At 49.5% G+C, this 56831-nt stretch carries 60 protein-coding genes and 1 tRNA gene (2 of these 61 cut by a window edge); 33 read left to right on the top strand and 28 right to left on the bottom strand.

Going from position 1 to position 56831, the window contains the following annotated elements:
* From rng to tldD, 4 genes are all read left to right on the top strand, one after another.
* A protein-coding gene (gene rng, locus BZG76_RS01600) for a ribonuclease G (protein ID WP_021022696.1) crosses the window boundary here: on the top strand, positions 1 to 1432 show its 3' portion. Its footprint begins 38 nt before the window's first position; the window shows 1432 of its 1470 coding nt (coding positions 39-1470); its start codon lies beyond the left edge, outside the window; the stop codon is at positions 1430 to 1432.
* A gap of 3 nt (positions 1433 to 1435) precedes the next feature.
* Entirely contained in the window at positions 1436 to 5293 is a 3858-nt protein-coding gene (locus BZG76_RS01595; protein WP_077459907.1) for a YhdP family protein, read from the top strand.
* A 2-nt stretch (positions 5294 to 5295) separates the two neighbouring features.
* A complete protein-coding gene (locus BZG76_RS01590; protein ID WP_077459906.1) occupies positions 5296 to 6114 on the top strand; it encodes a carbon-nitrogen hydrolase family protein in 819 nt (272 codons plus the stop codon).
* Between the two features lie 67 nt (positions 6115 to 6181).
* Positions 6182 to 7630 carry a metalloprotease TldD gene (gene tldD / locus BZG76_RS01585; protein ID WP_021022693.1) on the top strand — a complete coding sequence of 483 codons (1449 nt, stop codon included), beginning with the start codon at positions 6182 to 6184 and terminating at the stop codon, positions 7628 to 7630.
* A 36-nt stretch (positions 7631 to 7666) separates the two neighbouring features.
* On the opposite strand, the gene yjgA is transcribed toward tldD, so the two are convergent.
* Positions 7667 to 8194 (bottom strand): ribosome biogenesis factor YjgA, encoded by a 528-nt coding sequence (gene yjgA, locus BZG76_RS01580; protein WP_021022692.1) that lies wholly within the window; start codon positions 8192 to 8194, stop codon positions 7667 to 7669.
* Between the two features lie 128 nt (positions 8195 to 8322).
* Between yjgA and pmbA the strand changes: the two genes are divergently transcribed.
* Positions 8323 to 9663 (top strand): metalloprotease PmbA, encoded by a 1341-nt coding sequence (gene pmbA, locus BZG76_RS01575; RefSeq protein WP_077459905.1) that lies wholly within the window; start codon positions 8323 to 8325, stop codon positions 9661 to 9663.
* 162 nt (positions 9664 to 9825) lie between these two features.
* Here pmbA and BZG76_RS01570 read toward each other — a convergent pair whose 3' ends face one another.
* Genes BZG76_RS01570 through folB form a run of 3 tightly spaced genes read right to left on the bottom strand, consistent with a single transcriptional unit; the run spans position 9826 to position 11476 of the window.
* Positions 9826 to 10623 carry an undecaprenyl-diphosphate phosphatase gene (locus BZG76_RS01570; RefSeq protein ID WP_021022690.1) on the bottom strand — a complete coding sequence of 266 codons (798 nt, stop codon included), beginning with the start codon at positions 10621 to 10623 and terminating at the stop codon, positions 9826 to 9828.
* Complete coding sequence (gene folK, locus BZG76_RS01565) at positions 10620 to 11126, bottom strand: 2-amino-4-hydroxy-6-hydroxymethyldihydropteridine diphosphokinase (protein ID WP_021022689.1); 507 nt, start codon at positions 11124 to 11126, stop codon at positions 10620 to 10622. Before folK ends, BZG76_RS01570 begins: the two co-directional genes overlap by 4 nt.
* The gene (folB, locus tag BZG76_RS01560) at positions 11123 to 11476 is read right to left on the bottom strand and encodes a dihydroneopterin aldolase (protein WP_021022688.1); all 354 of its coding nucleotides are present in this window, start codon (positions 11474 to 11476) and stop codon (positions 11123 to 11125) included. Before folB ends, folK begins: the two co-directional genes overlap by 4 nt.
* A gap of 170 nt (positions 11477 to 11646) precedes the next feature.
* Here folB and plsY point away from each other — a divergent pair, with 170 nt between their 5' ends.
* The gene (gene plsY / locus BZG76_RS01555; RefSeq protein WP_021022687.1) at positions 11647 to 12252 is read left to right on the top strand and encodes a glycerol-3-phosphate 1-O-acyltransferase PlsY; all 606 of its coding nucleotides are present in this window, start codon (positions 11647 to 11649) and stop codon (positions 12250 to 12252) included.
* A gap of 146 nt (positions 12253 to 12398) precedes the next feature.
* Here the strand turns inward: plsY and tsaD are convergent, their stop codons facing one another.
* Positions 12399 to 13433, bottom strand: coding sequence for a tRNA (adenosine(37)-N6)-threonylcarbamoyltransferase complex transferase subunit TsaD (gene tsaD / locus BZG76_RS01550; RefSeq protein ID WP_077459904.1), 1035 nt, complete (start codon positions 13431 to 13433; stop codon positions 12399 to 12401).
* A gap of 253 nt (positions 13434 to 13686) precedes the next feature.
* Between tsaD and rpsU the strand changes: the two genes are divergently transcribed.
* The 4 genes from rpsU (at position 13687) to rpoD (ending at position 18142) form a co-directional block, all read left to right on the top strand.
* Positions 13687 to 13902: a 30S ribosomal protein S21 gene (gene rpsU / locus BZG76_RS01545; RefSeq protein WP_021022685.1), complete on the top strand. Its 216-nt coding sequence runs from the start codon at positions 13687 to 13689 to the stop codon at positions 13900 to 13902.
* Positions 13903 to 13926: 24 nt separating this feature from the next.
* Complete coding sequence (locus tag BZG76_RS01540; protein ID WP_021022684.1) at positions 13927 to 14370, top strand: GatB/YqeY domain-containing protein; 444 nt, start codon at positions 13927 to 13929, stop codon at positions 14368 to 14370.
* Between the two features lie 82 nt (positions 14371 to 14452).
* Positions 14453 to 16204 (top strand): DNA primase, encoded by a 1752-nt coding sequence (gene dnaG, locus BZG76_RS01535; protein WP_077459903.1) that lies wholly within the window; start codon positions 14453 to 14455, stop codon positions 16202 to 16204.
* Positions 16205 to 16297: 93 nt separating this feature from the next.
* A complete protein-coding gene (gene rpoD / locus BZG76_RS01530) occupies positions 16298 to 18142 on the top strand; it encodes an RNA polymerase sigma factor RpoD (RefSeq protein WP_021022682.1) in 1845 nt (614 codons plus the stop codon).
* 170 nt (positions 18143 to 18312) lie between these two features.
* Here the strand turns inward: rpoD and mgtE are convergent, their stop codons facing one another.
* From mgtE to BZG76_RS01470, 12 genes are all read right to left on the bottom strand, one after another.
* Complete coding sequence (gene mgtE, locus BZG76_RS01525; protein ID WP_021022681.1) at positions 18313 to 19680, bottom strand: magnesium transporter; 1368 nt, start codon at positions 19678 to 19680, stop codon at positions 18313 to 18315.
* Between the two features lie 106 nt (positions 19681 to 19786).
* Complete coding sequence (locus BZG76_RS01520) at positions 19787 to 20083, bottom strand: HPr family phosphocarrier protein (protein ID WP_077459902.1); 297 nt, start codon at positions 20081 to 20083, stop codon at positions 19787 to 19789.
* Entirely contained in the window at positions 20080 to 20931 is an 852-nt protein-coding gene (gene rapZ / locus BZG76_RS01515; protein ID WP_077459901.1) for an RNase adapter RapZ, read from the bottom strand. Before rapZ ends, BZG76_RS01520 begins: the two co-directional genes overlap by 4 nt.
* A gap of 24 nt (positions 20932 to 20955) precedes the next feature.
* On the bottom strand, positions 20956 to 21399 hold the full coding sequence (ptsN, locus tag BZG76_RS01510; protein ID WP_077459900.1) for a PTS IIA-like nitrogen regulatory protein PtsN: 444 nt from the start codon (positions 21397 to 21399) through the stop codon (positions 20956 to 20958).
* Positions 21400 to 21402: 3 nt separating this feature from the next.
* Complete coding sequence (gene hpf / locus BZG76_RS01505) at positions 21403 to 21690, bottom strand: ribosome hibernation promoting factor (RefSeq protein WP_021022677.1); 288 nt, start codon at positions 21688 to 21690, stop codon at positions 21403 to 21405.
* 25 nt (positions 21691 to 21715) lie between these two features.
* On the bottom strand, positions 21716 to 23185 hold the full coding sequence (locus BZG76_RS01500) for an RNA polymerase factor sigma-54 (RefSeq protein ID WP_077459899.1): 1470 nt from the start codon (positions 23183 to 23185) through the stop codon (positions 21716 to 21718).
* A 121-nt stretch (positions 23186 to 23306) separates the two neighbouring features.
* Complete coding sequence (lptB, locus tag BZG76_RS01495) at positions 23307 to 24032, bottom strand: LPS export ABC transporter ATP-binding protein (protein WP_021022675.1); 726 nt, start codon at positions 24030 to 24032, stop codon at positions 23307 to 23309.
* A gap of 8 nt (positions 24033 to 24040) precedes the next feature.
* Entirely contained in the window at positions 24041 to 24577 is a 537-nt protein-coding gene (gene lptA / locus BZG76_RS01490; RefSeq protein ID WP_077460037.1) for a lipopolysaccharide transport periplasmic protein LptA, read from the bottom strand.
* Positions 24558 to 25121, bottom strand: a complete 564-nt coding sequence (gene lptC, locus BZG76_RS01485; protein WP_077459898.1) for an LPS export ABC transporter periplasmic protein LptC — start codon at positions 25119 to 25121, stop codon at positions 24558 to 24560. The genes lptA and lptC overlap by 20 nt, the downstream gene beginning before the upstream one ends.
* Positions 25118 to 25678, bottom strand: a complete 561-nt coding sequence (gene kdsC / locus BZG76_RS01480) for a 3-deoxy-manno-octulosonate-8-phosphatase KdsC (protein WP_077459897.1) — start codon at positions 25676 to 25678, stop codon at positions 25118 to 25120. The genes lptC and kdsC overlap by 4 nt, the downstream gene beginning before the upstream one ends.
* Complete coding sequence (locus BZG76_RS01475; protein WP_077459896.1) at positions 25678 to 26652, bottom strand: KpsF/GutQ family sugar-phosphate isomerase; 975 nt, start codon at positions 26650 to 26652, stop codon at positions 25678 to 25680. Before BZG76_RS01475 ends, kdsC begins: the two co-directional genes overlap by 1 nt.
* A gap of 14 nt (positions 26653 to 26666) precedes the next feature.
* Complete coding sequence (locus tag BZG76_RS01470) at positions 26667 to 27629, bottom strand: calcium/sodium antiporter (RefSeq protein WP_021022670.1); 963 nt, start codon at positions 27627 to 27629, stop codon at positions 26667 to 26669.
* A 492-nt stretch (positions 27630 to 28121) separates the two neighbouring features.
* Here BZG76_RS01470 and mlaF point away from each other — a divergent pair, with 492 nt between their 5' ends.
* From mlaF to murA, 7 genes are read left to right on the top strand one after another with little or no spacing between them, the layout of a single operon-like run.
* Complete coding sequence (mlaF, locus tag BZG76_RS01465; protein WP_021022669.1) at positions 28122 to 28922, top strand: phospholipid ABC transporter ATP-binding protein MlaF; 801 nt, start codon at positions 28122 to 28124, stop codon at positions 28920 to 28922.
* A complete protein-coding gene (gene mlaE / locus BZG76_RS01460; RefSeq protein ID WP_269087438.1) occupies positions 28918 to 29697 on the top strand; it encodes a lipid asymmetry maintenance ABC transporter permease subunit MlaE in 780 nt (259 codons plus the stop codon). Before mlaF ends, mlaE begins: the two co-directional genes overlap by 5 nt.
* A 2-nt stretch (positions 29698 to 29699) precedes the next feature.
* A complete protein-coding gene (gene mlaD, locus BZG76_RS01455) occupies positions 29700 to 30179 on the top strand; it encodes an outer membrane lipid asymmetry maintenance protein MlaD (RefSeq protein ID WP_021022667.1) in 480 nt (159 codons plus the stop codon).
* A gap of 5 nt (positions 30180 to 30184) precedes the next feature.
* Positions 30185 to 30859 (top strand): phospholipid-binding protein MlaC, encoded by a 675-nt coding sequence (mlaC, locus tag BZG76_RS01450; protein WP_077459895.1) that lies wholly within the window; start codon positions 30185 to 30187, stop codon positions 30857 to 30859.
* Complete coding sequence (locus BZG76_RS01445; protein WP_021022665.1) at positions 30856 to 31170, top strand: STAS domain-containing protein; 315 nt, start codon at positions 30856 to 30858, stop codon at positions 31168 to 31170. Before mlaC ends, BZG76_RS01445 begins: the two co-directional genes overlap by 4 nt.
* A 26-nt stretch (positions 31171 to 31196) precedes the next feature.
* Positions 31197 to 31442: a BolA family protein gene (locus tag BZG76_RS01440; protein WP_425271618.1), complete on the top strand. Its 246-nt coding sequence runs from the start codon at positions 31197 to 31199 to the stop codon at positions 31440 to 31442.
* 9 nt (positions 31443 to 31451) lie between these two features.
* Entirely contained in the window at positions 31452 to 32741 is a 1290-nt protein-coding gene (gene murA / locus BZG76_RS01435) for a UDP-N-acetylglucosamine 1-carboxyvinyltransferase (protein ID WP_021022663.1), read from the top strand.
* Between the two features lie 84 nt (positions 32742 to 32825).
* Here the strand turns inward: murA and degS are convergent, their stop codons facing one another.
* The 3 genes from degS to zapG form a co-directional block, all read right to left on the bottom strand.
* Entirely contained in the window at positions 32826 to 33896 is a 1071-nt protein-coding gene (gene degS / locus BZG76_RS01430) for an outer membrane-stress sensor serine endopeptidase DegS (protein WP_077459894.1), read from the bottom strand.
* A 163-nt stretch (positions 33897 to 34059) separates the two neighbouring features.
* Positions 34060 to 35424, bottom strand: coding sequence for a Do family serine endopeptidase (locus BZG76_RS01425; RefSeq protein ID WP_108743643.1), 1365 nt, complete (start codon positions 35422 to 35424; stop codon positions 34060 to 34062).
* A gap of 69 nt (positions 35425 to 35493) precedes the next feature.
* Positions 35494 to 35898 carry a Z-ring associated protein ZapG gene (zapG, locus tag BZG76_RS01420; protein ID WP_077459892.1) on the bottom strand — a complete coding sequence of 135 codons (405 nt, stop codon included), beginning with the start codon at positions 35896 to 35898 and terminating at the stop codon, positions 35494 to 35496.
* A gap of 243 nt (positions 35899 to 36141) precedes the next feature.
* Between zapG and zapE the strand changes: the two genes are divergently transcribed.
* The 8 genes from zapE (at position 36142) to sspB (ending at position 42533) form a co-directional block, all read left to right on the top strand.
* Entirely contained in the window at positions 36142 to 37248 is a 1107-nt protein-coding gene (gene zapE, locus BZG76_RS01415) for a cell division protein ZapE (RefSeq protein WP_077460036.1), read from the top strand.
* Positions 37249 to 37478: 230 nt separating this feature from the next.
* Positions 37479 to 37907, top strand: coding sequence for a 50S ribosomal protein L13 (gene rplM / locus BZG76_RS01410; protein ID WP_025674468.1), 429 nt, complete (start codon positions 37479 to 37481; stop codon positions 37905 to 37907).
* Between the two features lie 13 nt (positions 37908 to 37920).
* A complete protein-coding gene (gene rpsI, locus BZG76_RS01405) occupies positions 37921 to 38310 on the top strand; it encodes a 30S ribosomal protein S9 (RefSeq protein WP_021022657.1) in 390 nt (129 codons plus the stop codon).
* A gap of 380 nt (positions 38311 to 38690) precedes the next feature.
* Positions 38691 to 39281, top strand: a complete 591-nt coding sequence (petA, locus tag BZG76_RS01400) for a ubiquinol-cytochrome c reductase iron-sulfur subunit (RefSeq protein WP_021022656.1) — start codon at positions 38691 to 38693, stop codon at positions 39279 to 39281.
* Entirely contained in the window at positions 39281 to 40549 is a 1269-nt protein-coding gene (locus tag BZG76_RS01395; RefSeq protein ID WP_077459891.1) for a cytochrome b, read from the top strand. Before petA ends, BZG76_RS01395 begins: the two co-directional genes overlap by 1 nt.
* Complete coding sequence (locus BZG76_RS01390) at positions 40546 to 41283, top strand: cytochrome c1 (RefSeq protein WP_077459890.1); 738 nt, start codon at positions 40546 to 40548, stop codon at positions 41281 to 41283. Before BZG76_RS01395 ends, BZG76_RS01390 begins: the two co-directional genes overlap by 4 nt.
* Positions 41284 to 41370: 87 nt before the next feature.
* Positions 41371 to 42009 (top strand): stringent starvation protein SspA, encoded by a 639-nt coding sequence (sspA, locus tag BZG76_RS01385; protein ID WP_021022653.1) that lies wholly within the window; start codon positions 41371 to 41373, stop codon positions 42007 to 42009.
* Positions 42009 to 42533 carry a ClpXP protease specificity-enhancing factor gene (gene sspB / locus BZG76_RS01380; RefSeq protein WP_077459889.1) on the top strand — a complete coding sequence of 175 codons (525 nt, stop codon included), beginning with the start codon at positions 42009 to 42011 and terminating at the stop codon, positions 42531 to 42533. The genes sspA and sspB overlap by 1 nt, the downstream gene beginning before the upstream one ends.
* Before the next feature lie 132 nt (positions 42534 to 42665).
* Here sspB and pyrI read toward each other — a convergent pair whose 3' ends face one another.
* From pyrI to argF, 3 genes are all read right to left on the bottom strand, one after another.
* A complete protein-coding gene (gene pyrI / locus BZG76_RS01375; protein ID WP_021022651.1) occupies positions 42666 to 43133 on the bottom strand; it encodes an aspartate carbamoyltransferase regulatory subunit in 468 nt (155 codons plus the stop codon).
* Positions 43130 to 44074 carry an aspartate carbamoyltransferase gene (pyrB, locus tag BZG76_RS01370; protein ID WP_021022650.1) on the bottom strand — a complete coding sequence of 315 codons (945 nt, stop codon included), beginning with the start codon at positions 44072 to 44074 and terminating at the stop codon, positions 43130 to 43132. Before pyrB ends, pyrI begins: the two co-directional genes overlap by 4 nt.
* Positions 44075 to 44289: 215 nt before the next feature.
* Positions 44290 to 45297: an ornithine carbamoyltransferase gene (gene argF / locus BZG76_RS01365; protein WP_077459888.1), complete on the bottom strand. Its 1008-nt coding sequence runs from the start codon at positions 45295 to 45297 to the stop codon at positions 44290 to 44292.
* Between the two features lie 322 nt (positions 45298 to 45619).
* Between argF and BZG76_RS01360 the strand changes: the two genes are divergently transcribed.
* The 8 genes from BZG76_RS01360 (at position 45620) to BZG76_RS01325 (ending at position 52395) form a co-directional block, all read left to right on the top strand.
* Complete coding sequence (locus BZG76_RS01360) at positions 45620 to 45862, top strand: hypothetical protein (RefSeq protein WP_077459887.1); 243 nt, start codon at positions 45620 to 45622, stop codon at positions 45860 to 45862.
* Positions 45863 to 46018: 156 nt separating this feature from the next.
* Positions 46019 to 46094, top strand: a tRNA-Ile gene (locus tag BZG76_RS01355).
* A gap of 662 nt (positions 46095 to 46756) precedes the next feature.
* Positions 46757 to 47515: an ABC-three component system protein gene (locus tag BZG76_RS01350; protein ID WP_077459886.1), complete on the top strand. Its 759-nt coding sequence runs from the start codon at positions 46757 to 46759 to the stop codon at positions 47513 to 47515.
* Positions 47515 to 47739, top strand: coding sequence for an ABC-three component system middle component 7 (locus BZG76_RS01345; protein ID WP_077459885.1), 225 nt, complete (start codon positions 47515 to 47517; stop codon positions 47737 to 47739). Before BZG76_RS01350 ends, BZG76_RS01345 begins: the two co-directional genes overlap by 1 nt.
* Positions 47729 to 48685, top strand: a complete 957-nt coding sequence (locus BZG76_RS01340; protein ID WP_077459884.1) for a hypothetical protein — start codon at positions 47729 to 47731, stop codon at positions 48683 to 48685. Before BZG76_RS01345 ends, BZG76_RS01340 begins: the two co-directional genes overlap by 11 nt.
* Before the next feature lie 54 nt (positions 48686 to 48739).
* Positions 48740 to 49336, top strand: a complete 597-nt coding sequence (locus BZG76_RS01335; protein ID WP_077459883.1) for a DUF2326 domain-containing protein — start codon at positions 48740 to 48742, stop codon at positions 49334 to 49336.
* A gap of 89 nt (positions 49337 to 49425) precedes the next feature.
* A complete protein-coding gene (locus tag BZG76_RS01330) occupies positions 49426 to 50406 on the top strand; it encodes an OmpH family outer membrane protein (RefSeq protein WP_131825308.1) in 981 nt (326 codons plus the stop codon).
* A gap of 285 nt (positions 50407 to 50691) precedes the next feature.
* Complete coding sequence (locus BZG76_RS01325; RefSeq protein WP_077459881.1) at positions 50692 to 52395, top strand: hypothetical protein; 1704 nt, start codon at positions 50692 to 50694, stop codon at positions 52393 to 52395.
* 352 nt (positions 52396 to 52747) lie between these two features.
* Here BZG76_RS01325 and BZG76_RS01320 read toward each other — a convergent pair whose 3' ends face one another.
* From BZG76_RS01320 to arcA, 5 genes are all read right to left on the bottom strand, one after another.
* A complete protein-coding gene (locus tag BZG76_RS01320) occupies positions 52748 to 53608 on the bottom strand; it encodes an endonuclease/exonuclease/phosphatase family protein (protein ID WP_077459880.1) in 861 nt (286 codons plus the stop codon).
* Positions 53609 to 53929: 321 nt separating this feature from the next.
* Complete coding sequence (locus BZG76_RS15600) at positions 53930 to 54064, bottom strand: hypothetical protein (protein ID WP_274532407.1); 135 nt, start codon at positions 54062 to 54064, stop codon at positions 53930 to 53932.
* Between the two features lie 164 nt (positions 54065 to 54228).
* A complete protein-coding gene (locus BZG76_RS15310) occupies positions 54229 to 54372 on the bottom strand; it encodes a hypothetical protein (protein WP_158011309.1) in 144 nt (47 codons plus the stop codon).
* Between the two features lie 609 nt (positions 54373 to 54981).
* Entirely contained in the window at positions 54982 to 56130 is a 1149-nt protein-coding gene (locus BZG76_RS01315; protein ID WP_077459879.1) for a DUF3103 family protein, read from the bottom strand.
* A gap of 399 nt (positions 56131 to 56529) precedes the next feature.
* On the bottom strand, positions 56530 to 56831 hold the final stretch of the coding sequence (gene arcA, locus BZG76_RS01310; protein WP_077459878.1) for an arginine deiminase. 919 nt of this gene lie beyond the right edge of the window; 302 of the gene's 1221 nt are visible here — the last part of the coding sequence; its start codon lies beyond the right edge, outside the window; the stop codon is at positions 56530 to 56532.

The raw sequence follows: 56831 nt of genomic DNA, 5'->3' as shown, positions 1-56831 counted from the left end.
AACGAGGGTGGCGATGGTAGAGGGGGGCAACCTCCAAGAAATTCACATAGAACGTGAAGCGAAACGCGGAATTGTAGGCAATATCTACAAAGGTAAGGTCAGTCGTGTTTTGCCTGGAATGCAGGCAGCCTTTGTCGATATTGGCTTAGAGAAGGCCGCGTTTTTACACGCCTCTGATATTGTTCCTCATACCGAATGCGTATCAGAAAACGAGAAACAGCAATTTCAAGTTCGCGATATCTCCGAACTTGTCCGTCAAGGGCAAGATATTGTGGTGCAGGTGGTGAAAGATCCGCTAGGCACAAAAGGCGCGCGTTTAACCACTGACATTACCTTGCCCTCGCGCTATCTGGTTTTCATGCCTGGCGCTGCCCATGTGGGCGTATCGCAACGGATCGAGAGCGAATATGAGCGCAAACGCCTAAAAAGCATCGTCAGTGAGTATTGTGACGAGCTGGGTGGCTTTATTATTCGCACGGCCGCTGAGGGCGCAACAGATAATGAAATGGCGCAAGATGCCGCCTTTTTAAAGCGATTATGGAACAAGGTATTAGAGCGACGCGCCCGATATAAAACCAAGTCCATGCTGTATGGCGAGCTTGCGTTGGCGCAGCGCATTGTCCGTGACTTTGTTGGCACTGAGTTAGACTTGATTCGGGTCGATTCCAAACAGGCCTATGAAAAGCTACAAGAGTTTACCTCCGAATTTGTGCCTGAATTAGCCGATAAGTTGGCGTATTACGACGGACAAGCGCCCATCTTTGATATGTATGACACGGAAAACGAAATTCAACGATCGTTAGAGCGTAAAGTACAGCTAAAATCGGGCGGCTACCTGATCATCGACCAAACGGAAGCGATGACCACCATCGACATTAATACCGGCGCCTTTGTTGGACGCCGCAACCTCGATGAAACCATTTTTAATACCAACATTGAAGCCACTCGCGCTATTGCACGTCAGCTTCGGATGAGAAATCTGGGCGGGATCATCATTATCGACTTTATCGATATGAGCACGGATGAGCATCGCCGTCGCGTGCTGCACTCGCTTGAGCAGGCATTGAGCCAAGACAGAGTAAAAACCAACATTAATGGCTTTACTCAGTTAGGCTTGGTCGAAATGACCCGTAAGCGGACACGAGAAAGTATCGAACACGTGCTGTGTGGTGGATGTCCAACGTGTGATGGGCGTGGCTCGGTCAAAACCGTGGAAACCGTCTGTTATGAGGTGTTGCGAGAAATCACTCGGGTCAATCGTACCTATGATGCGGATAAGTTTGTTGTCTATGCCGCGCCGGCAGTCATTGAAGCCCTTGCCGGCGAAGACTCTCACCTTGTGGCTGAATTGGAAATATTTATTAGTAAGCAAGTCAAAGTGAAGTCAGAGCCTTTGTATACACAAGAACAGTTTGACGTAGTAATGATGTAAGCCATGGCTTGGGTGAGAAAAAGTGTCAGCTGGTTAATGACCAGCGTGATCAGCATGATAGTCATCACCGCCTTATTGATAGGCGGTTTGCGCTTTCTATTGCCCAATGTTGAGCTTTTGCAAGCGCCGTTGCGGCAATGGGTGTCTGAGCAGACGGGGTTCAGTGCGCAACTTGAGGGCATTGCCGGGCAGTGGCGTAATTTGACCCCTTCACTGACATTAAAAAATGTCTCTCTAGCGACGAGCGATAATGGTTCGGCGCTTTTGACGGCTCAGCATATTGATTTACAGCTTGATGTCTCCGCGACACTGATGCGTTGGCAACCGGTTTTTTCTCATGTAACACTCGATGGCCTGGTGCTGGATACCGGTCAGTTGCCAGAAAAAGACACGGGTACCAATGTGCGTGCCCGGCTTGAAGATCTCTTCCTTGCCCGTTTGGGCCAATTCTCGATACCGAACGCCAAAGTCATCCTGGTGACCCCATCGCTTGAAACAGAAGTATTAACTATCAAGGATCTCTTTTGGCGTAATCAAGCAGGACAACATCAGGTACAAGCGCGAATTGGGGTGAAAGGCACCCAGCTAGAAGCCGTACGTGTTAAAGCCGCTTTTACTGAAACCCAAGGCGTCGACACCCTGACTGGCGATTTTTATCTTGCCAGTGAAGCGATGGATCTCGCGCCGTGGCTCACGCAAACATTGACGCCCTCAGTGACCATTGATGCGGCGCGTTTAGATGCCCAAGCCTGGGTGCGCGTGGAACGCGGCCAACCCCGTGATGCGTTGTTATCGATTGATGATCTCGCGCTCAAATGGCATGACAGCACGGAAGAGGCAAAAACCTGGGCGGTGAAAGATAGCCAAGTCCAACTGACCGCAGAAGGCAAACGTGCGTGGCGCGTGGATACGGACGGAATATGGGTGAAGCAAAATGCCACCACAGCCCCTGCGATTTCTCGGCTGTCATGGCAAGGAACGAACGAGCGTTGGCGTCTCAATGCGGCCGACCTGGATATTGCCTTATTACAGCCTTTACTCGGCTTGGTCAGTCAGTCGGAACAACAGCACCGTATAGCGGCCGCGCTGGCACCGGCGGGCCAGGTTGAATCCCTCGCATTGAGCAAACAACCGACAACGCCGCTACGCTATCAAGCGACACTGACCGAGGTGTCGGCCGAACGCTGGGGGTATTTTCCGGCGTTTCATGGCTTAAATGCTACCCTATCTGGCGAGGGAGGACGTGGTCAGGCACAGCTTGAACTTGGCGCGCAGTCGCTGCCATATGGCGACTTTTTTCAAGCGCCTTTGCCACTTGAACAAGGTCAGCTCACCCTCAATTGGCAACCGACGAGCCAAGGCGTCTCGATTTGGAGCGAAAAGGCAGCGGTCACCGGTGCAGATGTTCACGGAACCGGCGCCTTTCGTCTTGATATTCCCAAGCAGGGGGCGCCATTTCTTGCGCTTTACGCCCATGCCGATGTGACCGATGCCGGACAAACGTGGCGTTATTTGCCAACGCGCGCCCTGCCTGAATCACTGACCGGATATTTATCACGTGCCATTCAAGGAGGCCAAGCCGAGGGTAGTGAAATCCTTTGGTTTGGTGCCCTGGATAGTTTTCCATACCGTGAGCATGATGGCATTTTTCAAGCCAAAGTGCCGCTGCGCAATGGGGCATTTAGCTTTGATACCGCCTGGCCGACGCTGACAGAGCTTGATGCGACACTCTTGTTCGACAACGCAGGCCTGACGATTGAGGGTGATCATGTTCGCTTAAACGATGCCGTCAGTCGTCAGGTTCAGGCAAACATTGTCGACATGACCGAGGCAGACAGTCGCCTTGAACTCAAGGCCTCGCTCTCGGCGACAGGAGACGCGGTGCACCGCTATATGCTGGCCACCCCATTAGTGGATACGGTCGGTGCCGCCTTAACTCATATCAACGTCGACGGATTAGTCAATGCGCAGTTAGGTTTATCGATCCCGCTTGATGGTGAGCAACCTCATGCAAGCGGCAAGGTGGACTTTGCGGGCAATCAAGTCAGGATTCAAACGCCTGCTATGGCCTTGGACAATGTCTCGGGGGCACTGTCGTTTGACGACGATGGCATCACGGCCCAATCGATGAGTGCTCAGTGGCTGGGGCAAGCTATCAACCTAGATCTTACGGGCGAAGCTGCCTCTGCCGGCTATCAGTTGGATGTAGGTATCGAGGCGGATTGGGATATAGTGCCATTGCTGAACCAGTTATCGCTGCCGCTCAAGCCTTACCTTTCTGGAGGCGCACGTTGGCAGGCTGGGCTCGATCTTACCCTTCATGATACGGGGTTTGACTACCAGCTCGGCATTGATGTCGATACGACACCACTGCAATCAACGCTGCCTGCGCCGCTTCACAAACCGCGCTGGCAAAAAGGGCAGGCGCATATAGAAGCAAGCGGTAACCGTGAAGGGTTAACGGGGCGCGTACAGTTGCCAAATGTGAATTATCAAGCACGAATTAATACCCAAGGTGCGACCCCAGAATTTGTGTCCAGTCAGTGGCAAGTTGGCGATAAACAACCCACACTCCTCGCCACTCGCGGTCATCGCTTTGATCTGGCACTTGCACGCTTGGATGTAGACGCGTGGCACGCAGTGTGGAAACACGTGCGGCAAGCATGGCCGGATCGGCAACATCAATACCCTGGCTTACCGATACCGCAACGTGTGAATGTCAAAGTCGATCAACTCTCGGCCGGGAAGCTCGCTTTTCATGACTTATCAGTGGCCGCGCGTCAAAAAGCGAAGGGATGGCATGTGCTGGTCGGCAGTCAAGAGCTCAGCGGACAAGCAAACTGGCCAATAGAAGGTCGTTTAGCGGTCGATATTGATCACTGGCATATCAATCGACAGCCGTCCGACCAGACCCAACCTACCGACGCACCACTCTTTCAGCCTGTGGATCCCCAAGCCACGGCTGCAGACAAAGCCTTACTGGCCGCCATTCCACCATCACGCCTCACGATTGATGATCTTTGGTTAGAAGGGTATCGACTGGGACGTGTCGAGGCCGTTGTCAATAAACACGATCAGCAGCTAACACTGTCGTCACTGACGGTAAAAAGCGGCAATAACCATGCAGCGGTCAATGGGCATTGGCGGATAGATAAACAAGAGCGCCATCAAACCGCATTGACGTTAGCACTGGGTGGCGAAAGTACTTCGGATCTCATGGGACGATTTGGCGTCAGTGGTGGGATCCAAGATGCAAGCTTTACCACCCAAGCCGCACTGAATTATGCCGGTTTACCTTGGCAAGCTGATATATCCAGCCTCAATGGCGAGGTAAGTGCGGATATCCAAGACGGTTATATCAGTGGTGTTGGTGGCGCGGGTAAATTGTTAGGGTTATTTAGCTTAGATTCTATTTTGCGTAAAATTCAGCTCGATTTCTCGGGCGTGTTTGACGATGGACTGGCGTTTGATGACATCACGGGGCGGGCCGTGATCACAAATGGCGTCTTGGTCACCGATAATATCCGCATGGATGGCATTGCCGGTGATATGGTTATCAAAGGTATTGCCAATTTAGTGGAAAACCAAGTCAATGCGGATGTGCGTTTTACGCCGGATATTACCTCAGGGATCCCGGTATTAAGTGCCTTTGCGGTTACGCCGCAAACCGCGCTGTATGTACTCGCGGTGACGACAGCAATTTCTCCGGTGATGGATGTGTTTACCCAAGTACGCTACCAGGTGACAGGTTCGATTGGCACACCAGATATTCGGGAAGYGTCGCGTAACCAAGAAGCGTTAGCCCTTCCCCCCGAAGCGACTGAACGATTGCGCGAGCAGGCAGAAAAAGCCAAGGAGTGAGCATGATGAAAGCCGGTGTTATCCAAATGACATCCAGTGCCGATCCCGCCCATAACATGAAGACACTGCAAGCCAGTTTGCACCGACTCAGTGATCAAGGCGTGAAACTGGTGCTGACCCCAGAAAATGCGTTAGTGTTTGGCGGGAAACGTGATTATCAACGTCATGCTGAACGATTGGGCCATGGCCCGTTACAGCAACAGCTTGCCGAGCTGGCGCACCAGTACGACCTTTGGTTAGTGGTGGGCGCTTTTCCCATCCAAAATGACAACGGGCTGCTGAGCAGTACCAGTTTAGTGTTCGATAATGCCGGGCATCTTCGGGGCAGCTACGATAAATTACATTTGTTCGATGTCGAGGTGGCTGATGCGCATGGCCGGTATCGAGAATCAGATTACTTTGCCGCGGGCGACCAACTGTCGACGGTGAATACGCCCTTCGGTTGCCTAGGGTTGAGCATTTGTTACGATCTACGGTTCGCGCCTTTGTACCAAGCGCTACGCGCGCAAGGGGCCGATGTCATCACCGTGCCGGCAGCTTTTACCCGCGTGACCGGTCAAGCGCATTGGGAGCCCCTGCTACGCGCTCGGGCAATTGAAACCCAGTGTTGGATTATTGCCGCAGGCCAGTGTGGCGAGCACAGTAAAGGGCGGCAAACCTGGGGGCACTCGATGATTATTGATCCCTGGGGGCAAGTGGTCACATCCCTGGGGCGTGAACCCGGGGTGACGTGGGCAGAGCTTGATTTTAGTGTCAGTGAATCCATTCGGGGCAAGATGCCCGTACTGTCTCATACCCGGTTGCAAAGCCAACTGAAATAGCGCACCCTCGGCGCGTTATCTTTTTCTTTCGGCTGCCAGCTCGGCGGCCACAACCAAGAGTAAGCGAATGAGTCTGGAACAGGTCGAAGAAACCTTACTGCGCCCGGCGGGCGTGAGTGAGTCGCAGCTTCATGCGACGCTGGCGCACTTAAGCGGTCGCCAGATTGACTATGGCGATATTTTCTTCCAATCCACTTGGCATGAATCGTTAGCGCTGGAAGACAGCATTATTAAAGACGGCTCCTTTAATATCGACCGTGGCGTTGGTGTCAGAGCAATTAGCGGAGAAAAAACCGGCTTCGCGTATTCTGATCAACTTACCATTGATGCGCTGATGCAAAGTGCGACTGCGGCGCGGGGCATTGCACCTGTCGGTGGACACGGTAAGGTCAGCGCCTTTCGTGCCGTCCAAGCGACCCCTTACTATGGGCCCATCGATCCGCTGGGAAGCCTGACGCGTGAGCAGAAAATTGATTTATTAAAAGAAATCGATAGCTATATTCGTGCTAAAGAGCCACGCGTCAAAGAAGTGAATGCCAGTTTAAACGGCTTGTATGAGCAAGTGCTGATTGCGGCGACGGACGGTACCTATGGCGCCGACATTCGTCCTTTGGTGCGCTTATCGGTCTCAGTGTTAGTTGAGCAAGATGGTCGTCGTGAGCGCGGCAGTGCTGGTGGCGGTGGCCGCTATGGTTACGAGGTCTTTTTGCACGAGCAGGCGGGTAAGTCGCGCGCGTTGCAATTTGCTGATGAAGCTATCCGTCTCGCGCTGGTCAACCTTCGTGCAGACGCGGCACCAGCAGGGACGATGCCCGTGGTGTTGGGCGCAGGTTGGCCGGGCGTGTTGCTGCATGAAGCGGTCGGTCACGGATTAGAAGGGGACTTTAACCGCAAAGAGTCATCGGTATTTACCGGTAGCCTTGGTGAGCAAGTAACCTCTCCTCTGTGTACCATCGTTGATGACGGCACCATGAATGATCGTCGCGGCTCGTTGAGCATCGATGATGAAGGAGTGCCAGGCCAGTACAATGTATTGGTCGAAAATGGCGTACTCAAAGGCTATATGCAAGATAAGCATAATGCCAAACTCATGGGTGTGGCGCCCACCGGGAATGGTCGTCGCGAGTCTTATGCACACTTGCCGATGCCACGCATGACCAATACCTATATGTTAGGTGGAGACAGTACCCCTGAATCGATCATTGCCAGTGTTGAGCGAGGCTTATATGCGCCGAACTTTGGCGGCGGGCAGGTCGATATCACCTCGGGGAAATTTGTATTCTCCACGTCAGAAGCTTATCTGATTGAAAAGGGTGAAATCACTACTCCGGTGAAAGGCGCGACCTTAATTGGCAGTGGTGTTGAAGCCATGCAGCAGGTATCGATGGTGGGCAATGATCTGGCGATTGATCCTGGCGTTGGGGTTTGCGGGAAAGCCGGACAAAGCGTGCCTGTTGGTGTTGGGCAACCGACATTGAAATTAGATGCGATGACTGTCGGTGGCACCGAATCTTAACCAATCTACGCCAGTGCGAGGCACTGGCGTATTGTTTTATAGGCTTTGGTCGTAAAAGCCTTTGAGATATTGGAAGATCTCGCGATAGGCCTTGGGCGGCTTATTTTGCTGTTGCTCTTTTTGAGCCTGACGTGCCAACTGGCGTAAACGCTGACGGTCAGCATCAGGATACTGTAAGAGCGCATCACTAATCGCACTATCGCCCTGATCGATAATACGATCGCGTAGCTGCTCAATTTTTTGTAGCGCCATGCTATGTTGAGCATGTTTGTTCTGCAACTTATCGAGCGCCGCTTGTATCGGTTCAGGATCGCGCGATCGCATCAATTTGCCCACGTACTGGAGCTGGCGTCGACGGGCTTCGTTTTTTAAACGTTGTGCGTCGAGAATCGCAGAGAGCAAGTTGTCATCAAGCGGGAATTTTTCTAATACCGCGGGTTTGAGTTTAACCAGCGCTTCGCCGAGCGATTGTAAAGCAAGCATATCGCGCTTCATCTCGGACTTGCTAACCCAGATGATTTCTTCCTCTTCCTCCCAGGGAGCGGGTTTATTTTTACGGCCCATGTTCAACCTCAGTGAGAATGTGCAATGACACGTATGTTAACAAGAAACGCGCCCAAACGCGGGCTTTTTTATCATAGCCTCGCTGAGCTCACGATGTCGAACTCGAATGCGAATCAAAAAGGTCAACTATGAGTGTGAAACAACAGGTCGCTGAACAAGAGCAGCAGCTTCGCCAAGCGGTAAGTCGTGCGCTAGATATGGCGTCGGCGCGAAGTGATCAAGCCGAAGTCGCTATCACCAAAAGTACCGGCATCAGTGTAAGCTCGCGAATGGGCGAAGTCGAAAACGTTGAATTTAATCAAGATGGTGCGCTCGGCATCACCGTGTATCGCGATCAGCGTAAAGGCAGCGCCTCCACCACCGATTTATCTGAAAAAGCGATAGCTAAAACGGTCGAAGCCGCGTTAGAAATCGCGAGCTATACCTCGCCCGATCCCTTTGGTGGTCCGGCGCCGAAAGACTTGATGGCGTTCGACTACCCGGATTTGGACTTGTTTTATCCGGATGAGCCCGAACCGGATACCGCCGCGGCATTGGCGATTGAAGCTGAGCAAGCAGCCCTGAATCATGACAGCCGGATCAAGTTCAGTGATGGTGCCAGCTATGACAGTCACTATGGGATCCGAGTATATGGCAATAGCCACGGTATGCTCGGGAGCTATCCGTCAAGTCAACAGGCGTTAAGCTGCTCGGTGATTGCGCAAAGCGAGGGCGGCATGGAGCGTGACATGAGCTACACAGTGGCGCGTGACAAAGCCGATTTATGGACCCCTGCATTTGTCGGGGTTGAAGCGGCCAAACATGCGGTTGCCCGTTTGAACCCGCGCAGTGTCTCGACATGCCAAGTGCCCGTGATGTTCGATCGCAGTGTCGCAACGGGGTTGTTTGGTCATTTGGTCATGGCGATTAGCGGATCGGCACTGTACCGCAAATCCTCGTTCTTATTAGACAAAAAGGACGAGCAGATATTTCCGCATTGGCTCACTATTAATGAATTGCCCCATGTGCGTAAAGGGGCCGCCAGTGCGCCGTTTGATAGCGAAGGGGTGATCACACAAGACAGACGCATTATTGAGCAAGGGATCTTGAAAACCTACCTAGCGACCAGTTATGCCGCCCGTAAGCTAGATATGGCACCCACAGGTCATGCCGGCGGGATTCATAACTGGTACGTGAGCCACACAGGCCAAGATACGGATGCCATGCTTAAAACATTAGGAACCGGATTGCTGGTTACCGAACTGATGGGGCAAGGTGTTAACCCAGTCACCGGCGATTACTCACGCGGTGCCGCTGGTTTTTGGGTGGAAAAGGGCGAAATACAGTACCCAGTCAGTGGGATCACCATTGCTGGTAACTTGAATGACATGTTTGCCAATATCGTCGCCATCGGCACTGACATTGAAACCCGTAGTCAGATTCAAACCGGGTCGATCATTATTGATTCAATGAAGGTGGCTGGCGAGTAAGGTGTTTTAGCCACTCGACCACGACCCTCTGCAATCAGGACGTAGCGCTGCAATTAGGACGAGGTAAAAAAGCCGAGGCAAAAAAATAAACCAAGCACGATCGCTCTCGTGCTTGGTTTTTTTACTCAGCAGTGCCGCCTATTTTACTCAGCGGTGCCTGTTTTATCCGGCGATAAAAGCGATTAAGACCGCGCCGAGTACCAGACGATAGATAACAAAAGGAAGCATTCCCACGCGCGTGACCAATTTCAAAAACGCGTGGATACAGGCATATGCACTGACAAACGAAACCAACACGCCCACACCGATTGGCGCTAACGCAACCGGCTCAGGACTCGTTGCCAGTTGCAAACCAAGGTAGGAACCCGCCAGAGTGATGATCGGAATCGACATCAAAAACGAGAATCGTGCCGCGGCTTCGCGTGTGTAGCCCAGCATTAAGGCGGCGGTGATGGTCGCGCCAGAGCGAGATGTCCCTGGGATTAATGCCAGCGCTTGTGCGATACCAATCAACCATGCCCGCGACTGGGTGGTTTGGTATTCGTCATTGGCAAGCCGCGCGTGACGATCGGCCCACCACAATAGGGCGCCAAATACCAAGGTAGTGGCTGCGATCACCCATACCGAGCGTAAGTACAATTCTATCAAGTCTTTTAGGAACAGCCCGGCAAGACAAGCTGGGATAGTCGCTAAGACGATCATCCAAGCTAATTGACTATCGCGGCTGTGTTTTCCTGCTAAGGATGCGAAAAACGCGCCGAGCAAATTCCGGACTTCACGGCGAAAATAGCCGATGACTGCCGCCAACGTGCCCACATGCACGGCCACATCAAACGCTAACCCTTGATCGGCCCAACCAAATAACTGGGAAGGAAGGATCAGGTGCGCGGAGCTGGAAATGGGAAGAAACTCAGTCAGTCCCTGAATCAAGGCTAAAAAGAAGGCTTCGAATAGGCTCATGATGATGATTGATCCTTCAAATAGGCCGGCGTATCAATAGGCCATAGTGGTTGGTGCTGGTCAAATGCCTGCCAAAGTTGAGCGAAGGTACGACCATCTCCCGGCACCGCTTGTGTTGGACACAGTTCGGCGAGCGGCCAAAGGGTAAAAGCAAATTTATAGATATCGTTGCGGGGTAGGGTAGGGCCACTGGGTTGACAGTGATCACCAAAGATGAGCAAGTCGATATCCAAGGTACGATCGCGATACTTAATGTCATCACGCTGACGGCCATGCTGCCGTTCGATATCGCGGATGGCCTGCCAAAAGGTCTCTAATGGCTGGGCGGTATGAAGTTCGGCAATGAGATTATAAAAGTTAGGGCCTTCAAACCCGACCGGCTCGGCTTCAAAAATGCGAGAAAACCGACACTGTGGATCGAGTTGACGCAGAGCGTGAACGGCCGCTTCAATATGAAAATCGCGCTCAATGTTCGAGCCGATACTGACTAATGCTTGTGTCACCGTGTGCCTCGCTCTATAACAACGCCTACAGACTGTGCGGGCGCCACAGCGCCGGGTTTGGCGACGCGGATTTTCACCCAAGGCACGCCAAATTGAGATTGGATCAGGCTCGCAACCTCTTCGGCGACGCGCTCGATGAGCGCGCAGCGGCTGGCTTGAACGTGGGCAATAACGGCGTCACTGACGCTAGCATAATCAAGCGCAAGGGTGACGTCATCCTGTTGGGCCGCAGGGCGATTGTCGTGCGCCATTTCAATATCGAACACCAACTTTTGCTGGATGGTTTGTTCCCAATCGTAAACACCGATAGTGGTGTACACGTCGAGTTGTTCTATGAATACGGAATCCATGTTTTTTCACACTCCGTGACAGGTCGGATACCACTGTGGTAAGAAAGTTCGTATCATTGGATGTGTCCATTGACAGATGGATACGTGATACGTTCCGATCCATGATAGGTTTATCGATGAACGTGGGCGCACTATAGCAACGAATGCGGCACAAACTCTAGGGATTTCACATGACTGCACTGGCCATTGCCATCATCATCGCTGCCTACTTACTCGGCTCTGTTTCTAGTGCCGTTCTGGTTTGTCGTGCCTTTGGCTTACCCGATCCCAGAGATCAAGGGTCTAAAAATCCAGGCGCGACCAATGTTTATCGGCTCGGTGGACGGTTTGCGGCGGCACTGGTGCTGTTATGCGACATGCTCAAAGGCACGATCCCGGTGTGGCTTAGTTACTTAATCGGGATCAATCCTTTTTTACTGGGGCTAATCGCGATTGCTGCATGCCTTGGTCATATTTATCCGGTTTTTTTTCATTTTCGAGGCGGGAAAGGGGTGGCTACCGCGCTCGGCGCGATGGCACCGATCGGGTTAAGTCTCACTGGATTGCTGGTCGCCACCTGGGGGCTAGTCTTGGTCTTAACCGGCTATTCGTCATTAAGCGCGATCGTCACTGCGATTGTCGCCCCGCTGTTTACCTGGTGGATTAAGCCGCAATTTACCATGCCCGTAGCCATGCTTTCTTGCCTGATTTTATTTCGCCATTACGACAATATCCGACGGTTATTGGATGGAGAAGAAAAGCCTGTTTTACTTCGTTGGTGGCGGCGAGAGCGATAGAGCGCGATACACCGAGCGCGATGCCACCGTGCCTAAATCAAAAAAGACAGCCGATGGCTGCCTTTTGGGGGTGATTGCACTATTTTCGCGATGGTGCGACTTATTAGGGTGCGACGTATTGATACGCCACGGGTTATCGCGTCATGTCATGAGTCTGTCTGTTCACTATCAACAGCCGCGAGTGTGTCTAGTGGCCAACGAGGCTGAGCTTTAACTCCGAGTCCCATATGCTCACCGTTTTTAAGTCGCTGCATGCCCGCGTAGGCGATCATCGCGCCATTATCGGTGCAAAATTCAGGGCGAGGATAGAATACATCGCCGCCACGTTTTTTGGTCAGCACATCGAGCTTTTCACGTAGATAACGATTAGCACTGACTCCACCGGCAACCACCAAACGATTCAGGCCACATTGGTCTAAGGCGCGTTTACACTTAATCGCCAGCGTATCGACGACTGCATCTTGGAAGGCATAGGCAATGTCTGCTCGTGTTTGATCATCGGTGTCGTTGGCGGCAATGGTGTTGGCCGCGAAGGTCTTCAGGCCGGAAAAGCTGAAATCTAACCCTGGGCGGTCAGTCATCGGACGCGGAAAGGTAAAGCGGCCATGGGTGCCTTTTTCGGCGAGTTTAGACAGTAATGGGCCACCCGGGTAATCGAGWTTCATCAGTTTCGCGGTTTTATCAAACGCCTCACCGGCAGCATCATCAATCGATTCACCTAAAATACGGTATTGGCCAATGCCTTTCACCTCTACCAATAAGGTGTGGCCGCCTGACACCAGCAAGGCGACAAAAGGAAAAGCGGGCGGATTGTCTTCAAGCATGGGCGCGAGTAGATGACCTTCCATATGGTGGACACCCACCGCGGGCACTTGCCATGCATACGCAAGACTGCGGCCAATGGTGGATCCAACCAGTAACGCACCCACTAAACCTGGGCCGGCAGTATAGGCGATGCCATCGAGTTGATCGGGCGTAAGGTTCGCTTGCGCCATGGCCGCTTTAATTAAGGGCAAGGTCTTTTTGACATGATCGCGTGAGGCCAGCTCGGGAACAACGCCGCCATAATCGGCATGCAGTTTTACCTGACTGTAAAGTTGGTGTGACAAAAGCCCTGCTTGATCATCGTAGATCGCAACGCCGGTTTCGTCACAAGATGTCTCTATGCCTAAAATGCGCATCATAACCTCAGGTTAACAGCCGATAGATTGTGTATTTAAGATCATTGCCCACATGATATAATGCGATGATCGAAGCGGAGAAGAGAGGGTCAGAATAGACTGACCGTGCGCGCAATCTTACATGGCTTAGAAGTAATTCGCTAGATGCGCTTTACATTCACCCCTTCTTCGGATTAGAATTTCGCACCATTTTTAATCAAGGCTGGCCAATTGTTCGCCAGCAGTAACTGACAACCCCCGAGGTGAAAGGCACATGCCAGTAGTTAAAGTACGTGAAAACGAACCATTTGACGTAGCACTGCGTCGCTTTAAGCGCTCTTGTGAAAAAGCAGGTATTCTTTCTGAAGTTCGCCGTCGTGAGAACTATGAAAAGCCAACTACCGTTCGCAAACGCGCTAAAGCCGCTGCTCAAAAGCGTCACCTGAAAAAGTTGGCACGCGAAAACCAACGCCGCGTACGTATGTACTAATAACGATAGATTCAGGAAAATGCTATGGAATTGCTTGAACGTCTAAAAGACGCGCAAAAAACGGCGATGAAACAAAAAGACAAAGCGCGCCTCGGTACGCTTCGTCTGGTAATGGCAGCAATTAAGCAGCAAGAAGTGGATACGCGTCAGTCGCTAAGCGATGATGAAATCCTGGCTGTGTTGACCAAAAATGTAAAGCAGCGCCGTGATTCCGTAGCCCAGTACCAAGCAGCCGGTCGTGACGACCTTGCCGATGTAGAGCTTGCTGAGATCGCGGTGATAGAAGAATTTCTACCCCAGCCTCTGAGCGATGACGACGTCGACGCATTGGTGAAAGCAGCCGTTGAAACAACGGGTGCCTCGTCAATGCAAGACATGGGCAACGTCATGGGGGTATTAAAACCCCAAGTGCAGGGCCGTGCTGATATGGGGAAAGTAAGCCAGCGTGTCAAAGCACACCTAGGCTAGATGTTCCTCACTTTATAACAAGCCGTGCTTTCCATTATGGACGGCGCGGCTTGTTTGCTTCTCTCCTTATAAATTTCAGGTTATGGCAGGCAGAATCCCGCGCGCATTCATTGATGACTTGCTTTCACGTCTCGACATCGTTGAGATCATAGATGCACGGGTCAAGCTCAAGAAAAAAGGCAAAAACTATAGTGCCTGTTGCCCGTTCCATAACGAGAAAACCCCCTCATTCAGTGTGAGCCAGGATAAGCAGTTTTATCACTGCTTCGGATGTGGTGTGCACGGTAATGCGATTGACTTTATGATGGAATTCGAACGGCTCGAATTTCCGGAAGCGATCGAAGAGCTAGCCAGTGGTCTGGGTTTAGAGGTACCTCGCGAGCAGTCGTCGGGGGGTTCCGCACGGCCCAGCATGCCAAGTGATGATAAGCGCCAAATCTACGAGATGATGGAAGCCATTGCGCGTACCTACAGCGGTGAATTACGCACCGATGTTGGGCAAGTGGCCATCGATTATCTCAAACAGCGCGGATTATCCGGAGAAGTGGTAAAACAGTTTGGTGTCGGGTTCGTTCCTGACCAATGGGATACGATTAAGCGACGCTTTGGGCGCAGCCAAGCCGATCAGCAGCAACTGTTAACGGCAGGGATGCTGATTGAAAATGACAATGGCCATACTTATGACCGTTTTCGTGGCCGCATTATGTTCCCGATTCGCGATCGACGTGGTCGTGTGATTGGTTTTGGTGGCCGGGTATTGGGAGATGGCACGCCTAAATACCTTAACTCACCTGAAACCCCGATCTTTCATAAAGGTCGTGAGTTGTATGGTTTGTATGAGGTGATGCAGTCTTACCGCCACCCCGAACGTATTTTGGTGGTTGAAGGCTACATGGATGTGGTGGCGTTGGCGCAATTTGGCGTTGACTATGCGGTTGCCTCATTGGGGACCTCTACCACAGGTGAACATATTCAAACCCTGTTCCGGCAAACCAGTACTATACTGTGTTGCTACGATGGTGATCGTGCCGGTCGTGATGCGGCATGGCGTGCGATGGAGCAAGCCCTGCCTTATATTCATGATGGTCGGCAGCTGAAGTTTATGTTTTTGCCCGATGGCGATGATCCTGACTCCATGATCCGCCAAGAAGGGAAAGAAGGTTTTGAGCAGCGCTTAAGCGAGGCGCAAAGCTTATCGACCTTTATGTTTAATACCTTGCTCAAGCAGGTGGATACCAGTAGCCGAGAGGGCAAAGCCAAGCTAGCTAACTTAGCCGTGCCACTGATTGAGAAAGTGCCGGGTGATACGTTGCGTCTTTATTTACGTAATACGTTAGGGCAAAAGCTCGGTATTATGGATGATCACCAGTTGGATACGCTAATCAGCCGGCAAGGACAACCTGTTAAGGTCCATGGTCAGCCTGACATTAAGCGTACACCCATGCGTGAGGTGATTGCCTTATTGGTGCAGTACCCCATGCTTGGTCAAGAAGTGCCGCCGTTACCCTCGGCAGACACCATTGATTTACCCGGGTTAGCGTTGTTAAACCCGATCCTTGAGATCTGTCGACAGCGCCCCCATATCACTACCGGCCAGTTGCTAGAGCACTGGCGGGGAACCAAACAAGAAGCCTTGTTAGCCCGTTTGGCTGGCTGGGACCTACATGTTGACGATGAAAATGCGTCAGAACTTTTTTGCGATTCACTGGATAGAATACTCGCCCAGTGTGTCGAACAACAAATAGCCAAGTTGCAAGCGAAGTCAAATACCGTCGGCTTATCAGTCGAAGAGAAGCGGGAACTGATGCTTCTTATACAGAGCCAGTCCGTTTAGAAAGTAGCCAGCAAAGGTGACATTTGTTAAAATTGGCGGTTTGCGTTTCCGCATACTAAATTCTTCACTCAGACCCGAAGTTGGATATCGTCTATGGATCAAAATCCGCAGTCACAGCTAAAGTTGCTTGTCGCAAAAGGCAAGGAGCAAGGCTATCTGACCTATGCCGAAGTTAATGACCACCTCCCGGAAGACATTGTCGATTCCGACCAAATAGAAGACATCATTCAGATGATTAATGACATGGGCATTCAAGTGGTGGAAGCCGCGCCAGATGCCGATGAGTTAATGATGTCAGAAACCGTGGCCGACGAAGATGCAGCAGAAGCCGCGGCGGCAGCTCTATCGAGTGTGGAGAGCGAGATTGGTCGCACCACGGATCCCGTTCGCATGTACATGCGTGAAATGGGGACGGTCGAGCTGTTGACCCGTGAGGGCGAGATCGATATTGCCAAGCGTATCGAAGATGGCATCAATCAGGTGCAGTGTTCGGTGGCGGAATATCCGGCCTCGATTGCTTCACTGCTTGATCAATTCGACAAAGTTGAAGCCGAAGAGCTTCGCTTAACCGACATCATTTCGGGATTTATCGATCCCGAACAGGACAGTGTCGCCCCGACCGCGACCCATATCGGCTCCGAGCTCAGTGAAAAAGAGCTGGATGACGAAGATGAAGACGACGACAAAGACGATAGCGACGAAGACGATGAGAGTGAGGAAGATGTCGGTATCGATCCTGAGCTCGCACGTGAAAAGTTCAGCGAATTGCGTCGTACTTATTCGGCAATGGAAACCGCGATTCAGAAGTACGGGCGTTATGACGACCGCACTAAATCATCGATCGAAGAATTGTCTGAGACATTTAAACAGTTCCGTCTGATCCCCAAACAGTTTGATCGTTTGGTAAAAGACATGCGTCAGACCATGGACAAGGTTCGCACCCAAGAGCGTTTGGTGATGCGTCTTTGTGTCGATCAGGCGAAAATGCCGAAGAAAACCTTTGTGCAACTGTTTGGCGGTAACGAGTCATCAGATGCATGGATTGACCAAGCACTTAATTCAGGCAAGCCTTACGCAGAGCGTGTCGCACGTTACGAAGAAGATCTACGCCGTTGTGTGCAGAAGCTAAAAATTATCGAAGACGAAACTGGCCTGTCGGTCGAGCGTATCAAAGATATTAGCCGTCGCATGTCCATTGGTGAAGCGAAAGCACGCCGTGCCAAGAAAGAAATGGTTGAGGCGAACTTGCGTTTGGTGATTTCGATTGCGAAAAAATACACCAACCGTGGCTTACAATTCTTGGATCTGATTCAAGAAGGTAACATTGGCTTGATGAAAGCGGTGGATAAGTTCGAATACCGCCGTGGTTATAAATTCTCAACCTATGCTACTTGGTGGATTCGTCAGGCGATCACACGCTCGATTGCAGACCAAGCACGGACCATTCGTATTCCGGTGCATATGATTGAGACCATCAACAAGCTCAACCGTATTTCGCGCCAAATGCTGCAGGAAATGGGCCGCGAGCCGTTACCGGAAGAATTGGCAGAGCGGATGCTGATGCCAGAAGATAAAATCCGCAAAGTGCTGAAAATTGCCAAAGAGCCGATCTCGATGGAAACACCGATTGGTGATGATGAAGATTCACACTTAGGTGATTTTATCGAAGACACCACGTTGGAACTGCCTATGGATTCGGCGACGTCGAACAACCTTAAGATGGCAACCAATGATGTCTTAGCCGGTCTTACGCCACGCGAAGCGAAAGTACTGCGTATGCGCTTTGGTATTGAAATGAATACTGACCATACGCTGGAAGAAGTGGGTAAACAGTTTGATGTGACTCGTGAGCGTATTCGTCAGATTGAGGCGAAAGCGCTACGTAAACTTCGTCATCCAAGCCGCTCAGAAACACTGCGCAGCTTCTTGGACGAATAAAGTGATACCTGTTTAGCGGACAGCGGTTAAGCGTAACAGCTGTTTAGCACAGCAGCGGTTTAGTGTAATAACAAAAAGGCGAGCCAGTGGCTCGCCTTTTTTTGGGTTTATTGTCGTGATTTTTCTCGTGGACCAACCCCACACATCGTGGCCGATTAACCTTATCTGCGTTAAGTAATAAACAGCGTCGCCAAGCCTAAAAAGGCAAGCAAGCCGACCACATCGGTGATGGTGGTGAGCGCCATGCCGCCCGCTAACGCCGGATCGATATTGTATTTTTTCAGCAATGTCGGTATTGCGACCCCAGCAATGCCCGCGATAAATAGGTTGACCAGCATTGCACCGGAAATAATTAACCCTAACTCAATACTGCCTTTCCAAACCACCACAATGCCACCAATAATAGCGGACCAAATCAGCCCGTTCATCAACCCCACGGTGGCTTCTTTGGCCAGTAACCAGCGGGTGTTGGAATCACCGATATGGCCGACGGCAAGCCCTCGGATCACCAGTGCGACCGTTTGGTTACCCGCTACACCACCCATAGAAGGGACGATGGTCATTAAAACGGCGATTGCCGCCATTTTATCCAGGGTGCCTTCAAACATATTAGAGACGGACGCCGCGGTTAGGGCGGCGAGCACATTGATCCCAAGCCAAATGCTACGACGACGTGCACTTTTAAAAGCCGGTGCAAAGGTGTCTTCCTCGTCATCCAAGCCTGCCATACTCATCATCGAATGCTCGGCATCTTCACGAATAATATCGACGACATCATCAATGGTAATCCGACCGACGAGGTGATTACGTTCGTCGACAACAGGGGCGGAAACCCAGTTACGACGCTCAAACAAATGGGCGACATCGCCATCATCCATGGTGACGCTGATCGCTTCATCAGGATCCTCCATGATGTCAGCAATGGCGACATCCGGCTGATTCACCAAGAGGGCACTGATAGGCAAATTACCGATTAATCGGCCATTGGGATCAATCACGTACAAGGTATCGGTGGTATCGGGTAACTCACCGCGCATGCGCAAATAGCGTAAGACCACGTCCACGGTGACATCATCACGAATAGTGACGACGTCGGTGTTCATGATCCCGCCTGCAGACTCCTCAGGATAGGAAAGGGCTTGTTGCACCCGCGTCCTATCTTGGGCATCCATTTGCGCTAGCACATCTTGAGAAACGTCCTGAGGCAAGCTACGCAGCAAGTAGGCGACATCATCGGTCTCCATGCCCTCGGTGGCTGCCGCAAGCTGATCGGGCGCCATCCGCACCATGATGCCGTCTTTAACGTCCTCCGAGAGCTCATCAAGGATTTCCCCCTGATCCTCTGGATCGGTTAATTGCCACAGAACAAGACGCCCTTTTGGCGGCGATGCTTCTAGCAGGTGGGCGGTATCTTCCGGCTCCATGTCCTCAAGCATGCGACGTACGCGTACGAACATCCCTTGCTCAAGGAGTTGAGTGACTTCTTGGAGACGTTGGTGGGTTTGGTTACTTTGTTCTTGTTCTGTTGACTCTGCCATCGGTCACTCCCCCAAATGCAATGACTAAAATTCTAACCCAATCAGGGGTGTCTGTCTCATGACAAATCGGTTGAAGGCGGGAATTGTGGGCAATGAACGCACAGGCTTACGTCGTGGCGTGAGAGGTGACCGTGTCTTCGTCAAATCCCGCATCAAATAACGCTTTGACTGCATCTAGGGCTAACGCTGACTGAGGGCCATCGGCCGACACTGTGATCGTTTCGCCTTGTGCTGATTCGAGCATCAGCATCGCCATCACACTGTCTGCATTAGCGGACTTAGTGTCGGTTTGTAGGGTGACTTGCGCATCATAGTCTTGCACTAACTCAACCAGCTTTATCGCGGCGCGGGCATGGAGGCCAAGGCGATTACGGACACAGACCTGTGCTGACAAGGCGGTCATCCTTGTTGCTCCAACGTGCGATGACGGATTTGCACCTGTTCGCCTAACTCATGAAAATAATCAGATAAGTACTGGGCAACATAGACAGAGCGATGTTTACCACCGGTACAGCCGATTGCTACGGTCACATAACTGCGGTTGTTATTTTTAAGCGCCGGGAGCCAAGACTCTAAAAAGCCCTTAATTTGCGCGATCACCATTGCGACATCTGGCTGAGCGGCAAGAAACATGCGGACGGGTTTTTCTAAGCCAGTATGGGGTCGTAACGTGGGCTCCCAATGCGGGTTGGGTAAAAAGCGAACATCAAACACATAATCGGCATCGGCGGGCAAGCCATGCTTGAAGCCGAACGATTCAAATACCATGACAAGATCGCTGCTGGTGCGGCCAAGCACCAAGGCACGCACAGATTCACTCAAATCGTGGATAGAGAGCCCGGATGTGTTGATAACGCGATCGGCATGAGCTTTTATCGGTGCCATCTGTTGCTTTTCGGCTTGGATCGCTTGCTCAAGTGACAAATTATGTCGCGATAACGGATGCAAACGCCGTGTTTCACTGAATCGTTTGATCAGATCCTTGTCATCCGCATCCAAATAATAAAGTGTCACATCGCAGACTTGTCGTAATGCCTCTAAGGTATCCGCGATCGGCTCTTTCGCATTCGGAAGGTTACGAATATCTAAACTCACCGCGATTTTGGCGTCGGCGTCATCTTGTGACACGACAAAGTCACGCAGTAAGTTAACGGGTAAATTGTCGACGCAATAGTAGCCAAGATCCTCGAGTACCCTTAGCGCCACTGACTTGCCTGAGCCAGAGCGGCCACTGACAATTTTTAGCATCATAATGTTCCCCGTTAGCCTGATGGCTTATTGCGTAATAATGTTGTAGAGCTCTTGGTCTGAGTCAGCACTGCGAAGTTGACGACATAGCTGTTTATTGTTCAGCTTCTCCGCAATACTCGAAAGGGTTTGTAAGTGCACCTTACATTGCTCATCGGGTACCAGTAACGCGAATAGCAAATCCACCGGACGTTTATCGACTGCATCAAACTCGATAGGTTCCGCACATTGCAACAACACCCCGATAGCCTGTTGGCTCTCAAGTGTTCGCCCATGTGGGATAGCAATCCCCGCGCCAATGCCTGTGGTGCCGAGTTTTTCACGGCTTAGCATGCATTCAAACAATTTTTGCGCGTTAGTGCCCAGTTTATTCGCAGCAACCTGACTAATAATTTCCAGGGCGCGTTTTTTGCTGGAGCAGTGGACAGCACTACGCGTGCAGTCCACTGAAAGTACATCTTTAAGTTCCATAGCCTAATGCTGTTTGAGCTTTTCTTTGTGTTTACTCAGTTGTTTAACCAGTTTATCGGTCAACCCGTCAATGGCCGCATACATGTCTTGCGACTGTGCTTTCGCATGGAGCTCGCCGTTATTTACATGGAGCGTTGCCTCTGCGATTTGGTCAAGCTTTTGAACATTCAGTACAACATGGACATTGTTAATGTGCTCGAAAAAGCGCTCGAGTTTAGCAAATTTGGTTTCCACATACTCGCGCAATGGTGGCGTGATGTCGACAGACTGTCCAGTCAGGTTGATTTGCATACACATTTTCCTTCTGTTGAGGCGTCTACAATAGACGCTTGCGCTGGTTTGACGGCGCAATACCAAGTGACTCTCGGTACTTGGCAATGGTCCGTCTTGCAACTTTAATGCCTTGCTCGGCCAGCAATGCGGCAATCTTGCTATCACTGAGTGGCTTGTTTGCCGGCTCGTCAGCGACCAATTTTTTTATGAAGGCGCGAATCGCCGTCGATGAGCATTCACCGCCATTGTCGGTGCTCACATGGCTGGAGAAAAAGTATTTCAGCTCGAAAATACCGCGAGGCGTATGCATATACTTTTGTGTGGTGACACGGGAAATGGTCGACTCGTGCATATCCACATCAAGGGCAATATCATTCAAGACCATGGGCTTCATGGCCTCCTCGCCGTATTCAAAAAAATCATGTTGGTGCTCAACGATACAGCGCGTCACCTTAAGTAAGGTGTCATTGCGGCTTTCCAAGCTCTTAATCAGCCATTTTGCTTCTTGTAAGTGTGAACGAATGAATTGGCCATCAGATGCACTGCAGCCATTGCGTCCGTAGGCGGCATATTGTTCGTTCACTTTCAGTTTGGGCACACTGTCTGGGTTGATTTGTACCACCCATTGGCCTTGGTGTTTAAACACGGATACATCAGGGACCACGTACTCAGCTTCGTTGGTGACAATTAAGTTACCCGGGCGAGGCTCTAAACTGTGGATGAGCTGCATCACCGCTTTAAGCTCCGGCTCTTTTAGACGGGTTTCTCGCATGAGTTGGCGATAATCGCGATTGGCAAGTAAGTCCATATGCTCGGTCAAGACCTTGCGCGCGTCTGCCAGCCAGGGCGTATTGTCATCATAGGTGGCCAGTTGCAGCATTAAACATTCTTGCAGTGAACGCGCCGCAATCCCCAGAGGATCAAAGTGCTGGACGCGTTTAAGCACCGCTTCAACTTCATCCAGTTCAATATCATCACTGCCGAGGCTATCTAAAATATCCTCGGTACTGACTGAGAGATAGCCTTGGTCATCCACCGCATCAATGATAGCCATGGCAATCACGTGATCGTTTTCGGAAAATGGCGTGAGCTCAAGCTGCCATTTTAAATAGTCATATAGCGTCTGCGTGGTTTCGCCTTGATAAACGGGCTGATCATCATATCCACCCACACCGGTACTGCCGGTGCCAGCAGAGTATAAGTGGTCCCACGTCGTATCAACTGGGAGATCATCCGGCATTTCGTTTTTTTCGAGCGCATCGGATGTTTCCATGGTATCGGCACTGGCGGTTGCCGTTTCTTGTGAGGCCGCATGCTGATCGTGCTGACTATCACTTTGATCCGTGTCTTGCTCTTGGCCTTCGTCATGTTCCAATAGAGGGTTGGATTCCAACGCTTCTTGGATCTCTTGTTGCAAATCCAACGTCGACAGCTGCAACAGACGAATTGCCTGTTGCAGTTGTGGTGTCATTGCGAGTTGTTGTCCAAGCTTAAGCTGAAGCGTGGGTTTCATAGAGGCTTTACACCTTTCCTTTTTCAACGACCAAAGAGGTTAAAAACGCTTGCTCTGGTCGACAGAGCAAGCGCTTTATTTAACTATAGCCTTGATTGGCATTTTTTAGCGTGAGCCGATCCTACAATTTGAACTGATCGCCCAAGTAAACCCGTTTAACGTGATCATCATTGAGCACCTCATCAGGCGTGCCGTGTGCAATCAAGTGACCTTGGCTGACAATGTAAGCGTGCTCACAGACACTGAGCGTCTCGCGTACATTGTGATCAGTGATGAGCACACCGAGACCACGGTCACGTAAGTGTTCAATGATTTTTTTTATATCGATAACCGAAATCGGGTCAACCCCAGCGAAGGGCTCATCAAGCAAAATAAATTTAGGGTTCGCGGCGAGGGCGCGCGCAATTTCAACCCGTCGGCGTTCGCCCCCAGAAAGCGCCATGCCTAAGCTGTCACGAATATGTTGGATATTAAACTCGTCTAACAAGTCTTCGGCTTTGTCCTGACGCTCTTCTTTCGTCAAGGATTTACGCGTTTGTAGCACCGCCATGAGATTATCGTAGACGCTGAGTTTACGAAATATCGACGCTTCTTGCGGTAAGTAACCGATCCCCAAGCGAGAGCGATTGTGCATGGGTTGAATGCTGATGTCTTTATCATCGATATAAATCGCCCCCTCATCACGGGCCACTAAACCCACAATCATATAAAATGAGGTGGTTTTGCCTGCACCATTCGGGCCAAGCAGACCGACGATTTCACCGGATTTCACTTCCAAGCTTACATCGGCGACGACCTTTCGCCCTTTATAACTTTTTGCCAAGTTGGCCGCTGTCAGTGTTGCCATGTGGCCTCTTATTCCGCGTCTGACTCAGATGAATCGTTATTGGATGAATTTTTTTTACTTGTCGGCTGTAAAATCGTGGTGACCCGTTTGTTGCTATCACTCTCGGCAACCAATTGTTGTTTGTCGATTTCGTAGGTGATCACATTGCCCTCTACCTGGTTGCCACTTTGCTCGAGCATCGCATTGGTCGACATTTTGAGATATTCATTACCGACTTCATAACGCAGTTTGTTCGCTTCGCCATGAATCTGTTTGCCGTCATCCATGGTTTGCTCAAAGGTTGCCGGTTTACCATAGGCTTCGATGGTTTCACTGCCATCTTTCCCCTCCGGGCGGATAACGATCAGTTTATCGGCCAAGATTTTAATGCTGCCTTGGGTGAGCACGACATCTTGTGTGAAGGTCACCGTATTGGTGGCCATGTCCAAATGCTGACTTTCAGATTGAATGTGAATAGGTTGCTCGGTGTCGCTACTCAGCGCTAGTGAGTAGTGCGAAAATAGCAACATCGCACCTGCTAGTGCTTTAACGAGGGGTCGTTTCATATCGGCCTTTAACATCGTCTAACAATTCCATCTGGTGGCTACCGAAGTTGCCCTTCACGCGTTTTCCTGTGGTTTGAAAACGGGTGCCCGTGATGGTGGTAGGACTATCGGACCAAAAATCTCGTGTTGTGAGGTTTAAGGTCACAGAGTCGGTGGTTACCGAATCAATTTGTGCATTCGGCAGTAAATTAAAAATACGGACATTGCCCGTCATAGTGAGCAGGTGCTCGTCCGATAAAACGGCGTAGTTTGCGCTCACACGCCACTCTTCATCTTGGCCGTCTTGATAGGTCCAAAGTACAGGCTCATTAAAATGGGTCTCATCGATTTTGGCGTAGTGCTCAAGATGCTTTGCTTCAACGGTATAACTACGCACACCGTCAGCAGTATACTGCACCGTTTCAATGTCTTCGCCGGTAAACAAAGGCTTTTCTGCATCAGGGGTGACCTGTTGCACCTTTTGCCAACGGTGCTGGGCCAATAGGTAATAGCCGCTGAGTGCACAAAGCACGATCAGTAAAAGCAGGCCTAGCCGCCGAGTCATACACTCAAACCTTTGTGTTGATCGAGCTCGCCACGGGCTTCTAGCAGCAAATCACAGACCTCTCTCACCGCGCCAAACCCACCACCAATGTGGGTGACATGATCAGCACGCGATTTTAGCAGTGGGTGGCCATCTGCGACGCAACAAGACAGCCCCACTTTTTCCATCACTGGCCAGTCAATCAAATCGTCACCAATATAAGCTGTGTGTGCGGGAAGTACATCACAGTGCGAACACAAATCTTGGTACGCGGCTAACTTGTCGCTTTGGCCTTGATACACATGTTTGACACCCAGTGCGCGCATTCGGTTCTCAACGATCTGAGATTGGCGGCCTGTAATGACAGCAACTTCAATCCCGGCGTTCATCAATGATTTTATGCCGTAGCCGTCGCGGGTATGGAATGCTTTGAGCTCTTCGCCTTGATTGCCCATATAGACGCGAYCATCAGAAAAAACCCCATCAATATCACAGATGAGTAATTGAATGGCAGCGGCACGCTGGAATACGTCGGCGGCGATAGGGCCGTACAGCGTTTCAATTACGGTAGAAGCCATTAGATCACTCCGGCTTTTAAAAGGTCATGCATGTTAAGGGCGCCAAGCAGCTGGCCGTCTTTGGCAACCAACAGCCCGTTAATTTTTCGCTCTTCCATGAGTTTAAGTCCTTCTGCCGCGAGCAACTCCGGCTCAATCGTCACCGGGCCTTTTGACATCACCGAGCCAATGGTGGTGGTATGCAAATCAATTCGCATATCTAACAAGCGGCGTAAGTCACCGTCGGTAAAAACGCCGGTCAGCTGTTGATCAGCATCGACGATAGCGGTCATCCCCAAGCCCTTTTCAGACACTTCTAATAAAGCATCGCGCACGGTGGCTGTTTCGGGCACCACGGGTAAACGCGTGCCTTGATGCATCAAATCACTAATGCGCAGTAACAGCTTGCGTCCTAATGCACCGCCCGGGTGCGAAAGCGCAAAGTCATTCGCGGTAAAGCCCCTTGCTTGCATCAAGGCCATGGCAAGGGCATCGCCCATTACTAAGGTGGCAGTGGTGCTCGAGGTAGGCGCTAATGCCAGTGGGCAGGCTTCTTGCGGGACATGAATGTTGAGATTCACTTTTGCTAACTGCCCCATGCTAGATTGCGCATTGCCCGTCATACAGACCAACGGAATGCCCAAGCGTTTAATCACGGGTAGCAAGGTTAATATCTCACCGGCCTCGCCGGAATTAGAGATCGCGAGCACCACATCGCCTTGGTTGATCATACCTAAATCACCATGGCTTGCTTCGCCAGGATGGACAAAAAACGCAGGCGTTCCAGTGCTGGCGAGGGTGGCAGCAATTTTTTTGCCAATATGGCCTGACTTACCCATTCCCATCACCACCACTTTGCCGGTGGCGTTCAGCATCAGCTGGCAAGCCGCCTCAAAACGATCATCAATGGCGGCTTTTAATTGTGCAATCGCGTCTTGCTCAATGTTAAGGACATCCAGCCCGGCGCGGCGAAAGTCAAAACTGTATTCACTCATTGTACTGTGTCCGTTTAGGCGGCAGCGTTAATAAATAGGTAACTTTGGTAACCGATATAACAAAGTAAGAAAACGGCGCCTTCGATGCGATTAATACTGCGTGATTTGCCCAACGCAAACACCAGCAACATAATAGACAGCACCAGCATAATATAATAATCACGACTCATGGCATATTCGCTGATCGCTGAGGGGTTGAGTAACCCAGGAATGGCCATGACCGCGAGAATATTAAACACATTCGAGCCGATGATATTACCCACCGCCAAATCATCTTCACCCTTCATGACGCCGGCAATCGAAGCGGCAAGCTCAGGAAGGCTGGTGCCAATGGCGATAATGGTCAAGCCAATCACCAGATCACTCATGCCAAAATACTGAGCGATGGTAACCGCGGAGTCGACCACTTGATCCGATGACAGCAACAGTAAAGGCAAGCCGATAATAATCCATATCGCCGCTTTCAGGTTGCTAACATCATTAGGAATGTCAGACTGCTGATCGGCCAATATTGGGTCGGAATCACCTGAATCTTTACCAATTTTAATCATCATTAAAATAAAGATCACAAACAGTGTGATCAGTCCCACCCCTTCGAAAAATCCTAGATGATTATTCCAAAGCAAGGCCCCCGCGAGGACGGTGACCCCAAGCATCAGTGGCAGTTCACGGCGAATAATGGTCGACCCAATCGACAGCGGCTTGATCAGCGCGGTAAAACCAATAATAAGCGCTATGTTGGCGATATTTGAGCCTAAAACGTTCCCCACTGCGGTATCGGTTTTATCGGCGAGGGCAGCGTTGGCAGATACCATCATTTCCGGTGCCGACGATCCCATGGCGAGAATCGTCATGCCGATGATTAAAGGCGAAACGCCGTAGTTTTTCGCGATTGCAGCCGCGCCAAAGACCAGTCGATCGGCACTCCATACCAGCACGATGAGTCCAACAATGAGTATGGCAACCGCTATAACCATGACACCTATCCTTTGCGTTGTGAATTTGGTTCAAATGAGGGGCAATTCTGACGGTTAAAGGGGGAAATGTGAAGCAAAAAGCCCCCATGTGAGTTATCAATTCCGGCATTTTCCACCCACTGACTTACGGATACGATAAAGATGGTTCACCATGAAGCGGGTTGCTGTGACAGGATCATCTTGATGTTGCCGCCGTGGAACGGCCACCGATAAACGGCCGCCTGCTCGCGATTAACGATTGCGCCACGGTTAAGGTTTGTATCGCAGCTAAGGCTGGTATCGTCGCCAAGGCTTATATCGCGGCTAAGGCGCGTCACAGGGCAAGGGGCGCACATTGACCTCGTCTTGACATATAAACCGTTTCTTGGCTGCTATTATCAGGGGTGGGTCACGTCCTGCTTGGCCCGATACGCAGGCTGGCTTGTGTTAGGCGGGGTGACACCTTATTATCAGCCACTTCATTTTGTTCCTTTCCAACCATGAGATGCGGCCATGGCAGCAAAGAGCCTGATAGATATCAATGGGATGACATTCTCACGGGGTGACCGATGCATTTTTGATCATGTCGACTTGCAGGTACCACGTGGGCAAATCACCGCGATTATGGGGCCCTCAGGTATCGGTAAAACCACGTTACTACGCTTGATCGCCGGCCAGCTAAAGCCAGACGCCGGTGATATTATTTTTGATGGCCACTCCATTCCCTCGCTAGGGCGTCGCCAATTATTCGATGTCCGCCAGCGCATGAGTATGCTCTTCCAATCAGGCGCCCTGTTTACCGATATGTCGGTATTCGATAATGTTGCCTTCCCGCTGCGCGAACACACAGACTTGGATGAATCCATGATTCATACCATTGTAATGCTAAAGCTTGAGGCGGTGGGATTAAGAGGGGCTGCCGCATTAATGCCCAGCGATCTCTCAGGCGGTATGGCCCGTCGAGCGGCTCTGGCCCGTTCAATTGCCCTTGATCCAGAGCTCATTTTGTTTGATGAACCCTTTGTAGGACAAGATCCCATTACCATGGGCGTGCTGGTGACCTTGATTCGTCAACTCAACCAAGCACTCGGGCTAACGTGTGTGGTCGTTTCACATGACGTACCTGAAGTGATGAGCATTGCCGATAAAGTGTATCTTTTGGCCGATAGCCGTATTATCGCCAGTGGATCGCCGCAATCGTTGCGAGATAATCCAGACCCTTGGGTGCAGCAGTTTTTAGAAGGGCATGCCGATGGGCCCGTGCCATTTCGTTATCCCGCGGGTGAGTTAAAGCAGGAGATTTTCGGTGATTAAAACACAAATCGCGGACATGGGTCGTCGAACCATGCGTGTGGCCGAGTCAATGGGCCGCGCCACCTTTGTGATGACCGGTGCGCTGGTGGGGCGTCCTCAACCGAGTAAAACTTTCCCACTGCTTATTCAACAACTCTATTCTGTCGGAGTACGCTCACTCGCGATCATTATTGTCTCCGGGTTATTTATCGGCATGGTATTAAGCCTGCAAGGGTATTTAGTCTTGTCGGACTTTGGTGCCGAGACCAGCCTTGGGCAAATGGTTGCTTTATCGCTACTGCGCGAGCTTGGCCCTGTGGTCACAGCACTACTATTTGCTGGGCGGGCGGGATCCGCGCTGACCGCTGAAATTGGCTTGATGAAAGCCACTGAGCAGCTATCGAGTTTAGAAATGATGGCGGTTGATCCGCTGCGTCGTGTCATTGCGCCCCGGTTTTGGGCCGGCGTCATCGCCATGCCCTTACTGGCGGTGATCTTTATGCTGGTCGGGATTTGGGGCGGCGAGCTGGTCGGGGTAGACTGGAAAGGCATTGATCATGGCAGCTTTTGGTCGGTGATGCAGGCATCGGTCGACCTTGGCTACGATGTGGGTAACGCGCTGATCAAAAGCCTCGTTTTTGCTATCGCCGTGACCTGGATTGCACTTTTTAACGGTTATGATGCCACGCCAACCTCGGAAGGGATCAGCCGCGCGACCACACGTACTGTGGTACATTCATCGCTGGCCGTACTCGGCCTAGACTTTGTCCTTACTGCACTCATGTTTGGGAATTAATCATGCAACAGAGTCGTAAAACAGAATTTTGGGTAGGCTGCTTTGTGATCGCAGGGATTGCAGCGCTATTAGCCCTTGCGTTTCAAGTCGCCGATGTTCAGCGTTGGGGGCGGGCAGACACCTACACCCTCACCGCTGAGTTTGACAATATTGGTGGGTTAAAAGTGCGCTCCCCTGTCAAAGTGGGGGGCGTTACTGTTGGCCAGGTAACGGATATTTCGCTCAATCCAGACACCTATGTCCCACAAGTGACACTGCAAATCAGTGAAGAAGCGGGACGTTTCCCGGAATCGAGCTCGGCGTCGATCTACACTGCAGGGCTGCTGGGCGAGCAATATATCGGTATTACCCCAGGGTTTGTCGATGAAGCGCTCGGCATTGGCTATTTAGAAGCGGGAGAAAAAATCCAAGACACCAAGTCGGCCCTTGTCTTAGAAGATTTGATTGGTCAGTTCCTCTACAGTATGGGTGATAAGGAGTAAATGGCATGAGAAAGACACTTATCGCATTTGGCTCGGCGCTGAGCTTAATGTTAGTCAGCCTTGGACAGACGGTACAGGCCAGTGAGCCGGTCGACCAATCCAACCCATATCAGCTGATTGAACAAGTCGCAGAGAATACGTTTTCGCGCATACGCAAAGATCGTACCTTGCTCCGCGCTGATCCCGATTTATTACGTGATGTCGTCAAAGACGAACTCCTACCTTATATCCATACGCGCTATGCGGCGTCGCTGATATTAGGCGCCCAGTATTATCGCAAGGCAACGCCTGAACAGCGCGATGCATTTACCGAGGCCTTCACCGAGTACATGATTGCCTCCTATGCACAGATTTTACTCGAATATGACGACCAAACCATTGAGGTTCAAAAGGATAAACCGATTGATCCGAATGATAAAATTGTCAAAGTTCGCGTTGATATGACTGACGCATCACGTCCGCCTATTCGTCTGGATTTTAGCTTACGTAAAAATACGCGGACAGGAAATTGGCAAGCGTATGACGTGACGGCTGAAGGAGTCAGTATGATCCAATCGAAGCAGTCTGAGTGGAAGACACCACTGCGTCGTGATGGTATTGATGCCGTGGTCGAACAATTAAAAGAGATCGCCAAGCGGCCCATCCGTCGTGAAGATAAGCAAAAACAGGATGCATCATGAGCGTCAACTTGACGGCTGGCAGCGAGCAGCACTATCACTTGTCAGGACGGCTTGATCGTGACACAGTGCCTGCCTTTTGGCGTCAGCGTCACCAATGGATCCCAACCGATAACGCCTTAACGTTAGACTTAAGTGCGTTATCACGTGTGGATTCAGCAGGAATGGCGATGTTGCTCCACCTTGATCGTACGCTGCGTCATCAAGGACAGCAGGTACGGTATCAAGGGATGCCTGAACAGCTAAAACTATTGTTAACGCTGAGTAATTTAGACACATTTTTTGACGATGCGGAGCATCAACAAGGAGTTTAAACGTGGAAGCAAGCGACGTTAAAGCCATTTTAGAGGCCGCTTTTTCAGAACAGGCTCAGTCAGTGGACGAGCTGCATGTGAAAGGTGATGGCAGCCACTTTGAGGTCATCGCTGTTGCAGAGATGTTTGACGGTATGTCACGCGTAAAAAAGCAACAAACGATCTATGGTCCGCTAACGGATCACATTGCGCGTAATGATATTCATGCGGTCAGCATTAAAGCGATGACACCGGCTGAGTGGGCACGCGATAAAAAGCTGATGCAGTTGTAAGAGGATATGATGCAAAAGTTTCGAGTGACGGGCAATGGCCCGCTTAAAGGTGATGTGGCCATTTCTGGCGCAAAAAATGCCGCCCTCCCGATTTTATTTGCTTCATTACTGGCTGAAGAGCCAGTCGAAGTCGCGAATGTCCCTAAGTTACGCGATATTGACACAACGATGGCCCTGTTATCACGCTTAGGGGCCAAGGTGAGTCGCAACGGGTCAGTGCATGTTGATGCCAGTGAGATTACTGAGCTCTGTGCGCCTTATGATCTCGTGAAAACCATGCGTGCGTCTATTTGGGCACTTGGGCCGTTAGTGGCTCGCTTCGGTAAAGGCGAAGTGTCTTTGCCTGGCGGTTGTGCGATTGGCGCGCGGCCCGTGGATTTGCACATTAACGGCCTTGAACAGCTCGGTGCCACCATCACGTTGGATGAGGGCTATGTGCGTGCAACCGTCGATGGTCGCTTGCAAGGCGCGCATATCGTGATGGACAAAGTCAGCGTCGGCGCGACAGTCACCATCATGAGTGCGGCGACGTTAGCACAAGGCACCACGGTGATTGAAAACGCGGCGCGTGAGCCAGAAATTGTCGATACGGCCAAGTTCCTCAACATGTTGGGGGCAAACGTCACGGGGGCAGGCACCGATCGCATTGAGATTGAAGGCGTAGAGCGTCTTGGCGGCGGTAAGCACACCGTGGTGGCAGATCGCATTGAAACCGGCACCTTCTTAGTCGCGGCCGCGGTGTCTGGTGGGCATATTGTGTGTCGCCATACCTCGCCAGAGTTACTCGAAGCGGTCCTTCATAAATTGGAAGAAGCCGGTGCCAAGGTGGTGACGGGTGATGACTTTATCGAATTAGACATGACAGACCGCGAGCTCAAAGCCGTGAACGTGCGTACCGCGCCACATCCGGGCTTTCCAACCGATATGCAAGCTCAGTTTAGCTTGCTGAACTTGGTGGCCAAAGGCACTGGAATAATCACCGAAACCATCTTTGAAAACCGCTTTATGCATGTGCCGGAATTACAACGTATGGGCGCTCATGCAGAGATTGAAGGCAATACCGTGATCTGTGGTGATACCGATAGCCTAAGCGGGGCACAAGTGATGGCGACGGATCTGCGCGCCTCTGCCAGCTTGGTAATTGCCGGCTGTATTGCAAAGGGCGAAACCTTGGTGGATCGTATTTATCATATCGATAGAGGCTATGAGCGTATCGAAGATAAACTGCAGGCTTTAGGAGCTAAAATAGAGCGCATTGACGCCGATGAAGCGAACGAGTCCAGTGATATCGCAGGCTAATTGGCCTTCATGCCTTAACACAAAAAACGCCAGCCCTCACAGGCTGGCGTTTTTTTATGGGCGCGCATTTTCGCTATGCGTTGGCTAACGCTGCTGGCGTTCATCGCCCACTTTGACCGGCAAGGTCAGGGTTTCACCGTCTCTGATCAGCGTAATGTTAAGTGTTGAGCCAGGACGTGTATCGGTCACCATATCCATCGCACCGCGTGCACCGCGCACCGGCTTGTCGTTAATTTGAATAATCAAATCTTGAGGCTGAATCCCCGCTTTTTCTGCAGGTCCGTCTTTATCAAGCCCAGCGACCATGACCCCACGTTGCTGCTCGGCATCTAATAATCGGGCCATCACCGGGTTTACATCACGGCCATCAATACCAATATAGCCGCGGATCACTCGGCCATCGGCAATCAGTTTATTCATGATTTTTGCGGTTAAACGGTAAGGGATCGCAAAGGAAATGCCATAGGTTTCAAGGTCGGTTGCTTGTTGAAAAGAGGCGGTATTGATGCCGACGAGCTCACCGCGACTGTTTACCAGCGCCCCGCCAGAGTTCCCTCTGTTAATGGCCGCATCGGTTTGGAGAAAATCCTGGCGACCATAAAAGCTCATCCCGGTCCGGCCGGTAGCGGAAATGATGCCATAGGTGGTGGTTTGCCCTAAATTATACGGATTGCCGATGGCGAGCACGGTATCGCCCACCGTGGGTTGATAGTTTTGATTGACCGGGATCACGGGGAGATTTTCGGCTTGAATTTTGAGCACGGCTAAGTCCGTACGCTGGTCTTTACCCACCATCTGTGCCGTGAAAATGCGCCCATCTTGCAAGGCAACGATCACTTGGTCGGCTTCGGCGACAACATGATAGTTGGTGACGATATAGCCTTTAGCGCTCATGAGCACCCCAGAGCCTAACCCTTGGGTATTAAGCTCTAATTTATCGTTACCGGTATAATTACGGGTGTAGATATTGACCACCGCTGGCGATGCGCGCTTGACCGCATAGCTAAATGACACCAGTTCTGCCGTGTCTTGGCCGTCGCTTTCAATAAAAGACAGTTCGGATAATACGCCCGAGCGCAAATCAGGCACCGCGACTAATAGCAAGGCAGCCGTGACTAGGCCAATAACCACGGAACGAACAAGTAAAGCCAGCATAAACAATGCCATCCTCAAGCAAAACAAAGCGAGGCTAGAGAATAGCATTGTGAGGTCGGGTTGTGGAAATCATCACCGTCCTGGGCGGATAAAAAACCATGAGCCAATAAAAATGCCTGCCGACGTGGCAGGCATCAAAATGAAGGTGTGAATAGACGCCGGTTTATCGAATCACGAGATAAAGCGAGCTGTTATCACGCACAATATTAAGGGCGAGCACACCCGGTTTATCCTCGAGCAGCTTGCGCAGATCGCCCAAGCTCTCTACTTTGTGTCGATTGACGCCAATAATAACATCGCCCGCGCGTAATCCATATCGAGCGGCAAGCGAGCCTTCTTCAATCGTGGCAACTTCGACACCTGCTGGTTTCGCATCATGGTTTTTCAACTCTGCGCCAGCCAAAGCTTTGTGCAGGTTATCCGCTTTGGTTTGCGTTTGAGCCGCTTCTTTAAGGGTTGTTTCCATCTCGAGGGTTTCACCGTCACGGATCACGCCGAGCGCAACGGTTTTACCTGCCCCTAACGTCGCAATTTTGGCGCGTAACTCACTAAAGCTGCGAATACTCTTACCGTTGACAGAGACAATAATGTCACCGGCTTTGAGCCCGGCATCGTCAGCGGCAGATTCAGACATGACCTGACTAACAAAGGCGCCGTGCTGGGTGGCAAGCCCAAAGGCATCGGCTAACTCAGCGGTCAATTCACGGCCGGTCACGCCAAGCATGCCGCGTCGTACCGAGCCATATTCGATGATTTGGTCGACCAAGCTTTTCGCCATATTCACCGGTATCGCAAAGCCAATCCCGACATTGCCGCCGTTCGGGCCCAAAATCGCGGTGTTGATCCCCATCAGTTCACCATTGAGATTGACCAGCGCACCGCCGGAGTTACCACTGTTGATCGCCGCATCGGTTTGAATAAAGTTCTCGAAGTTTTCTAAGTTCAAACCACTGCGCCCCAGTGCTGAGATGATCCCCGAGGTGACAGTTTGTCCGAGCCCGAATGGGTTACCAATCGCAACGGCAAAGTCACCAACACGTAAACGATCCGAATCAGCGAGTGGAATTTGCGTCAGATCTTTCGCATTCTCATCGAGCTGCAATAAGGCAATATCAGACATTTCGTCGCTGCCGATCAGGGTTGCATCGTATTCGCGGCCATCTTTGAGTTGGACACGGATCTCATCCGCATCATCAATCACATGATGGTTGGTCACGATATAACCTTTATTGGCATCAATAATCACCCCCGATCCCAAACCACGAAAAGGGCGCTCTTGGACTTGCTCAGACGGAACGTTGGGACCAAAGAAAAACCGAAATGCATCAGGAATACGTTGCTTAGACACCTTGTTGCCTTCCACCGCAATACTGACTACGGCTGGTGAGACTTTTTCCAACATTGGCGCCAAACTGGGCATGGCTTCACCGCTTACCGCTTGAGGCAAGGCGGCATAGCTTGGTAGAGGAGAAAGGGCCGCGCCAAGAGTTAGCGCGGCGACGCTAATTGCGAGTAAAGACTTTTTCATCATGGGTTAACTCCAATTGTCGACGTACCAATAGAGAGTGGGGATAATCTGAAAAAGTTCAATCCTCGATCAGCTGGCGCGCGAGCCTTCGTCGCTTTTTAACAAGCCCGAGGCGCTGCCAGAATAGTCACGAGGTGGATGACTGGCGGTGTCTACTTCCAGGTTGGTGATTTTCCCTAGACGCTTGGCAAAGGGATTATCTTGGTCGGGCAAGTCAGGCATCAGATCCGACGATGTCTTGGCCATATGTTGATAGAGCTTATTGTAGTCTTTCGATAAGGTATCAAGCAGTTCAGCACTTTGCGCAAAGTGATCCACCAACTCTTGGCGGTATTGCTCGAGCTCGTAACGTGACTTTTCTAGCTCCCTTTTCATATTTTTTTGTTGTTTGAGATCGCGCGTGGTCATACGGGCAATAAAAAAGCCCACCGCGATACCGATGACGAGAAAGATCAGGCTATTAATCCAGGCCATAACTGCTCCTTGTGCTCTCACATTGACTGAACACCCTGGGTATACGGGAGTCAGTCAGGGCAAGCGAAATCACTTGCCTACGTATAATAATATCGTACATCTGCTGGTGGCTTAGCAAGATGAAACGTGTGTTCACTATACATGCCAGATCGCGAACGTGGTACTCCTATACGCGCGTATTTCTCTTTCTCGCTCGCGTGTTACTATGAAAACGATGGCGATAACCAACGAGGCTTTCAAGGAATGACGCCCTTAGAACATTATAGTAACGATCTGACCCACCACCATTTTATCGAAGACCCCGCGCAACGTATGGCGGTCGAGAAACTCGATGAGCTCTACCACCGTTTACTCGCTCATCCCATCACCCCCACTACGCCGGAAAAGCGCAGCTGGTTGCCTTGGCGAAAGCGCGAACCGGCCTCTGTGACCCCAGTAAAAGGCCTATACTTTTGGGGCGGTGTGGGACGCGGGAAAACCTATTTAATGGATACGTTTTTTCATGCACTCCCTTTTGATAACAAAATGCGCATGCACTTTCATCGCTTTATGCATCGGGTACATCAAGAGCTAAGAATACTGGATGGCGAAGCGGATCCATTGCCGCAAATCGCCGATAAGTTTGCACAAGAAACCCGCGTGCTGTGTTTTGACGAATTCTTTGTCTCGGACATTACCGATGCCATGATCTTAGGGACCCTGATGGAAGCGCTATTTGCCCGCGGGATCACCTTGGTCGCGACCTCAAATATCGTGCCTGATGAACTGTATTGGAACGGGTTACAGCGCGCACGCTTTATGCCCGCCATTGACTTAATCAACCAGCACTGTGAGGTGGTCAATGTTGACTCAGGCGTTGATTATCGCCTGCGTACTCTGACCCAAGCGGCTATTTTTTATCACCCGCTTGGCGATACCGCCACCGAGACGATGCAGGCGTATTTCAAAAAACTCAATGGGGAAGGGGGGCAGCGCGACCAAGTGATAGACGTAAATAACCGCCCGCTACATACCATTGAAAATGGCGATGGCGTGGCGCATTTTAGTTTTGCTGAGCTGTGTCAGTCCGCCCGCAGTCAAACCGACTACATGGAAATTGCGCGGCTTTATCACACGGTATTAGTCGCTGACATGCCGCAATTACACAGTACACAAGACGATGCTGCGCGTCGGTTTATTGCGCTGGTAGACGAGTTTTATGAGCGTAGCGTCAAACTCATTATTTCAGCGGCGGTGCCACTCGATAGCCTCTATGATGGCGACCGTTTAGCGTTTGAGTTTAAGCGTTGCCAGTCACGCCTGATTGAAATGCAAAGCCATGACTATCTCGCATTGCCTCATTTGCCCTAAGGCTGTCTGCTGGCGAACAGTCAAACAATAACCAACTGAGAAAAACGGCGGAATTTTTTTGCGAAAAGGAGGTGATTTTTTCTCCACTCTTCCCTATAATCTCGCGACCCACCGTTACTGTTGAAAGGCTTTGGCCGGGTGTACCACCACTCGAAGGGGTGATGTATGGACGCTTAACAGTGGGAGCTTAGGCTCCTGAAGTGAAACTTATTAATCGGGTAATTATTAGCATGAAAACTTTCGTTGCTAAACCAGAAACTGTAAAACGCGACTGGTTCGTTGTAGACGCTGAAGGCAAAACGCTAGGCCGTCTGGCCACTGAAATTGCAACGCGTCTGCGTGGCAAGCACAAGCCAGAGTACACGCCTCACGTTGACACTGGTGACTACATTGTTGTTATCAACGCTGAAAAAGTGGCTGTAACTGGCCGCAAAAAATCTGACAAGATGTACTACAGCCACACTGGCTACATTGGTGGCATCAAGTCAATCAGCTTTGAAAAACTGATCGCGCAAAAACCTGAGCTGGTGATTGAAAAAGCCGTTAAAGGTATGTTGCCACGCGGTCCTCTAGGTCGTGCTATGTACCGTAAACTGAAAGTTTACGCAGGTTCTGAGCACAAGCACGCGGCACAACAACCGCAAGTACTAGACATCTAAGAGGAATAAAGCAATGGCAGAACAATACTACGGCACCGGCCGTCGCAAAAGCTCCGCAGCTCGTGTCTTCATCAAGCCGGGTAGCGGCAACATCGAGATCAACAAGCGTTCTCTCGACACTTACTTCGGTCGTGAAACCGCTCGCATGGTTGTTCGTCAGCCACTTGAGCTGGTAGAAATGACTGAGAAGCTTGACCTGTACATCACCGTTTCTGGTGGTGGTATCTCTGGTCAAGCAGGCGCAATCCGTCACGGCATTACTCGTGCCTTGATGGAGTATGACGAGTCACTACGTCCTGCACTACGTGCAGCTGGCTTTGTGACGCGTGATGCGCGTAAAGTTGAGCGTAAGAAAGTGGGTCTTCGTAAAGCACGTCGTAGCCCGCAGTTCTCGAAGCGTTAATCGACGTTATCGTCAGATTTGCTACAAAAAGCCTGGTGTTCACGCCAGGCTTTTTTTATGCAATTTTTTCTGATGTAACAAGGTAGGGCATTACCTCTTTATTCCCTTTTAAAACAGTGTATAAGCGCGCACTTTCCAACATTTTTATTACCCTTTACATAATTCTGTGCACACCGCTCACATTTGTTACAAAAAGGTAGCTTTATCTTGTCAAAAAGTAGGGTTTTCTCTATCATCTAGCCGACGTAATAGCAGCTAAGATTTAATCGAACTGATCCCAGTCAGCCGTTATTACATATTCGTTTTTAAGTAAGCCGTACGCTCCATGGACGCAAAGGACAAAATAAAAATCCAAGCGGGAGCACATGGGAGAATGTTGGATGAGCAATGCGCCAGTGAATACCGGCCGACGCCGCTTCCTGACTGCGACGACGTCAGTTGTTGGCGGTTTAGGGGCCGTAGCAGTTGCCGTGCCTTTTATTAAGTCATGGAACCCAAGCGCGAAAGCCAAAGCGGCGGGCGCGCCGGTCGAAGTCGATATCAGTAAGCTGCAAGACGGACAAATGATCCGTGTCGAGTGGCGAGGAAAACCTGTGTGGATTGTGCGCCGTAGCGACGCCGTGGTTGAGGAGCTTTCAAGCTTTGAAGACCAATTGCGCGATCCGCAATCAGCACAGCCGCAACAACCGGAATATGCAACCAACCAGCTCCGCTCTATTAAACCTGAAATTTTTGTCGCGGTTGGTATCTGCACCCATCTTGGTTGTTCACCAACCTATCTACCAGACAGCTTCAGTGAGCAAGTGAGTGGAGTGAAAGCCGGGTTCTTTTGTCCGTGTCATGGGTCAAAATTTGACATGGCTGGACGTGTCTTTCAAGGCGTACCTGCACCACTTAACCTGGTCGTTCCACCTTATATGTACTTGGACGACAAGCGAGTGCTGGTGGGACAAGATGAGGGGGCTGCGTAATGGAAAGTTTTGCTAACTGGATTGAGAAACGCCTTCCCGCGATGAATGCGTATCGCAAGCACATGACCGAGTACCCAATGCCGAAGAACTTTAACTTCTGGTATATGTTTGGTGTGCTCGCGATGATTGTTCTGGTTAACCAAATTGTTACCGGGATTTGGCTAACCATGAACTACAACCCTTCAGCGGAAGGTGCGTTTGCCTCTGTTGAATACATCATGCGTGATGTCGAGTACGGTTGGCTGCTCCGATATATGCACTCCACTGGGGCCTCGGCGTTCTTCGTGGTGGTGTACCTGCACATGTTCCGCGGCCTCATTTATGGCTCGTACCAGAAGCCGCGTGAGCTACTGTGGCTGTTTGGGATGCTGATCTTCTTGGTGTTAATGGCAGAAGCCTTTATGGGCTACCTGCTGCCATGGGGACAAATGTCTTACTGGGGGGCACAGGTTATCATCTCCTTGTTTGGTGCGATTCCTGTGATTGGTGATGACTTAACGCTTTGGATCCGCGGTGATTACGTGGTATCAGGCGCAACCTTGAACCGCTTCTTTGCGCTTCACGTGGTGGCCTTGCCGATTGTGTTGCTGTTGTTAGTCGCGTTGCACGTGCTAGCGTTGCACGAAGTGGGCTCCAACAACCCAGATGGTATCGACACCAAACTGCCTAAAGGCGAAGCGGATGACGATGGCCAGCAGTCACAGTTTACGTTCCACCCTGATTACACCAAAAAATATAAGATCATTGACTCGATTCCTTTCCATCCATACGGCACGGTGAAAGATCTCATTGGCGTGGGTGTGTTTGGTATCTTGTTCGCGTATGTGATTTTCTTTAACCCTGAGATGGGCGGTTACTTCCTTGAGCCACCGAACTTTGAGGCCGCGAACCCGCTGAAGACCCCTGAGCATATTGCTCCGGTTTGGTACTTCACGCCTTTCTACGCAATTTTGCGTGCGATTCCTGACAAGCTGATTGGTGTTATCGCCATGGGTGCGTCGATTGTGGTGCTGTTTTTGTTGCCATGGTTAGATCGTTGTCGCGTGCGTTCGTATCGCTACCGTAGCAAACTGCACTTGGCAAACATTGTGCAATTTGTGGTTGCGTTTGTAGCTCTCGGCATTCTGGGCGCGTTGCCAGCGACTCCAACGTACACCTTGCTGGCGCAGATCTTCAGCTTCTGTTACTTCATGTTCTTTGTGCTGTTGTTCTTCTACAGCAAAAATGAGGCAACAAAACCGCTACCAGAGAGGGTGACATTCAAATGAGAAAATGGATTGTAATCTTGTGCGCGCTGTTGCCCTCTTTGGCAATGGCCGCGGGCGGTAACGTTCACTTGGACGACGCCAACAACGATTTAACGGACAAAGCCTCATTGCAACGTGGCGCAAAAATGTTCATGAACTACTGCTTCGGCTGTCATGCCACGCAGTATCAGCGCTATCAGCGTGTCGCAGAAGATCTGAACATTCCAAAAGACTTGATGGAAGAACACCTGATTGTCGACAAGAATGCGGACTATGGTGAGTTAATGACTAACGCCATGAGCCAAGAGTCGGGCGCACAGTACTTCGGTGCGCCAGCGCCTGACTTGACGCTGGTCGCGCGTGTACGTGGTACTGACTGGATCTATACCTATCTGCGTTCATTCTATGTTGACCCATCGCGTCCGTTTGGCGTGAACAATACGGTATTCCCTAACGTGGGCATGCCGCATGTGCTTGAAGAGCTTCAAGGCACCCCACGTAAAGTGTACGAAACACGCATGGTGGATGGTGAGCCGGTTGAGGAATTTGTCGGCCTGCAGTCTGACGGCAATGGCGAGCTGAGTGAGAGCGAATATGATAATGCCGTCCGAGACTTGGTCAATTTCCTCGAGTATTCCGGTGAGCCGGTGAAGCTTGAGCGCCAGCAACTCGGTTGGTGGGTGATCGGTTTCTTCGTGGTATTCTTGATTTTGGCTTACTTCCTCAAGAAAGAATATTGGCGCGATGTGCACTGATCGGTTAATCTAGTGTGTTGCTAATCCGCAATGGGGGCTTTGAGTCCCCATTGCTTTCTATTGATATTGAACATCCTGGAGGGGTTGATGGCTGTTGCTGCCAATAAACGCTCGGTGATGACGTTATTCTCTGACGCATCTGATTTATATAGTCATCAGGTACGCATCGTCCTCGCAGAGAAAGGTGTCAGTGTAGAAATCGAGCTGGTGGATCCGAATAATCTGCCAGAAGATCTGGTTGACTTAAATCCTTATAACTCTGTTCCAACCTTGATTGACCGTGAGTTAGCGCTGTATAACGCAGACATCATCATGGAATACTTGGATGAGCGTTTCCCTCACCCGCCATTGATGCCGGTTTATCCTGTCGCGCGTGCACAAAGCCGCTTGATGATGTATCGCATTAAGCGTAACTGGTATACCTTGGTGGATCAGATCATGCAGGGCAGTGCGGATGAGGCGGATAAAGCCCGTAAGCAATTACGTGAAGAGCTCCTGGCTCTGGCGCCTGTCTTTGCCGAAGATCCTTACTTCTTAAGTGAAGAATTTAGCCTTGTTGATTGCTACTTAGCGCCACTTTTATGGCGTTTACCTGCACTGGGTATCGAACTGACCGGTCAGGGCTCGAAGCAAGTCAAAGACTACATGACGCGTCTGTTTGAGCGTGATTCGTTTCTCGCCTCACTGACAGAAGCTGAACGTGAAATGCGACTAACAGGTCAATAATGTCTACATCTGAATTTGCCATGACACCGCGCCGTCCTTATTTGGTTCGGGCGTTTTACGACTGGTTACTGGACAACGATCTCACGCCACACATTGTGGTCGATGCGACCTTACCAGGGACGCAAGTACCGTTTGATTACGTCAAAGACGGGCAAATTGTACTGAACATCGCCCCGCGAGCAGTCGGTAATCTTGAACTCAGTAACGAGCATGTGTGTTTTAACGCGCGCTTTGGCGGTAAACCGCAGCAAGTGATGGTGCCAATGGCAGCCGTGCTTGCACTGTATGCGCGTGAAAATGGCGCCGGGACCATGTTTGAAATGGAGCCTGCCTACGCCAATGCTGATGACGAGATGTTCGAGGACGAGACGTTCGAGCCGGCACCGACCGAAGAGGACGAGCCATCGCTTGTCTCTGTTGACAGTGTTGACGATCCAGACGCACTGCCGCAGGCCGATGACGAACCAGAAGCGCCAGCGGCGCCGAGTAAAAAAGGCAAGCCGACGCTTACCGTGGTGAAATAACCACTTGGCAGGTTAAACGATGACAAAAACCAGCACCTCGATGCTGGTTTTTTTATGTGTTACGCGCGCGGCAGGCGCAGTGCAAGCGCGCCCGCAACCGAGCACCCTCGCACTAGGGTTAGACAGCGAGGACTAGTGACGCTCGGTCATGATCTCGCGTGAGAATACCTTCTCACAGTACTTGCAGCAGAGCTTCACATCGTCGGCCTCCGTGAGCACTCGGAATGAGCTATCGACAGCCGGCTCGCCATGGGTAATGCAGTTAGAGTTTGGGCAGCTAAACACCCCTTGAATCACCTCAGGCAATGTCAGCGGCAGCTTGGCGACCACTTGATAATCTTCAATTTGATTCACCGTTGCCTGTGGCGCGTACAAGGCAAGCTGACTGGCTTGATCTTCGCTGATCACCACGTTCTCGATTTTGATCAAATCTTTACTGCCGAGCGCCGACGAAGGCAGATTCAAACCAATAGTGATCCGCTGATCGCTACCATGCATTTGAAACAGGTTTAAGATCTTAAAGCCAATGTGCGCGGGGATATGATCAATCACAGTGCCGTGGCAGATCGCTTCGACTTGTAGTTTATTATCCGTGCTCATTTTGCAACTCCTTCAACCTGTTCATTTAACACCAGCGCGAGTAGAGCCTCTCGGGCATACACCCCATTTTCTGCTTGCTCAAAGTAATACGCGTGCGGGGTTTTATCGACATCAACGGTAATTTCATCCACGCGTGGCAGCGGATGCATCACCTTCATATTCGGCTTGGCATCTCGCAGCATGCCGGCACTTAAAATAAACGCTGATTTAATGTGGGCGTATTCTGACTCATCAAAGCGCTCTTTTTGCACCCGTGTCATGTAAAGTACATCTAACTCAGGCACCACATCGCTAATGCTACTGTGTAGGCTATAAGGGTGGCCGCCCGCGGCAAGCTCATCAAGCAGGTGCTCTGGCATGGCGAGTGCATCCGGGGCGATGTAAAAGAAGCGGTTGCCCTCGAACTTTGATAACGCCTGGGTCAGAGAATGCACGGTACGGCCGTATTTGAGATCTCCCACCATGGCGATATTTAAGTTATCCAAGCGGCCCTGGGTTTCGTAAATCGAGAACAAATCGAGCAAGGTTTGGGTCGGGTGCTGATTTGCGCCGTCGCCACCATTCACCACCGGCACGCCTTCAGAAAACTCCGACGCTAATCGCGCAGCGCCTTCTTTTGGGTGACGCATGACAAAGCCATCAACGTAAGAAGAAATCACACGGACCGAATCAGCCAAGGTTTCGCCTTTTTTGCCTGACGAGGTATTGCCGCCGTCGGGAAAGCCAATTACCGAGCCGCCAAGGCGCTGAATCGCGGTTTCAAAGGACAACCGAGTGCGGGTTGACGCTTCAAAAAAGCAGCTAGCAATCACTTTATTTTTTAACAGCGTCGGGTTCGGGCGGGCTTTAAGTTCGCCCGCCGTGGCAACGATTAACTCTAGCTCGTCGCGGCTGAGCTCGGGAATGGAAATAATATGTTTGTGATAAAGCGTATTGGCCATAACGCGAGTCCCTTTCTTTGCAGTGTGCTACAGGCAAAAAAAAAACCTCCGAAACGGAGGCTTTTACGATCACGACCAATGCGAATGCCGTCCCGCGATGGGGCGGATAAATCGCTGTTTGTGGGTGGAATAACCAACATAACTTCTGGCCGTGTAGTGAAATCTGGCCGAATTATACGCCCCTATTTGTGCTGTGCAAGCAAAAGTGCAATCGTTTACGCGCTTGCTTTGACGAGTGTGGCAATCATCACAGCCTTGATGGTATGGAGGCGGTTCTCGGCTTGATCAAAGACGATCGATTGCGCTGATTCAAATACCGCGTCGGTCACTTCCAGGCCATTGAGCCCGTATTGATCGGCAATTTGTTTACCCACGCCGGTCTCGTCATTATGAAACGCGGGCAAGCAGTGCATGAACTTGGCATCTGAGTTCTCGGTAGCGGCCATCAAACCGGGGTTGACTTGATAAGGCGTGAGATCTGCCACCCGCTGCACCCAAACCGATTCTGGCTCGCCCATCGACACCCAGATGTCGGTATAAATAAAATCACAGCCTTTCACCGCCGCCGTATCTTCCGTGAGTGTGATCGTTGCTCCAGTACTGGCGGCAATATCTTGGCAGGTGGCAATCAAATCCGCCTCAGGCCAATAGGCTTTAGGACCAATCAAGCGTAAATCCATCCCCATTTTGGCCGCGCCCACCATCAACGAATTGCCCATGTTATTGCGCGCATCACCCAAATACGCAAAGGCGATTTGATTGAGCGGCTTGTCACTGTGCGCTTGCATGGTGAGTAAATCCGCCAGCACTTGAGTGGGGTGAAAGTCATCGGTAAGGCCATTCCACACCGGCACACCAGCATGGGCGGCTAAGGTTTCCACCACCTCTTGACCAAACCCACGATACTGAATGCCATCGTACATTCTCCCTAACACCCGCGCGGTGTCCTTCATGGTCTCTTTATGGCCAATTTGGCTGCCGCTGGGGCCGAGATACGTAACTTGTGCGCCTTGATCAAACGCCGCCACTTCAAACGCACAGCGGGTGCGGGTTGAGGTTTTCTCAAAAATCAGGGCAATGTTTTTGCCCGTCAGCTGTGGGGTTTCCTCACCACGGGCTTTGGCCGCTTTAAGGGCGGCGGCATCATCAATCAGATCGTGGATTTGCTGAGGTGACAAGTCGAGTAAGGTGAGCAGTGATTGCTGGTAGAGGTCGCTTTTCATATTTATCCCTAAATGACGCGCTATTTTGAATATTAAATCGATATTTTTGTTTAATTATTCTTTGATGGTAAAGCGCGTGTCAGCAAGATGCAAGCGACAAAACCGAGCGTAAAGGCCATCAATTAACCTTTAACACACCGTTTTGAAGGTTTTCTGACCGCAGGAGGGGGATTTAATCAAGGACTGACAATGCTGATAAATTGGCGACAAACGACACAATCCTTTTACCGCCTTATAGCGAGGGAATGACAGGGCAGTGCGGCGAGTGCGAGATAGTGTTTCTGTCCTCAAGGGCAACGACACTATTAGGAAGGAGAACACCATGAAAACATACAACCAAGCACTGACTCTGAGCGCACTGATGATGATAGTTGGCCTAGCGGGCCCGGCAATGGCGAATGACGAGCCGATGCAGCCTGCAGACGGCCAGCCAGCGGTGACTTGCCCTGAAGGTGGCACGGATTGCGACACCCAGCCAATACCAGAAGACGACAACAGCGCCTGGCCACCGGAAGAAGAAACCTGGCCCGCCGATGACAACAGCGAAGACCCCGCCATGCAGTAAGTGGTGTCACAGAACTCAGTAAGTAAAGCATGAGTGCCGTCACACTGGCGGCGCTTGTTTTGCCACCACTGCGCTAAGTGCTCAAAAACCATACTGAATTGACCCCCCTTACAACTAGACACCCTGTTTGCCTTCCCCTATAATCCCAATCCATTCGGCCCCTTAGCTCAGTGGTTAGAGCAGTCGACTCATAATCGATTGGTCCCCAGTTCAAGTCTGGGAGGGGCCACCAGTCATAGCAAGGCGTAGCAGGTTAGTACCTACTACGCCTTTTTTGTAACTGCTGATTTTTAGTCAAACACTTAGTCAAACAAGGAACGGGTACAACTCCCATTTTCGCATTAGAAAAAATCAGCGGGGTAACATTGAGAGGTGTTCAATACTCGACCCCTGCTAGCAGTCCTCTTTTCCCTTGCTTAGGCAAGCGCACACTAAAACGATTCATCCTTTGTGCCTAGGTAACTTCTTGAATCCATCTCACAAAATATGGCTTATCTAACACTTTGGACAATAGCGCACGAAAACCAAAACAGCCCTTGATACACTAACCCCAAATCTGCCAACTCGATGGCGTGTTAGGTGCCGACAACTGATCGGCGGTAGCATGGCTAAACACTGGACGGTTAACCAGCTTATCTAACCGAGGTACTCAATAGGGTGCGCGTTTATCCGAGACAGATTTACGCTTGGGGATAGTGTGAATACCTGACTAGAGATAGGTGGCATGCTCACTTTTGCGGAAGAGCAGTATCGATTAAAGACGAAAAACCATCCTATGATCAGTAGGTTAGGTAGAAAATGGTGCGGATAACGATTTTGGGAAATCGTGCGTGCGCACTAATACAATGTTATAACTTTTGGGGGAGTTCTACATAATATGAAAGTGGTTCAAGGATGAGTAATCCAAGAAAGAAGTATTCTGATGCGCAAAATGTAGCCTTGCTTTCACAGGTTAGTCGAGTATGCCCCTTATGTGCTGAGCCTCTTTTCTATAAGAAGAACGGCAAGAGCTTCAAAAACTATGAACTGGCACATATATACCCATTAAATCCTACTAAAGAAGAAAAGCATCTACTGCAGGATGAAGAGCGGCTAAGTGATGATGTAAATGACGAAAATAATATCATACCTTTGTGCGAGATATGTCATGGGAAATTTGATAAGCCTAGAGCTGTCGAGGAGTATCGAACCTTACTTGGACTAAAGAAGAAGCTCATTGATCGTAGTGGCCAAGAAGCGATTTGGAAAAGATATACGATTGAAGATGAAATCAGTCAGATCATAGAAGCTATATACGATGATCCGGAACTAGAAAATGATGCTGAAATTGATTTTACACCCAGAGAAGTCGATGAGAAGCTAGACTCTAATATTTCAAGGCCAACCAAGTTAAAAATTAAAGGCAACGTTATAGAGTACTACATATTTATTAGAAGGAAGTTCTCAGAATTAGATAACGTCAATTCTGATTTTTCTGAAATTATATCTCTGCAGATCAAGACATATTATTTAAAGCAAAAAAATATGGGCATTGATCAACAAGCCATATTTGAAAATATAGTTGCTTGGATTTACGCAAAAACAAAACCAAAAACTAATGATGCGGCAGAAATTATGGCCTCGTTCTTTATCCAAAATTGCGAGATTTTTTAATGTCCTTTCCTAGTAAGTTTACAAGTTTTGATAATTCGATCTTATCAAAGATTAGCTTTTTGATTCTGGAAGAAATTGAGGTAATTTCTTTGTCTGATCTGATACATGCTCGGTTAGATAAATTTGAAGATATTAGTGAGTTTATGCTGGCGATTGATGTGCTTTATGTCTTAGGAAAGATTGAATTGGAAGAGGGTGAAGGAGTTATTAGATATGTTAATTGAAATTCGTTGTGATAAGTTCAGAGAAAAGACTATCGACTTTCACTCCGGCCTTAATGTTGTGTTAGGCGACAGTGTCGCCACGAATTCTATTGGCAAATCAACGCTACTTATGGTTCTCGACTTCGTATATGGCGGAGAGTCTTTTCTTGATCATAATAAAGATGTTGTCGATGAGCTCGGCCACCATGATTACTTTTTCACTTTTCAGTTTGGTAAGGAATTGGTTTACTTTAGAAGAGGGACGCAAACCCCAGACTTAGTATATAAGTGTGATGATAAATATTCTGAAGTTGAGCCCATTAGAATCGAGGAATACACAACCTTTCTAAAAGCGTCTTACTCACTGGGAGATATCGAGCTTTCTTTCCGTTCAATTGTGTCTCTTTTCTCTAGAGTCTGGGGGAAAGAAAATCTTGATGTAAAGCACCCTCTCCATAGTTTTAAAAGTCAAAAACCCTCCGATTGCGTTACGAATATAATTAAACTCTTTAAGAAATATGAGCCGATAAGAATTCTATCGGAAAATGTAAAAAATAAAAATGACGAAAAGAGTACGATTAGTAAGGCAGCTAAAACTGGGTTGATTTCCAAGACAACCAAGACGAAGTACAAGGAAAACATTACAAGAATTAATGCGATAGATTCTGAGATTGAAGAAATTAAAAACAACCTAAAAAAATATGCCATCAATATATCGGAGATAGCTAATAGACAGGTTATGGAGCTAAAAGTCGAGAAAGATCGGCTTTTAGAAGAGAAACTTAGATTAGATAGTCGACTGCTTCGAGTGAGAAATGATCTAAACCAAAACAAGGCGATAAAAAGTAAGCATTTGGAGTCCCTGATAAAATACTTCCCAGATGTCAATACTTCGAAGCTCGAAGAAGTTGAATCATTTCATTCAAGCATAACAAAAATACTTAGAAAGGAGTTGAAGAGTAGCTAGGCTGAATTAGCTTCACTGTTATCTTCAATAAGTGAAGAAATCGATTTAATCGATATGAAAATATCTGCTTCCTTGGCAGAGTTAGATAATCCAAATGTCGTTATTGATAGGGTTTATGAGTTGTCGCAAGACCATTCCGTGGCCAGCAAAGAAATAGAGTATTTCGAGATGGACACTCAGATTAAATCGGATTTAAAGGAAGCAAAAGAACTTCTTGCTGCCGAGAAGATTAGAATATTGGAGTTGATCGAAAATATAGTCAATGACAAAAATAGAAGAAATGTCACGGAGATATATAGTGAGGAAAGGAGGAGCCCAACACTTAATATTGGTCAAAATAGCTACACTTTCGAACTGGTAGAAGACACTGGAACAGGCAAGGCTTATTCAAATTTAATACTACTTGATTTGGCGTTTTTAGAGGTTACAGCATTACCTTTCTTGGTACATGATTCAGTATTGTTTAAAAACATCCAGAATGATGCTGTTGCTAAACTGATTGATCTGTATGAATCAACAGGAAAGCAAACGTTTATCGCGATTGATGAAATCGAAAAATATGGTGGTGTAGCAGAAAATAAATTGAAAGGTAAAAAGGTCATTCAACTTGATAATAATAATGTCTTGTATGTCAAGGATTGGAGAAAGTGATAGGCAGTTATAACAAGTTGCTGCACGCGGAAAAATTACTCGCTGCGCTCCTAATTTACCGGTGAGCAAAGCGTTATAACTCAGGAGAAATGATGACTCTTCCAAGATATTCAAGTTCTGTGAGATGGACAGATTATAAAATTGATACACCAACATTTCGTTTAAGTCCGGTTGAAAAACCTGATATGTCTCCTTATCTGTTCCATATGACTGGTAAATCTCAATTATTAGCGATCTTGCAGCCTGAAGCGGACGAGATGCCAGAACAACATGGTTTTTTGAGGGCATCAGTCCCCGAAGCTCAGGGAGAGGATAGGAATTATGATGCACGTGTCGTCTGCTTTAGTGAGTCACCTATCTTTGCGTTAGATTTCTTCCGATATCGCTCATTCCGACGTTGGCGAGATAATCAAATGTATGGAATAGGGTTTGACAAAAGTAGGCTTTCATCGCTAGGAGCGAGACCCTGTATTTATGCCGATGATGAACTGAAGAACGACATCGTAATTCTAAAGAATTTAATTGAACAAACCAATATTGAAGATGAACGTATTTCTGAACGAGTTACTTCATTAATCAACGGGAGTTATCCATTGCTAATGCCTTTATTGGAGAACTCACATTCTCAAGGTTTTATGTGGGAGCGAGAATGGCGGTATTTCAATGAACGAGATAATGGTCTTGTTTTCCCTCATGACACTATTCGTATAGTTTGTTGCCCAAGAAATGAAGAGCAGGAACTAAGGGACTGTTTGGGAGCTACTGCAAGCAGCATAGAGTTTGTGCACTCATGGAACGAATATAATGAAGTAACAAACTTTCTGAAATCAAGAGACAATGAGCGTCATGTGCCAGACAGAGCAATATATGGTAGTGAAGTAAATGATTATCTAGAGTCATTAGAAGAGCAATTAGCTAACCATGTCAAAATATTTAATAAGCTAAATGCATTCAAAGACTATATAGATAATTTACAACGCAAAGGTGCTCTTGCAGATGAGGCTCTTGGAGAGCTTCAAAATGAAATGCAGCAAATGGAAAATGAAATACGTAGAATCAAGAAAAAATGAGTTATAACAAATAAGAATAAGTGTCGCGCAGCCGACACTTCATTTGGGTGTTGAACAAGCCCGTTGCTTTATTAAGTAAATAGCTCGAATGCGGATAGGTAGGCGCTGCGTCTGGCACTTTTTTCAGCGCGAGCGCAGCCAAGAAGTGAGTAGATAAGACCTCACTTCAATACGTTACGTTAACGATGTGGTTTTTGTCGGTTTCGTAGTGACAACTTTTAATCCTTAATGATACAAGATTAAACTCAAAAAGTAAGTTTCAGACTAGGGGGGAGGTACGTTTAAATGGGATGGTTAGATAAAGCTAAGAGCGCAGCGGCTGGAGTCAACGAAAAAGTAAACAATATTGATGTTTCTGATATTACGAATAAAACCAAAGAGTACGGAAGAAACGCCTATGATAGTACAGCTGCGAAGTCAGCCCAAGCTGCTGAAGGAGTGAAAAAAGCTGCATCTGACTTAGATTCAGCAGCAGTTGCCGAAAGCGTTAAAACTAAGGCTACTGATCTATCTCAAAGGGGACAAGAAGCTGCTACCGAAGCTTACGAGCAGGCTAAAGAGAAAATCGACAATATCGATTGGGAAGAACTAAAAGATGTGGATGCTCAAAAAGCTAATGCAATCAGATATTGGGAAACTGGTACTGACAAGCTAAACCAATGGGCTAGAAGTACTTTTGAAGTTGATAAAGATACTTTGCGGATGGTTTCAGATTTGCAAGGCAACCTACCTGTTCCTGTTAAAACATCGGAAGAAATCTTTGAACAATGCCGAAATATTGCCATTCAAAGGGCAATGTCTTCGTTCTTCTTAAACCAGACAGCTAATTCTATTGATGACCACTCTCAAACTAAGTATGAGAACTTGTCAGAAAACTACAAAGAGTTTGGGGGACGCATTGGTGAGCATAATTTAAGAAATTCACATGAGAACTTTTCTTCTATGCAAGATCAAAGAGCTGCTGCAAAAGATACGTTTTCTCCTCTGGAAGATGGGTACAATAAAGATGCCACACTCCAGCCGCATGACGCGGATATCGAGCATGTTATTGCAACTAAGGATATTTATAGCTCGACTTTGTTGAAAGCCGGTACAACGGATAAAGAACTTCTAGATGCAATGAATGATTCTGGGAACTTAATCTTTACAAACTCTTCGGTGAATCGTTCAAAAAGAGATATACCACTTGGTGAGTTCCTAGAAAATTCAGTTCCGCATCCAGATAAACCAGGTGTTCGTATCATGCAAATTCAGGGTGAACAGTATGAATTAAACGAAGAAGACTGTAATGCTGCTTTAGAACAAGCTCAGAAGGTTTTGAATAGGCATAAATCTAGTGCAGCCGTCGAAATTGGGATGACCGCGGTTAAGAGTGGTGCGACGATGGCGGTTCAGCAGGTTGTCGGTATGATTGTTGTTGAAACCATCGATATTTTTATGGATGAAATCAAAGTCTTTTGCAAGGAATTCAAACTATTTGATGAAAAGGGTATGGTTCAAAATGTGAAGGAACTTAAGGTTCGGTTGACTCAACGTTTGAATCAACGCTTCGAAGAAAGACAGATTTGGGCTAAAGCTAAAACTCTTGGGATAGAGGCTGGCGTGAGTGGTGCGTTAAGTGTCATTCCTCAGATCTTAATTTCAATGGTTACGAAACTTCCTTCGTTTGCTCTAGGCTTGATACGTGAGGGCACTCTAAGCTGTATTCGTTGTGTTCGAATTATGTCTAGTAATGATGAGAATAAGCTTAAATCTATAAATATCATCATGGCAAGTACCGCTTCAGCAGTAGTGGGTTTGTACGTCGGTCGCGTAATAAGTACAGGGCTTGCGTCTGTACCACTACTGAACCGATTCAATGCTCAGACCACCGCGATTTTGTCAGGGCTTGTAGTAACAGCAGTTCCATTGGTTGCTATTTACGTGTTTGATCAGAACAAATCAAAGTTCACCTTTGCATCTGGAAATATTACGACAGGTGAGGCTTAGTTGTATTAGTTCAATAAGAAGGTTGGGTGACAACAGTCTTATTCCTATCGCCGTAATAATAGTATCTTTGGACTTGTGTAGTGGAATAGTGAATTTGGCCACGGTGCTAGAGCGTGTAAGAACAGAGATCCGTTTAGCAGAATCAGAGTAACCAAACTCGACAAGTGCGGCCTGATGATTTTGTCACGATCTCTGGTGATGGCTTAAGTTCCGTATGCATTCCCACGCAGGAGCGTGGGAACGAGTAAATAGAGGATAAATTTGCCGAGTTAACCATTGGCCCGTTTTTTTCTTCATGAATATAAAAAGGCACTGATCACAGTGCCTTAATATCAACCGTCACACAGCATTGTTACTGTTCAATCATCTTCATCTCAACAATGATAGGCAGGTGATCCGTGACTGCAGGCCAGTTAATATCGCCATACGACATGTTGTTTTGCGGCACCGTGATGTTTTCAACATGCCATTTTTGGGCTTTTCCTGTCATCACATAATCGACTTGGATCTCAGGATTACTCGCGGGCCAAGAGCGAAAATCAACCGCTTCATCGTTAACCACATTCCAGTAACGGCTCAATTCCTGATAAGTCGCAGAATGTGGTACATCGTTCATGTCACCGAGCAGTAATTTGATACCTCGAGAATCTATGGCGGTATCGTTTAATTCTCTCACTTGCTCAACACGCATCGTCGGATCTTCTTTTGTGTCTAAATGCGCATTAAAAATGGTGATTGGCGCGTCAAACCCTGGGACATCAACATGTGCCTCAAAGGCAATGCGCTGCTCACGCTCACCCGATGGCAGTTCAGTGATCGCGGTTTTTAAAATAGGGTGTTTTGACGCGACAGCCAATCCGTACTGACCACCCTCAAAGTCGATAGCCCTACCAAATTCAACATTAAGCCCAGTAAGCTCAGCGAGTTTCTTTGGTTGGTCTACTCTGCCGCTACGCGCTGTCAGTGCGTCAACTTCTTGTATTGCAACGATATCAACATTCAACGCCTTAATGGCTTTGGCAATTTCTGTTAATGAAGACACTCGACCTGCGGCCATATTGAATGTCGCAACACGAAGTGTAGGTGCTTCCTCCACAGAAAACGTCTTGTTAATCAAATCGGTCTGGGCTTGATAAGGTTCTCTATGTCCTCCGGCAAATGCAGTGGCTGATACAATTAAAGAGATTGGTAACAGTAGGTGTTTGTATTTCATTATTTTTCTTCGCCTTTATGATTTATTTTTCGAGGCGAATTATCTTATAAGGATACGGGGAAATACGTGATAGATATCTCAATAAAAAGATACATAAACAATCTAGATCACACTTACATGTAAAGTGTAATGGCCCACTAACATTGGCCACGGTGTTAGATCGTGTAAGAACAAGGACCCGTTCAGCAGAATCAGAGTAACCAAACTCGACAAGTGCGGCTTGATGATTTTGTCACGATCTCTGGTGATGGCTTAAGTTCCATATGCATTCCCACGCGGGAGCGTGGGAACGAGTAATCGTCGCCAATGACATCACCGACGTTAAAGTACGCGTAGGTCGGCATAAGCGCCTTCTCGATCGCGCAAGCTGGGTGTGATTTCCGCCGCGCGCCATCCGACATCGTGGATAAAATTGGCACCAAACGTGACAGGCGCCCAGGTGGCATAATGCATCATAGTTGACATCTTGCAGGGGCTTGTGTCACCTACGCCAATGGGAGCATTTGACGGATTACGGATTACGGATTACGGAATACCGAATACAGAATACAGAAAGAGCTGAGCCCCGATTCGAACACGATCTGCTCTTTTCTGTACTCTGTAAGCGAAGCGTTCTGTATTCAAAAATCCTGAATATCGCGTAGGTCGGCATAAGCGCCTTCTCGATCGCGCAAGCTGGGTGTGATTTCCGCCGCGCGCCATCCGACATCGTGGATAAAATTGGCGCCAAACGTGACAGGCGCCCAGGTGGCATAATGCATCATAGTTGACATCTTGCAGGGGCTTGTGTCACCTACGCCAATGGCACCATCGATGTATAAATTTTGTCATTGTAATGGCCCACTAACATTGGCCACGGTGTTAGAGCGTGTAAGAACAGAGATCCGTTCAGCAGAATCAGAGTAACCAAACTCGACAAGTGCGGCTTGATGATTTTGTCACGATCTCTGGTGATGGTTTAAGTTCCGTATGCATTCCCACGCGGGAGCGTGGGAACGAGTAATCGTCGCCAATGACATCATCGACGTTAAAGTACGCGTAGGTCGGCATAAGCGCCTTCTCGATCGCGCAAGCTGGGTGTGATTTCCGCCGCGCGCCATCCGACATCAAAGCTGTAGTGGCCAACTAACATTGGCCACGGTGTTAGATCGTGTAAGAACAGAGATCCGTTCAGCAGAATCAGAGTAACCAAACTCGACAAGTGCGGCTTGATGATTTTGTAACGATTTCAGTTCATGGCTCAAATCTCGTATGCATTCCCACGCAGGAGCGTGGGAACGAGTAATAGAGATCCAGGGCAGTAAAGTCACAGTGAAAAAACGCAGCCCCACGGCTGCGTTTTGTTTATCTCACTCAATGAAACCAAGCCTGTGTTATTGAGTCGGCTCAATGGTCAGTGGCTCCCAGGTTGCCATGGCATTGCCGCCGGCGCCGTATTGGTCTGGGTATGCACGGCCTTTAAGCAGGGTGTAGTACACATCAACAAAGTCATCATCGTTGGTCAGCCAGCCGTCGGGGATGGCTTCGATGATTTTTCCGGTGATTTGCGTGACCACGCCATAGGCTTGCGCTTCCAAGTCGGGGATCGCGGCTAGGATGTCGCTCGCCACCTCGTTAAGTTTCAGCGCCAGCTCTTTGTAGTTGGTGCCGTCGTCTTGCTCCATTAAGATCACGTCTGCCGCGCCCCAGCGATAACGATCCCAATGGATCATCACTTGGTTGGGGTAATAGGTAGTTTTGTCGTAATCCAAATACGGCATATCGACAATGTCGAGCGTCGGTTCGTCACGGCTTGGGTTCACACCGGTGACAATGGCATACACTTCTGCTGCGCCGGAGATCCACGGTTCTTTATCGTCGGCCAGGCGGATGGTTTTTAGCACTGTGGTGTCAATGGGTTGGGCTGGGGCTTGTGCCATCATGCGTGCACTACGACGCATCCGTGGTGCAGGGTTCTGCTCCGCCAAGGTGCGACGCATCACTTCCAATCCGGCTTTTAATGCCGCTTTGCCGTCCGTATCAATCACTAACACGGGGCGGTCAGGCATTTGATAGACGTCTAGCCAGTGGGTGTTGCCCTCAGTGTCAAAGGCCTCAATCTGGGTCCAGCTTTTTTCATCACCGGCCGGCTCAAAGGCAAACAAAGGCGCTTGGCCGGCTTGCCAACGCGCGAGCATGCTTGGGTCGGCTAAGCGTACTTCGAGCAGTTGGTCGGCGACGTCTTCGACGCCTTGCGCCTCACGCAATGCACGGTCAGCGCTGTGCAGCTGAGTATCCAGGCTGCGTTTGCTGCGTGAGCTACGCGCTTGAGGCTGTGTCAGTGCCGACAAGGGAGCATTTAAGCCATAACTATTAATATTGCGCTGTAGCGTTGGGGCAATTTGCGCATAGTCTTGGCTGAGTTGTTTGGCGGTGTCGCGTTTTATCTCTACCACGTTGTTATCTGCGCTACCGGCAAAAGCGGGGGTGAAAACCTGAGAAAGGCCGGCGAATAGCAGCGAGATCAGTATTTTTTTATTCATCGCATTTCCTTTTCGTTATGTCCAACTGACGTTAGCTAGGGCTAACGCTTTGTATCTTGCGATGCTTGTCTTTAAACACGCTATCTCAAATAAAAAGAGCTGTGAGTACAGTTCACAAAAAAACTGAAACTCTAATGCGAAATTAGTCATTTTTGGAATTGGAGTAAATACTCACTAATGAAAAAGAATGAGATTTCCAGTAATCAATCGGTATGAATGTTGGCAGTTTTAACCGTAACTGATTGATTGGTGAAATGAAGCGATGAGAGGGAGTGGGAAAAGAACCATCAATGTTGTAGGCCGTGCGGGTAAGCCATAAACACGATAGCAGACGGTAAAAGGTGGGAGAGAAGAGCGTGGGGAGAGAACCGCCAGCATTGCACTGGCGGTGTTGAGTGCTTAAATGTCGTCGCGTTCTAGCGGACAGCTCATGCAGCGTGCACCGCCTCGGCCTCGACCGAGTTGGTCGCCGGGAATAGAGAGCACTTTAATGCCGGCTTTATCATATTTTTCATTAGTGTAGGTATTGCCTTCGTAGCCAATCACGACGCCTGGACGCACGGTCAGCACGTTGTTGGCATCGTTCCATTGCTCACGCTCGGCGGCATAGCTGTCGCCGCCGGTAGTAATGATGTTTAACGGGCCGACATCCAGCGCTTTTTCAATCGCGGTGAGGTAGCAAGACTGTGCTTCCACGTTAA

The sequence above is a fragment of the Salinivibrio sp. AR647 genome (assembly GCF_001995415.1).
Classification (GTDB): Bacteria; Pseudomonadota; Gammaproteobacteria; order Enterobacterales; family Vibrionaceae; genus Salinivibrio; species Salinivibrio costicola.
This window is presented reverse-complemented; position numbering and strand designations above follow the sequence as displayed.

Excerpts from the sequence above, each read along its gene's own strand:
- BZG76_RS01590 (WP_077459906.1), top strand. The coding sequence starts at position 5,296 with ATGATGAAAGCCGGTGTTATCCAAATGACATCCAGTGCCGATCCCGCC.
- tldD (WP_021022693.1), top strand. The coding sequence starts at position 6,182 with ATGAGTCTGGAACAGGTCGAAGAAACCTTACTGCGCCCGGCGGGCGTG.
- yjgA (WP_021022692.1), bottom strand. The coding sequence starts at position 8,194 with ATGGGCCGTAAAAATAAACCCGCTCCCTGGGAGGAAGAGGAAGAAATC.
- pmbA (WP_077459905.1), top strand. The coding sequence starts at position 8,323 with ATGAGTGTGAAACAACAGGTCGCTGAACAAGAGCAGCAGCTTCGCCAA.
- BZG76_RS01570 (WP_021022690.1), bottom strand. The coding sequence starts at position 10,623 with ATGAGCCTATTCGAAGCCTTCTTTTTAGCCTTGATTCAGGGACTGACT.
- folB (WP_021022688.1), bottom strand. The coding sequence starts at position 11,476 with ATGGATTCCGTATTCATAGAACAACTCGACGTGTACACCACTATCGGT.
- plsY (WP_021022687.1), top strand. The coding sequence starts at position 11,647 with ATGACTGCACTGGCCATTGCCATCATCATCGCTGCCTACTTACTCGGC.
- rpsU (WP_021022685.1), top strand. The coding sequence starts at position 13,687 with ATGCCAGTAGTTAAAGTACGTGAAAACGAACCATTTGACGTAGCACTG.
- BZG76_RS01540 (WP_021022684.1), top strand. The coding sequence starts at position 13,927 with ATGGAATTGCTTGAACGTCTAAAAGACGCGCAAAAAACGGCGATGAAA.
- dnaG (WP_077459903.1), top strand. The coding sequence starts at position 14,453 with ATGGCAGGCAGAATCCCGCGCGCATTCATTGATGACTTGCTTTCACGT.
- rpoD (WP_021022682.1), top strand. The coding sequence starts at position 16,298 with ATGGATCAAAATCCGCAGTCACAGCTAAAGTTGCTTGTCGCAAAAGGC.
- mgtE (WP_021022681.1), bottom strand. The coding sequence starts at position 19,680 with ATGGCAGAGTCAACAGAACAAGAACAAAGTAACCAAACCCACCAACGT.
- BZG76_RS01520 (WP_077459902.1), bottom strand. The coding sequence starts at position 20,083 with ATGACCGCCTTGTCAGCACAGGTCTGTGTCCGTAATCGCCTTGGCCTC.
- rapZ (WP_077459901.1), bottom strand. The coding sequence starts at position 20,931 with ATGATGCTAAAAATTGTCAGTGGCCGCTCTGGCTCAGGCAAGTCAGTG.
- ptsN (WP_077459900.1), bottom strand. The coding sequence starts at position 21,399 with ATGGAACTTAAAGATGTACTTTCAGTGGACTGCACGCGTAGTGCTGTC.
- hpf (WP_021022677.1), bottom strand. The coding sequence starts at position 21,690 with ATGCAAATCAACCTGACTGGACAGTCTGTCGACATCACGCCACCATTG.
- BZG76_RS01500 (WP_077459899.1), bottom strand. The coding sequence starts at position 23,185 with ATGAAACCCACGCTTCAGCTTAAGCTTGGACAACAACTCGCAATGACA.
- lptB (WP_021022675.1), bottom strand. The coding sequence starts at position 24,032 with ATGGCAACACTGACAGCGGCCAACTTGGCAAAAAGTTATAAAGGGCGA.
- lptA (WP_077460037.1), bottom strand. The coding sequence starts at position 24,577 with ATGAAACGACCCCTCGTTAAAGCACTAGCAGGTGCGATGTTGCTATTT.
- lptC (WP_077459898.1), bottom strand. The coding sequence starts at position 25,121 with ATGACTCGGCGGCTAGGCCTGCTTTTACTGATCGTGCTTTGTGCACTC.
- BZG76_RS01475 (WP_077459896.1), bottom strand. The coding sequence starts at position 26,652 with ATGAGTGAATACAGTTTTGACTTTCGCCGCGCCGGGCTGGATGTCCTT.
- BZG76_RS01470 (WP_021022670.1), bottom strand. The coding sequence starts at position 27,629 with ATGGTTATAGCGGTTGCCATACTCATTGTTGGACTCATCGTGCTGGTA.
- mlaF (WP_021022669.1), top strand. The coding sequence starts at position 28,122 with ATGGCAGCAAAGAGCCTGATAGATATCAATGGGATGACATTCTCACGG.
- mlaD (WP_021022667.1), top strand. The coding sequence starts at position 29,700 with ATGCAACAGAGTCGTAAAACAGAATTTTGGGTAGGCTGCTTTGTGATC.
- mlaC (WP_077459895.1), top strand. The coding sequence starts at position 30,185 with ATGAGAAAGACACTTATCGCATTTGGCTCGGCGCTGAGCTTAATGTTA.
- BZG76_RS01445 (WP_021022665.1), top strand. The coding sequence starts at position 30,856 with ATGAGCGTCAACTTGACGGCTGGCAGCGAGCAGCACTATCACTTGTCA.
- murA (WP_021022663.1), top strand. The coding sequence starts at position 31,452 with ATGCAAAAGTTTCGAGTGACGGGCAATGGCCCGCTTAAAGGTGATGTG.
- degS (WP_077459894.1), bottom strand. The coding sequence starts at position 33,896 with ATGCTGGCTTTACTTGTTCGTTCCGTGGTTATTGGCCTAGTCACGGCT.
- BZG76_RS01425 (WP_108743643.1), bottom strand. The coding sequence starts at position 35,424 with ATGAAAAAGTCTTTACTCGCAATTAGCGTCGCCGCGCTAACTCTTGGC.
- zapG (WP_077459892.1), bottom strand. The coding sequence starts at position 35,898 with ATGGCCTGGATTAATAGCCTGATCTTTCTCGTCATCGGTATCGCGGTG.
- zapE (WP_077460036.1), top strand. The coding sequence starts at position 36,142 with ATGACGCCCTTAGAACATTATAGTAACGATCTGACCCACCACCATTTT.
- rplM (WP_025674468.1), top strand. The coding sequence starts at position 37,479 with ATGAAAACTTTCGTTGCTAAACCAGAAACTGTAAAACGCGACTGGTTC.
- rpsI (WP_021022657.1), top strand. The coding sequence starts at position 37,921 with ATGGCAGAACAATACTACGGCACCGGCCGTCGCAAAAGCTCCGCAGCT.
- petA (WP_021022656.1), top strand. The coding sequence starts at position 38,691 with ATGAGCAATGCGCCAGTGAATACCGGCCGACGCCGCTTCCTGACTGCG.
- BZG76_RS01395 (WP_077459891.1), top strand. The coding sequence starts at position 39,281 with ATGGAAAGTTTTGCTAACTGGATTGAGAAACGCCTTCCCGCGATGAAT.
- BZG76_RS01390 (WP_077459890.1), top strand. The coding sequence starts at position 40,546 with ATGAGAAAATGGATTGTAATCTTGTGCGCGCTGTTGCCCTCTTTGGCA.
- sspA (WP_021022653.1), top strand. The coding sequence starts at position 41,371 with ATGGCTGTTGCTGCCAATAAACGCTCGGTGATGACGTTATTCTCTGAC.
- sspB (WP_077459889.1), top strand. The coding sequence starts at position 42,009 with ATGTCTACATCTGAATTTGCCATGACACCGCGCCGTCCTTATTTGGTT.
- pyrI (WP_021022651.1), bottom strand. The coding sequence starts at position 43,133 with ATGAGCACGGATAATAAACTACAAGTCGAAGCGATCTGCCACGGCACT.
- pyrB (WP_021022650.1), bottom strand. The coding sequence starts at position 44,074 with ATGGCCAATACGCTTTATCACAAACATATTATTTCCATTCCCGAGCTC.
- argF (WP_077459888.1), bottom strand. The coding sequence starts at position 45,297 with ATGAAAAGCGACCTCTACCAGCAATCACTGCTCACCTTACTCGACTTG.
- BZG76_RS01360 (WP_077459887.1), top strand. The coding sequence starts at position 45,620 with ATGAAAACATACAACCAAGCACTGACTCTGAGCGCACTGATGATGATA.
- BZG76_RS01350 (WP_077459886.1), top strand. The coding sequence starts at position 46,757 with ATGAGTAATCCAAGAAAGAAGTATTCTGATGCGCAAAATGTAGCCTTG.
- BZG76_RS01345 (WP_077459885.1), top strand. The coding sequence starts at position 47,515 with ATGTCCTTTCCTAGTAAGTTTACAAGTTTTGATAATTCGATCTTATCA.
- BZG76_RS01340 (WP_077459884.1), top strand. The coding sequence starts at position 47,729 with ATGTTAATTGAAATTCGTTGTGATAAGTTCAGAGAAAAGACTATCGAC.
- BZG76_RS01335 (WP_077459883.1), top strand. The coding sequence starts at position 48,740 with ATGAAAATATCTGCTTCCTTGGCAGAGTTAGATAATCCAAATGTCGTT.
- BZG76_RS01330 (WP_131825308.1), top strand. The coding sequence starts at position 49,426 with ATGATGACTCTTCCAAGATATTCAAGTTCTGTGAGATGGACAGATTAT.
- BZG76_RS01325 (WP_077459881.1), top strand. The coding sequence starts at position 50,692 with ATGGGATGGTTAGATAAAGCTAAGAGCGCAGCGGCTGGAGTCAACGAA.
- BZG76_RS01320 (WP_077459880.1), bottom strand. The coding sequence starts at position 53,608 with ATGAAATACAAACACCTACTGTTACCAATCTCTTTAATTGTATCAGCC.
- BZG76_RS15600 (WP_274532407.1), bottom strand. The coding sequence starts at position 54,064 with ATGATGCATTATGCCACCTGGGCGCCTGTCACGTTTGGTGCCAATTTT.
- BZG76_RS15310 (WP_158011309.1), bottom strand. The coding sequence starts at position 54,372 with ATGATGCATTATGCCACCTGGGCGCCTGTCACGTTTGGCGCCAATTTT.
- BZG76_RS01315 (WP_077459879.1), bottom strand. The coding sequence starts at position 56,130 with ATGAATAAAAAAATACTGATCTCGCTGCTATTCGCCGGCCTTTCTCAG.